This is a genomic window from Sphaerisporangium sp. NPDC049003 (genome assembly GCF_043197795.1).
Lineage (GTDB): Bacteria > Actinomycetota > Actinomycetes > Streptosporangiales > Streptosporangiaceae > Sphaerisporangium.
Genome location: NZ_JBICTU010000001.1, coordinates 335,305 through 386,373 on the forward strand (window position 1 = coordinate 335,305; position 51,069 = coordinate 386,373).

A 51,069-nucleotide genomic window follows, 5' to 3' on the forward strand; every position below is an offset into this window, starting at 1 on the left:
GGCACCGGGTCGCCGCGCTGGGCCTGGAGATCAACGTCGACTACCTGGCCGCCTGCGTCGTCGATCTCAGCCGCACGGTACGCCTGATCCGTACACAGCCTGTGGACAACCGCGCGGCCTCGCCGGAGGACGTGATCGCGCGGCTGCGGCAGCTGGCGACGGCCCTGCTCGACGACGCCGCCGCGCAGGGGCTCTCGGTCGCGGGCGCGATCGTCGCGCTGCCCGGTCCCGTCGACCGCTCCACCGGGGCCGTCCACCGCGCGCCCAACCTCGGCTGGCGTGACGTCACCGTCGCCGAGACGCTCGCGCTTCCCCTTCCTGTGCTTGTGGACAACGAGGCGAACCTCGCCGCGCTGGGCGAGCTGTGGTTCGGGTCGGGGGCGTCCTTCGGCGACTTCCTGCACGTGTCCGGGGAGATCGGCATCGGCGCGGGCCTGGTGGTCGACGGCGCCCTGTTCCGGGGAGCGCACGGGTTCGCGGGCGAGCTCGGCCACGTCGTCGTCTCCCCCGACGGCCCCGCGTGCCGGTGCGGGGGCACCGGCTGCCTGGAGCGGTACGCCGGGCAGGACGCCCTGCTGCCCCCCGGCGAGGAGATCGGCGAGCTCGTGGCCCGTCTGCGGGAGGGCGAGCCCTCGGCGGCGGCCGCCTGTGAGCGGGCCGGCGCGGCGCTCGGCGTCGCCCTCACCACGGCGGTCAACCTGCTCGACCCGGACACGATCGTGCTGGGCGGGATCTTCGCACCGCTGTTCCCGTGGGTGTCCGGCCCGGCGGAGGAGGCGATGCGGAAGCGGCTCGGGCAGATGCGCACCCGCGTCCCCGCCCTGGTCGTCTCGCAGGTCGGCGCCGACGCCGCGACGCTGGGCGCCGCGGGCCAGGTGATCCAGCGCATCATCGCCGACCCCGGGGCCTTCCTGCTCACCCCGCAAGGGTGACCCGGCCTGTGGAGCTGTGGTACTCACCGGAGTATATTGGTTGAGAGTTCAACTTACCGGAGGCGATCATGCCCGTTCACCGTCTCAACCACGCCGTCCTGTACGTGCGCGATGTCGAGCGCAGCGTCGCGTTCTACCAGGAGGCGCTCGGCTTCCACGCGGTCATGGCGTTCCCCGGCGCGGCCTTCCTCCAGGCGCCGTCGTCGAACAACGACCACGACCTGGGACTGTTCCAGATCGGAGCGGAGGCCGGCCCGTCCCAGGCGGGGCAGGCCACCGTCGGGCTCTACCACCTCGCCTGGGAGGTGGAGACGCTCGACGACCTCGGCGAGATCGCCGCGAAGCTGAACGACCTCGGCGCCCTCGTCGGCGCCTCCGACCACTCCACCACCAAGGCCCTGTACGCCAAGGACCCCGACGGCATCGAGTTCGAGGTGTCCTGGCTCGTCCCGGCCGCGCTCCTCACCGAGGAGACGCTCGCGGGTCGCAGCAAGATCCGGCCGCTGGACATCCCCCGCGAGAAGGAGCGGTACGGCGCGAGCACGCGCGGCGGGGTGGGAATCTCGATCGGCGTCTGACGAGACCGGGCACCGCGTGATGAAATCGGCGTGGGCTTACAAGATCGGCACCTGGCAGGGGGCGGTGCGTCTTTCAGGCCGTGCCGACCTCCAGCACCGCCTGCTCGACGGTGTCGAGGGTCTCGAAGTGGTTGTCCAGGCCACTGATCCGCAGCCGACGCCGCAGGTAGTCGGGTACGGCGACGAGGATGAGCCGTCCCTTGGCGGAGGTGATCTGGTTGAAGATGTACACCAGCGACCCGAGGCCGGCCGAGTCGCAGAACTTCAGGCCGGCCAGGTCGATGATGAGACGGGGGCCCTGCTCACCGCTCCACACACCGTCGATGTGGGCGTTGAAGATGGGGGTGCCGTGAAAGTCCAGGTCGCCGGCCAGATGAAGCACCGTGCATTTATCAAGGCGTTCAACACGGATGTCTAAGTTATGCCCGTGCTGCGACGCTGACATGGGTATGCACCCCTTCTAACGGTCGAACCGTTTGCTGTCTCAGTGCAGGCTATGCCCCTCCTGTCTCACCCGGCCACCCAACCTGACCGCAGGGCCCCGGCGAACGGCGCCTAACCGCCGGACGGGCTCGGCCGGTCCTCTTTGGATCCGCCGGATTCGTACCACCTGCCGCTGTAGGACTCCCAGCTCGGCGGCGTGCCCGGCAGGGCAGACCGCTGGTCGCCGGCGCGAAGGCCGTCGAGGGCGATCGCCAGCAGCCGCCGGCTGATGCCGGCCTGCTCTTCCGTGCAGCGCGGGATCCTGCTGAAGTGCTCGATCAGGTACGAGACGTCGAGCGTGGCGAGATCCGGCCGTACGGTGCCGTCGGCCTGGGCGCGTCGTACCAGCTCGTCCAGCAGCTCGCGCCCCAGCTCGCTCGCCGCCGTCATCTCGCCGGTGACGGCGATCGTGCCCGCGGCCGGCCCGAGGGCCCCGACGCGCGCGGCGACGCACCGCCTGACGAAGCCGCAGACCGCCGACCACCCGTCGCCCTCGTGCGCCAGCGCCTCCCGCGCCGAGGCGATCGACTCCTCCATCGACAGCAGGCAGAGCCGTTGCAGCAGTTCCTCCTTGCTGCCGTACCGGCGGTAGAACGTGGCGATGCCGACACCCGCGCGCTCGGCCAGTGCGGACATAGGAGCCCCGGCGCCCTGCTCGGCGAAGACCGCCCTCGCCGCCTCAAGCACGATGCGGTCGTTGCGCTCGGCCTCGGCCTGACGTCCCCACCGGCGCTCCCGCCGGGCCTCCATCGAATCCACGGCCGAAGTCTAGTTGCGATCGGAGCGAACCACTCCGATATTTTATTCGGAGCAATCTGCTCCGATAGTGGATCCAACGGAGAGGAGTGGTCGTGCGGGCGGGCCTGCGCGTCGGGACCTCCCTGAACGGCTCCGGCGGGTACGCGGAACGGGTCGCGGCGGACACCGGTGGCCTCATCGTCGTCCCGCCGGAGCTCGGCCTCCCCGAAGCGGTGGCGCTGCCGGCCGACGGCCGTACGGCCATGGGCATCATCCGTGCCGCCGCGCTCCAGCCCGGTGAGTGGGTTCTCGTGGAGTCGGCCGCCGGAGGGGTCGGGAGCCTGCTCGTCCAGCTCGCGTCCAGCGCGAGCGCCCAGGTTGTCGCGGTGGCCGGTTCCCGGCGGAAGCTCGAACTGGCCACCGAGCTGGGCGCCGAGGTGAACGCCCTGATGAACACGTAGGTACGCCGCCCACTCAGGTGATCAGCCGTTTACAAACGGGTTCCAAGCGGTCTGATCAAGGCTGCGGTCATGAGCCGCTCGCGTCGTACCAAGGCGACCCGCAGGAAGCGCCGCCCCGTCTCTCGCAGGGTTCGCCGGAGAAAAGGGTCCTTTATGGAACTCCTGGAGAAGATCATCATTGTGGGCTTGGTGCTCGTCCCGAGCCTGGGATGGACCGTGACGTCCACCGCTTGGGCGATGCCCGACGTCCGGCTGGCGATCGACGAGAGCGCCGCGCCCGGAACCATGACCGTGCTGGGGTGTGAGTACAGGAACTACACCAACAGCTCCAAGCAATGGCGGTACTGCGAGGGAACCTTCGTCTACGACGGCACCGGCGAGGCGGTCCGGGTCCGCGCCTACGACAGGGCGGATCCGGGCGACGTCTACGCCGCCCGGATCACCGCCGAACGCGACAAGACCGTGCAGCGGGACCTGAAGGGCGTGCTGGCGCCTCTCGGCGAGGCGTTTGCCAGCCTGTGCGTACTGGGAGCGCTGCTTACGGGCTTGATGTGCTTTTTACCGGTGGAAACGCTGTGGCCGTTCGTGTCCGCCGCCTGCTTGGTGCCCGCGATGGGGCTGGTGGGCTGGGTCGCCTCCCAAATCGTGTCCAACACATGACCGGTCGTCAGGAGCCGACCTGGAACGGACGCATCATCTCGTTGTCCTCGTGTTCGAGCAGGTGACAGTGCCACACGTATGTGCCCTCCAGGTCGAACATCATCTTGATCCGGGTGACCTCCTTCGGATAGGCGATCACCGTGTCCTTGAAGCCGCGCTCCCAGCGCTCGGGCGAGCGGGCGGCGGTGCCCTTGAGCGGCCTGCGGTCGACCACCTCGAAGCGGACCTCGTGCAGATGGACCGTATGGGCGTCGTCGGTGGAGTTGTGGATCTCCCACATCTCGATGGCGCCGAGCGCGGGGTTCTCGGTCACGGGGTCGGACCACATCTTGGCGGTGCCGCCTCCTGCGAGGGTGCCGAGCATCGAGGCCGTCGGCACCTCCGTGCCGCCTCTCACCTCCATGGCGTGCTCCAGGAGGGCCACCTGCCGGGTCAGCGTCGCCGGACCGCGCCGGATGAGCGCGGGCAGCGCGAGCAGCGCGGGCGGCACGCTCTCGTCCCTGCCGGAAAGCGGCCTCAGCACGAACTTCATCACCTGCCCCGTGGTGGCGGGGTTGGCGGGCGCCGCCTTCGCGTCCCCGCTGAACGGCTCGTCGGGGCCCTCGTTGATCAGATAGAACTCCGTGCCCGGCCTGACCCCGCTGAAGTCGACGATGACGTCGGCGCGCTCGGCGGGTCCCATGACCAGGCTGTGCAATCGCACCGGCTCAGGAAGGTACCCGGCCTCCGCCCCGATCTGCCAGAAGGGCACGGCGGGCGCCACCGGCCGCTTGGCGAGGGGGTCGGCCGCCATCTTGAGGATCAGGAACCGCGAGTTGCATCCGTTGAGGAAGCGGAAGCGGTAGCGGCGCGGCTCGACCGCCAGCACCGGCCACGTGCGCCCGTTCACCATCATCGCGTCGCCGAAGAACTCCGGCTGCCAGATGGGCGGCACATGGCTGCGGGGGATGTACGGGCCGCCGTACCTGTCGGAGAACTGCGCCCGGCTGCCGGGGTAGAACAGCGAGCCGTCCTTCGCGAACGACCGGTCCTGGATGATGATCGGGATCTCGTAGTAGCGCGTGCCGGGAGGGTCGCCCGCCCTGGGAGCGGGCCCGGGAAGCACTCCGGGGTCGAGGTCGGTCGCGCCGCCGCGAAGCAGGTAGAAGCCCGCCAGCCCGGCGTAGACGTTGAGCCGCGTCATGCCGAGGGTGTGGTCGTGGTACCAGAGCGTCGAGGCGGGCTGGTCGTTGTCGTACTGGAAGACCGCCGACCCCGGCTGCCACTGGACGCTCTCGCGGCTCGCGAACGTGCTCATGAAATGGCCGTACCACGAGCCCTCCGTGGCATGGCCGGAGGGGATGTTCCGCGCCGCCGGGAGGAACCACGACTCGGGATGGCCGTCGCTGTCGTCCGTGCTGCACCCGCCGTGCAGGTGCGTGGTGATCGGCACGGGCCCCCGGTACCGGCCGGGTGTGGTCGTGAACGCCGGGCGCGTGTCCCTGCCGTGCGTGCCGCCCGGGGGGTTCGCCCAGTGCAGTGTCGGGTCCACCGGCAGCAGGTGGGACAGGTAGCGCCCGTCCCCGTCGACGAGCTGGTTGGCCCACGTACACCGTACGGGGCGGCCGGACCTGGCCTCGATGGTCCACGCGGGGGAGGCGAAGCTCTCGGGGTGCTCCGGCGAGCCGTACCCCCACAGCGTGGTGGCCGGGCTGCCCGGGGGCAGCACCTGCTGCCGGAACTGCCGGACGCCGATGACGTAGTGGTCACGGTCGCCGTCCGGCGAGGCGTCGGCGGGCATGGCCGGCGGGATCACCAGCGGTGCGACGTACTTGGCCATGCCCGCCGCGTCGAGCGTGCCGGCCCAGCGCACCGTGGAGGCCGCCCGGCGGGTCGCCCCGGCGGCGGACGCCTGTGACGTCCGTCCGGTGGCCAGCAGGGCCGCTCCCCCCGCCGCCGCCTTCAGGACCTGACGTCTAGTGACCATCTCGGCTCCTTTCCCGGGGCCGGGAAGTCCGGAGTTCGGCCTGCCGGCGGCATGCCCACGTCCCGCTCTTAACACGGATATATGCCTTATAAGGCGACAATTCCCCCTTAATGACTTGTACCCACCTGGCCACACTCCGAGCGCGGGATGACAGGGCCGTGTCGGCGAACCACCGATACGGAAGGCCAGCTGACCTCCCCGTGCACAACCGTTTTATGCGTTGACAGGGGAAATACATTCCCCAATTCCACGGCAACTCGTCGTCAATCGGGGGGCAAGCTGGGCGCTTCTCAATGAACAGGAAGAAGGGAGCAAGAAATGACCACCAGTGGAATCGGCATCGTGGGTGCGGGGATCTCCGGCCTGACGCTGGCGCTGCGCCTGCGACAGCTCGGCGTGGACGTGACCCTGTACACCGAGAAGACCGCCGACCAGTTGAGGGGCGGCCGCCTGCCCAACACCGTCGCCCGGATGAAGCGCACCCGCGACCGCGAGCGGGCACTCGGCAGTGAGCACTTCGCGGAGGACGGCAGCCTCGCGAGTACCGCGAAGATCTCCATCAAGGGCGAGCCGCCGCTGGAGTTCCAGGGCACCCTCGACGAGCCCTTCCACGCCGTCGACTTCCGCCTCCTGCTTCCCGCCTTCCTCGACGACTACACCTCCCGTGGCGGCCGGCTGGTGGTGACCGAGCCCTCTCCAGGCGCGGAGGACGTCGAGCGGTGGTCGGCCGCCCACGAGCTGATCGTGGTGGCCGCCGGGAGGCGCTCGGTCTCCGAGCTGTTCCCCCGGGACGCCGCACGCTCTCCGTACGACCGCCCGCAGCGGTCGCTCCTCGCCGGCCTCTACACCGGCATCACGCCTGCCGGCTTCAGCTACAACGTGTCGCCAGGGTGTGGAGAGATCTTCCAGATGCCCATGCGCTCGCGGGAAGGCATGACCGGCGGGATGCTGGTCGAGGCGATTCCCGGCGGCCCGCTGGAGCCGATCACCCAGATGCCCTACCAGGACGACCCGCGCGCCTTCATCCGCGCGCTCCAGGACGTGCTCGCCGAGCACGCGCCCCGCATCGCCGAGCGCGTCGACCCCGGCTCGTTCGACCTGCTCGGCCCCGACGACCTGCTCCAGGGCGCGGTGACACCGGTGGTGCGCACCCCCGTCGCCAAGCTCGCCTCCGGTCGGATCGCCCTCGCCGTGGGGGACGCGTGGATCACCAACGACCCGGTCACCGGTCAGGGGGCCAACCTGGGCTCGCACTGCGCCTGGGTGGCCGCCGAGGCGATCGCGGCGGGCGGGCCGTACGACGTGGCGTTCGCCGAGTCCGTGGCGGCCGAGATGTGGAAGGTCGCGGGCCCGGTGACCCAGTGGTCCAACGCCTTCCTCCAGCCGCCGGCCGAGCACGTGCTCAAGCTGTTCATCGGCTCGGCCATGGACCCCGGACTGGCCGACCACTTCGTCAACCTGTTCAGCGACCCGGTGGCCGCCTGGTCGGTGTTCTCCGACCCGGCCGAGGTGGACGCGCTCCTGGCTTCCCGCGCGAAGGCCTGACGACCCTCACCGATCCCGCCACCCCCGGCCCCTCGGCGCCTGATCGTCAGCGCGTACGTTCCAGCGGGCTCGTCACGGTCGAGCACACCGGCTCAAGCGCGGACCGGGGGCCGGGTGATCATCCGATGTCCGGCATGGCCCGCAGAGCGCCTGGGGCTGGTACCCTATAGGCGGTTGTGGGGATCCCGCGACCATGCCGCCTTAGCTCAGTCGGCCAGAGCACTTCACTCGTAATGAAGGGGTCAAGGGTTCGATTCCCTTAGGCGGCTCCCCGTCAGAAGGCCCCCGCGGAGATCGCGGGGGCCTTCTGAGTGTCTACGTGCGGGACTACGGCTGGGAAGTGCCTCGCCAAGCCCTTTGCCAGAGAATCAACTACACGGTCACCTTCCGTCTCATAGGCGTCGCCTAATCGCCCCTGGGGGCCGCGTCAAGCCTTCCGGCCGTCTCAGCCAAGCCCTCCCGATCCAGCGCCCAGCGTTCAGTTAGACGTAGCCCTGCTCTATCTGAAGGCTCTCACCCACCGTCCGAGCGGCATGTCTGGCCGTCCTCCGTAAGGCACTCTCGCCTCTCCCGGACGGTTGGACTGGTGGATAGTGCGCTGCGTCCTCGCTGGCCTGCTGCCCGTATCGGACCTCGAACCAGACTGTTCGCCCCGCTTCGTCCTCATAAACGGCCCAGCGGTCGGAGATCAGCTCCACGATCATGAGACCCCGCCCGCCTTCTCCGAAGATATCCCCACCGACCCGTGGAACCGACGCGCCGCCCTCATCCACCACATCCACGTGGATGCGGTCGAAGCAGTCGGCCAACGCCAGGGTGATCTTTCCGCCATCTCGCGAGTTGGAATGAACGACCGCGTTCGTGACGATCTCGCTGACCAGCAACGTCACATCGTCCAAAGCTGGATGATTGTCATCGAGCTTTCGGCGCACATACTCACGCGCCTGTTGGGCCGACTCCGGAGAGCCAGGCAGATCGATAACCCCTAACAAGTTCCCTTTCACCCAGTTTTGCCGGTGAGACGGCATGGTCTTAGGGTGTGTCACAGGATCGCACCTCCACCGTGCGGTTCAGGAACCCGCACGGCGTTCACCGCGCCTGCGGGTTCCGACTTTTCCGCTGTCACCACCCATCACATCGCCTCATACACGTGCGCCAACAGTGCGACCAGGGGAGACTAGAGGAGACTGAGCGAGCCCACGTGTCTCCCCTAAGGAGCATGAGCGATGAAGGATGTCCCGATCTGGGCCGCACGACTCCGCGCCGAACGGCGTAAGAGGCTTTGGACCCAACGCGAAATGGCCAAGCGACTAGCCGACGCCGCCGACGAGCACACCCACGCGCGTCTCCCCACACGGGAATCCCTCATCCGGAATATCAAAGACTGGGAGGCGGGCAACCACCGCCCCAAAGACCCCTACCCGGTTCTGTATAGCCGAGCGTTCGCCATAGTGGAGGATCAGCTATTCGGCAACGGAGGAGCCCCCCCGCGCCGCGCCCCTGCTGACATCCTGAAAGAGCTGCTACGCGGAGAGAATCCACTCGCCCCGATAGCAAACCGAACAGGTCGCCGTGTCGGCTCCGAGACTTTGGCCGACCTCTCAGCACGAGTTCATGGTCTGCGACTCGCCGACGATTTGATCGCTGGCAAGGACTTGATCCAGCCCGCGTTTCGTGAACTCGATGCCGCCGTACGCATCTACCGGGAAGGTACTTATCACGAAAACGTAGGAAAGGGCCTACTGGTCGCAATTGGTGAATTCGCCCAGATAGCGGGATGGGTAGCCAGCGACGCCGGACAGCACGACCAAGCAGCACGAACATACCGGCTCGGCATCAGCGCCGCACACGAAGCCGGAGACGGCACGCTTGCCTCGAACCTCATCGGATCGCTGGCGTACCAGACCACCAACACCGGGGACCCGAACGAAGGCGTAGCGCTCGCGTACGCGGCCCTGGACGCAGCCGCTCCACATGACTCCCCACGAGCACGCGCACTCGCATGGGATCGCGTGGCATGGGCACATGTACGTGCCGGAGAAGCGCAAGCGGCCATGCGGGCACTCGGCGAAGCCGACACCGCGTTGACCAACCTCGGCACGGAGAACGAGCCCGCATATCTGTATTGGATAAACGCCGGCGAACTACAGATCATGGAGGCGCGTGCCTATACCGAGTTGCGGCGACCACTACGCGCCGTCCCCCTCCTTACCGATGTACTCGGCCAATACAACACCACGCACACCCGCGAACTGGCGCTATACCTGTCGTGGCTCACCGTCGCACTGACAGACGCCAACGAGCCAGAGGAAGCGGCGCAAGCGGCCGAACGAATGCTCAACCTATCCGCTGACGTTGCCAGCGACCGAACCGCCCAACGCGCAAAAATCGTCCGCACTCGGCTGGAAAGGTACCGTGACGTACCGCAGGTTCGGGATCTTCTTCACGATCATCGATGGGATCACTGAGCGCCTCATCTGAGGTTAGAGAAACGCCTCCAGCGGGGGGATCCGGCTCCGGGCAGCGGTGTGGTCGCCCGAAAGACCGAACCGGGTCTCTGTGGAAGTCCGGGCTTGCCACCGCATGACGCGCTGATGACTCACAGACGCCATGTGTCAGCCCTGCATTTGTGAAGTAGAGTCCGGAAAGACTCGCGGACGTTCTCTAACAGCGCAAGCGATCAATTTAGCAGACTCAATCGGGTTTTCATGTTCCCAGACGCGGATGACGAGCCAGCCAGCACCGGCGAGGGTCTCGTCAGTATCGCGGTCGCGCTCGCGGTTCTTGGCGATTTTCTCGCTCCAGAATTCGCGATTTTGTTGGGCAGGGCGATGATGGTCGGGGCATCCGTGCCAATAGCAGCCGTCCAAGAATACGGCGACCTTGGCTTTCGAAAAGACAAGGTCCGCGCGGCGGCGTAGGCCTTTGAGTGGAGCGACGTCGACGCGGTAGCGGAGCCCGAGTCTATGGGTGGCGGAACGTAGAGCGAGTTCGGGTTTGGTATCCCTGCCGCGATTGGCTTTCATGATGGCGCGAACTGCTGAGGAACTAGCCCAGGAGATGTCCGGGGTCTGAGAGAGGATGACGAGGCTCTGTTCAAAGGCCATGCGCCAAGCCGCCGCGAGGTTGCGTGATCGCGTAGTCTCGCAGACCTCACCCAGGTAGACCTCGGGAGACTTGCCGCCATCTGACCAGCGCAGATAGGCGCGGATACGGCGAGTGTTGGGAAAGACCTTCAATTCGACTGACGCGCGGGCGGTTCGCCCGTCGCCGAGGTCGACAAGTCGCCGGTCACGGCCGCCGGCGGCGCGGTCCTGTTCGGCGGTGCGCGCGGCTCGGTCGAGGCCGGGTTTACCCCTCCAGGCGCGGGCTGGTGGGGGGCGCTCCTTCCATCGTCCGGGTTCGGTGGGAGCTAAGTCGGTCACTTCGCTCTCTCAACGTCGTCCAAGACCGTCGCGACGGCGTCGGCGAACACTCTGCCGAGCAGGACGGGCACTGCGTTGCCGAGCTGGCGCATCTGTTCGCCGCGCGGGCCGATGAGCTTCCACTCGTCGGGGAAAGTCATGACTCGTGCTGTCTCCCGAACCGTCATGTAGCGGTGAGTGCCGTCGTCGAGGAGCATGACCGACTCGCCGCCCGGGACGCCGTGAACGCCGGCTTTGACGGTCTTAGCGGGCCGGTCGAGTTCGTTGGGGGTGTGGCCGGGGTAGATCCGGGCGTCAGGCCATCCGATGTGGTCGGTGAACCCGCCCAGGTTGTATTCCTTGCGATCGAGCTTCTCGACCGGTGGCAAGGAACGCTGGCCGTCAATGCCCTTGAGCGCGTCGCGCAGTGTGCGCCACGGAAACGGCTTGTCCTCATCCGGAAGCACGCTCAGATGCTTGGGAATCCTGGCCATCACGCGCTCTCTGACCGCCTTAGGGACCTCGGGATGCCGTTCCCAGTACGAGCCGTCGAGCATCGACTCATACAGGCTCTCCTCGGAGAATCGGGGCCTCACCAACTCTCTGAAACGCGCACGGTCGACGCCGAGGTCTCGGCGAAACGCGACGATGATCACGCGGTTCCGAATCTGGGGAACGCCGTAGTCTGCCGCGTTGACGGGAAAGTGCTCGACGTCGTATCTCTCGTGAGAGTCGACAGTCGCCGTCTCCATCAGGTGACGCAAAACCTCGTCGTGCTCCCGCCAAGACCCGCCTTCCGCGCGTTCCTCGAAGGGCAGGGACAGCTCCCGCTTGATGTAGTCGAAGTACGGCTTGAATGATGACCGCAGCAGGCCGCGGACGTTCTCACAGATCACCGCCTTGGGCTCTGCCTCCCGGATGGCCCGGAACATCTGAGGAAACCCGTTGCGGTCATCCTCGTCGCCCTTGGCGACGCCCCCCAGGCTGAACGGCTGGCACGGAGGGCCGCCCGCGAGTAGGTCGACCTTGCCCTTCAGATAATCGAAGTCCACCTTGGCGACATCGCCCACGATCAGGGGCGGTCGCTCGCCCGGCGCCGGGATCGGAGGCCGCTCGCCGTCCAACTCGAACGGGACGGCCTTGTTCGCGGCCAACGTCTCACAAGCGCGCTTCGCGAACTCGTTGAACAGCAGCGGACGGAAGCCCGCCTTCTCCACCGCCATCGCCAGGCCACCGCCACCGGCGAACAGCTCAACGCCCGTCCGATCCCCTGAGCCGCGATGCGACTGTTCAACCATGCTAAAAGCGTACCGCGGAATTGATGATCTTCGTGTCCTTACGAGTAAGGATCTTCGAACACACGATCAGCCAGCACCACCACTACCGCCCCGCTATATTGCGGTACACACACGCCGGATGACGTCCGGCAAGCACCACACGCCCCAGTGCTCTGGGATGATCAGACCGCAGTATTCGAACGGCACCCCCCAACCGCTCGACGTCGAGGAGTAGCCATGGCGCCGGACTCGGTCGCCGAGTTCAAGCTGAGCATCACCAAGGCACTCGCTGACCAGTTGGCCGAGACCCTCGATCCACTGACGCCGGCTCCCCTCAGCCTGGAGATCCTCGCCGAGGTTGAGAACCGTCCGGGTGTCTACATGCTCTTCCTTGACGGCAGGCGCGTCTACGTCGGCAAGACAGCCAAAGCCTTACCCGTACGACTCAAGCAGCACCATAGGAAGATCTCCGGACGAAGCGGTATCTCCGTGGATCACATGAGCTTTGTCTGCGTGTACGTCGACCGGGACATGGACTCCGTCGCCCCCGAGAAGATGCTGATCAGCAAATACGCCGCGAGAGGCGGCGTGCCGTGGAACAACAACGGCTTCGGGAACAAGGATCCGGGCGCAAAACGCGATCACAGTCTCGTCAAGATCAATCACTTTGACGCCGAGTACCCCATATGCCTGGACATCCACATCGAGCTACCCAGCCAGCCAGCGACGGTCTCGGCCACGTTGAAGAGCCTCAAGAGAGCCCTGCCGTTCAACCTCAGGTACGACACCAGCAACCAGGGCAAGGCCGTCATGGACGCCCACAGCGTGACTGTCCCGCCTACAGCCACAACCTTCCGGGAGATCATCGAGGTCATCCTTGAAGCGCTTCCCATCGGATGGCAGGCCACCGCTCTACCTGGCTACGTGATCCTCTATAGAAAAGAGGACGCGTATCAGAGCGCCACGGGTTGGTGGCGAAAGGCGGAAGGCAATGGAGTGACCTGGCACGCCGGGCCCTCCAAACGCGACCTCTCAGAGGAGCCGATCAAGCCCGACGACGACGCCGAAGAGGAGGGGGATGGCGAAGAACCGGACGAGGGAACTTGACACTCCCGGACCGGGAAGGTCCCTTGGTACTGCCCTCACACGATCGCCGAGCTGGTGCGGCGGCCCGTACAGCGACACCGCCTCATAGGACCCCCCTCTACCGCCCGAGCAGGACGGGGCGCCGTCGACAAGGGCTGTGGCCCTCACTCGTGAGCAAAGGGTCGGGTTCGATTCCCTTAGGCGGCTCGGGTCAAAGGCCCTCCCGGATCTCCCGGAGGGCCTTTTTTCATGGGTGTGCGGCAGGACTGGGCGGCGACAGGGCTTGTCGCGGGCGGCGGTGGACTTTGTCCGCTTGGAGTCGCCTCAGTAGGGCAGGAAGATCTGGCGCTGGGTCGCGCTGTCGTCGAAGGCTTCCAGTTGGGCCTGGCCTTCGGTGGCGAGGGAGTCCAGCATGGTGTGCAGCAGGGCGGTGCACAGGACCGTGGGCCCGGCGTGGGAGTCGAAGGCGAAGTCCGAGCTCACCGGCGCGAGCAGCACCTCGTCCGCGAGGTCGATGAGCCGGCCCACCGGTTGGTCGGTGATGAGGGCGACCTTCAGCCCGACGCGCCGCGCCCAGGTGATCCCCTCGGCGAGCTCGCGGGGGTAGCGCGGCAACCCGATGGCCAGCACCCACTCGGCTCCGGATTCGGCCGCGCGGCTCAGCCGGTCCTCCAGGGTCGAGCCCGCCACGTCCAGCACCCGTACGTCAGGGAGCACCTTCTCGGCGAGGTAGCCGAACAGGTGCGCCAGCGGTGCGGAGATCCGCAGGCCCATGACCAGCAGCGGACGCGACCTGGCCAGCCGGCCCGCCACTTCGCGAAGCTGGCTTGGATCCCGTAAGCCGTCGCGCAGCCGCTCCAGGTCGCGGATCTCGGAGTTGACGAGGGCTTGGATCTCGTTGAGGTCCTCGGGGGGCAACGGTCGCCGCGCGCCGCCGAACACGGACGAGCGGAGCGTGTCGCGGAACTCCGGGAACCCCTTGAACCCGAGCGCGGCGGCGAATCGGGTGACCGATGGCTGGCTGACGCCGACGCGCTCGGCGATGTCGGCGCTGGTGAAGAAGGCGGCCTCCTGCGCGTGGTCGAGCAGGTAGCGCGCGATGCGGCGCTGCGAGGGGGAAAGCCGGTGGCCGTCGAAGAGCTCGCGCAGGTTCGCGGCGACCCGTGACGCGTCCGGCACGGCGAGCGACTGGCCGGTCTCCCTGGCACGCCCCATCCTTGGGCACCTTCCCCTTCTCCATGGAGTTGGAGTGACGGACCTGGCGATGGCTCTCACCGCCCGGCGGGGCAGGTCCATCGGTGGCCGCGTCACCTCATGAGTCGCGATGTTCCTGTGGGCACAAAGCGAGCGCCGGACGGCCCTGGTGGGGGCCGCCCGGCTCGTTCAATGCGCGACGACGACCGTCAGTTCTTCGGGCCGTTGCCGTTGAAGCGGGTCTTGCAATCTTGCAGCCTCACGTCGACCTGCTCGCCCCTGTCGACGGTGACGTGCACCGTCTCCAGGACCTCGCCGCTCGGGCGGGCACAGGTGAGCGTCCAGCTCTCCTTGAGGAACTTGCCTGGGCCGGTGGCCACGACGCCGTTCTCAGTGTAGGCGGGGGTGGGCCGCACCGAGGGGTTAACGTGCCAGGCGAACTTGCCGTTGGTCGGGGCGATCAGGGTGGACTCCAGGTGGGTGGGCACCGCCCTGGGGGGATCCAGGACACCGCCCGTCTGCACGATCGGCGCGGTCCACAGGTTGAAGTCCTTCGTGATCGTCAGGACCGCGCCCTTAGGCGCCTTGCCCGTGATCACGGAGTGCCCCGCGGGGTCCGCCGCGTACTCCAGAGCCACCATGAACGCCTCGCGGTTCGACTTGCCCGCGTAGCGGCCGGTGCCGAGGTAGTCCTCGATCACCTCGGGGTAGGTGTTGTTGGTCGACTGGGTCTTCATGATCTCGAACGTGAACCCGAGACCACGGGTGGCGTAGTACGACCAGTCAGGGGTCTCGCCGGTCGTCTCGTAGTCGAAGCCCGACTTCATGCCGGTGTAGCCGTTCTTGGCCGCCATCGCGTCGGTCAGGGCGGCGTAGACCGCCTCGTCCGGAGCGTCGCCCGCGCGCTTCTCCAACGGCGGACGGAGGAGGGTGTGACCGGAGGTGTGGTTGGTGATCAGGACGGTGACCTGGTTGGACGAGGTCAGGTCCATGACATTCTTGATCTCGGGCTCGGTGCCGGGCCCGGGACCTCGGTTGGTCGCGTTGGAACCCGCGTTGCTACCCCAGCCGAAGGGGTAGTTGCGGTTGATGTCGACGCCGGCGTTGCTGGCGCACGTCGGTGAGACGCCGCAGCTCGTACGCCGGTTGAGGATGAAGCCGTCCACGTTGACGACCGGGACGAAGATGACCCGTGCCTGGTCGAGCAGGCGGGTGATCTGCGGATCCTTGCCGTCGTTCTTGATCAGGTCGTAGGCGAATTCCATCGTGTGCTCGCCGGAGGGCCACTCGTTGCCGTGGTGGACCCCCATCATGAACAGGACCGGCTTGCCGTCGGCGGTGTCGACGTGACGGGTCACCTCGATGCCGTACACCTCACGGCCCTGACGGGTCTTGTGCGGCAGCGTGACGTGCTTGACGAGATCGGGGTAGCGCTTGCTCAGCGCGAGCATCTCGTCGTTGTAGTCGGTGATGGTCCGGTAGGTTGTCCGGCCGCTGGGCAGAGCCGTCGGCTGCACCGCCGCCACCTGGACGGCCGCCTTGGCGCCGGCCGATTCGGCGAAGCTGGTCGCGGCCGCCGGAATGCTGAGTGTTCCCAGCAGTCCGACGCTCAGCGCGAGCGTCAGAACCCGTTTCTTGTTACTCCAGGCCGCGGGGGGCTGCGAGCCTCTTGAAGACATGCTGGACCCTTTCTAGCTGCGGACGAATTGGAACCAGAAAGGCGCCCTTTTCTCCGAGCTATCTTGCGAAAATCCTTTCCAAGCTCACCGAGGGGCTATTGATTGGAAAGTTGTAGGTAGTCTTGGGGATGAAAGTTTGCATGTCAACCCTTTTCGGCCATGCTCTTTCCGCACATCTGCGGGATGCCTGAGGTGGTGTTTCGCACACGGGGTGGGCAGGGGAGGTGAGGGGCGCCCCGGCCCGGGGTCCACCGGATGGAGCGGGCGGCGACCGGTACGCCGTCGGGTCCGGCAGCGGGCGGCACCCGTCTCACTTATTGAGATCGACGGGAGGAAAGGCAAGGTGCCACGATCCCCAGATGGATCACCTCCGCCCGTCGGCCGCGAACCAGCGCGGGTGGGTCGGCGATCTTCCCTCGCCGGTCGGGCTCCGATCGACGAGTGGCCCGTCCGGCGCGCGGAGGGGGTTCAGGCATTTCCGTTCGATCGTTTTCCGGCCGTCCGGATAGCGCTTTCACGATGCGCACCCGTCAACCGGCATCGATTTCGGGTAGTGCCGAAAATCGGCTCATTCGTACACCGGCGACGTGCGTGTCGGGTCCGGCACCGATAGGTCGATTTCCCCGAGTGGCCGGAAGGCCCTCCCGGACAGATCCGGGAGGGCCCTTTCATGGGTGTTCGGCTAGCGGGTCACCAGCCGACGGCGACCAGCAGCCACTGGGGGTTTCCGTGAGAGATGAAGGACGACTGTCCGGCGTAGTCGTCGTAGGGGAAGCCGTAGGACAGCTTGTTGATCGCGTGGTCGTGCCAGAACTTGGCGTAGTAGTTCGCCGGAGCGGCCAGGTAGTAGTTGGCCGGGTTCGACCACTGCGACTGGGGCAACTGCGCGACGTGGCGGTTGAGCGCGGCGCAGTTCCCCGGGTCGTTGGCCAGCGAACCGGCGCAGCCGAAGATGTCCGAGGTGGCGGCCGAGATGCCGACCGACGCCGCGTAGCTGGTGAAGTAGTTCGCGTTCGCTCCGCCCGCCCGGAAGCCGCTGTAGCTGCCCGGCGCCGGGATCCGGTACGGGGCCTGGACCTGCGCCAGGGGCTTGAACTCGGCCGGAACCTCGTTGATGAACCGCTGGAACGTCGCCGCGCGGTCCTCCTGGAAGGTGCTGTAGTCCTCGCCCACGGACACGTCGTAGCCGTCATGGGCGTGCAGTCGCATCGCCAGCTTGAGCCCGAACGCGTCGACGCGCGTGGTGTTGCCGTTGAACACCGAGGCCCCGACGGTGAACTCGATGAAGTCGTAGTACTGGCTGTTCGGCGAGCCCAGGTAGAAGTACATCCGGCCGGCGGAGTTCACCGGCATGTCGAAGTACGGCTGCTCCGCGATCGAATGGACCTGCCCGTTGTAGCTCCAGTAGACCTGGCTGTCGGGGTACTTGCCGTTCGTCCGGTTGAGGATCTTGACCATGATGACGTTCTGGGCGGCGGGGATGCCGCTGGTGTCGCCCCAGAAGGACCCTGGGTCGGTCGGAGTCGGGGTCGGCGTGGTCGTCGAGCCCGTGGTGCGGACGGCGAACTCCCAGAGCGAGTAGCCGTAGGGCGTGCCGCGGACGGTGCCGTACATGCGCACGTACCGGCCCGTGCCCGTCACGTCGAGCGTCTGTGTGCCGCCGGTGCCGGTGGTCGTGGCGTAGACGTTGGTCCAGGTAGACGCGTTGCTGGAGACCTGGATCTGGAACGACTTGCCATAGGCCGCCTCCCAGGTGAGCACCACCTGGCAGATGGTGGCCGAGGCGCCCAGGTCGACCTGCACCCACTGCGGGTCGCTCGCCGCGCTCGACCAGCGGGTGCCGGCGTTGCCGTCGAAGGCCGCCGAGGCGGGGGTGCCGGCGGATTCGACGGAGGAGGCGGTCGCCGGCCTGCCCTGAGCCGCGTTCGCGGTGCCGCAGCCGCTGCCGCCGCCGATGGTGCCGTAGACCTGGAACTCCCACAGGGAGTAGCCGTAGGCCGTGCCCCGCGCGGTGCCGTACACCCGGACGTACCTGCCGGTTCCGGTCACGTTGAGGGTCTGTGTGCCGCCGGTGCCGGTGGTCGTGGCGTAGACGTTGGTCCAGGTGGACGCGTCGTTGGACACCTGGATCTGGAACGACTTGGCGTAGGCGGCCTCCCAGTTCAGCACCACCTGGGTGATGGCGGCGGCGGCGCCGAGGTCGACCTGCAGCCACTGCGGGTCGCTGAACTGGCTGGCCCAGCGGGTGCCGGTATTGCCGTCGAAGGCCGCCGAGGCGGGGGTGCCGGCGTTCTCGACGGAGGAGGCGGTGGCCGGCCTGCCCTGGGACAGCAGGGTGCTGGCCGCGTTGGCCGGCACCGTGATGGTGATGTAGGCGGCCAGCACCGCGACCACGACGGCGGCCAGCGCGGCCATCAGGGAAGCGGGCCTCCCTCGTTGGATCACGGAACGGGATGGGGGGGACATCAGTGGCATAGCAGCTCCTGACGTGGACGGGGATCAGCGCACGACGCCAGACGCGCCGGCCCAGGGACGCAGGGCCGAGCAGGCGCGCGACGGATCGGCAACACGCAAGAGAGCGCTCTCTCGAATAGCAGCTTCATCGACGTTTGTGGAATCGTCAAGATGAACTGTCTGAAACATTCCGATCACGGCAAGTGTTTCGCCCCAAGGTGTTCCGCCGCCCCATCCCGACGACCTTCGCCGCCGTTCCCGTCAATGGCTCACGAAAAGGACGCCGAGCCCGGCTCCCCCTAGAGGGAGCCGGGCTCGCCCTACGGCCGGGAAGGTCAGTATTGGCGGTGCTCGTCGGTCAGCCCGTTGCGCGGGTTGTAAGTGCAGTAGAAAATGCCGCCGAACGTCTTCTGATCGTAGGCCGCCATCTTCTTGCAGTCGTTGCAGTCGGGGAACGACTCAATGAAGCTGCTGTTCGGGCGGGCAGAGGTCGGCAGGCCACACGTGTTGGCCGTGACCTGGGCCGACACCTTCATACTCGATCCGGCGGTCACCGACGCCGACACGGGCGCGGCGAAGAGGGCCGACGCCACAAGGGCCGTGGCCGCGACGGCCGCCCCCGCGAGCCGTCGGTGAATGACAGTGCGCATGGCATTCCTCCAATAGTCCTGAAGTGCACGCATGAGGTTCTTCAACGCATCTCCGATGCCTGGAGAAGTACTCCTCCGGACAGAGCCTTTCGCGGCCAGAACGGAACCACAACATGTTTCGGTCCTGACCGAAAGGCCTTCCCAGTAAGGAAATATGGAGAAGAATCAGTCGACATGATGCGCCTGCACTTCACCGCCGCCGATCTGTGCCGGATCACCTTCGCTCCAGCCCCGAACGCGTTGCAGGAAGCGGCCCTGAGCGTACGCGGGCCGTCCAGCATGGGCTGGTCACGACCGGAGGTCCGGGAATGGCGCCGGTTGGTGAACGGCAGCCTGACGGGGCGCGCTGGAGCACTGATGGACGTGGTCCCCCCGCATGGATTCATGCCGGACTTCCTTCTCCAGCCGGACGCGGCCGACCTGTCCACAGGTCTGGAACTGGCCAGGCAGACCCCCGCCGAGCAGCTCGCAGCCGATCTGACCCGGCTTTCCCTGTGCGTGGGCGGATCGTGGAGACGCGAATTGGCCTCCGGCGAAGCCGGCGCGTGGCAGACTTTCGCCGGCGACCTGCACGGCTACTTCTCCTCATCGCTGGCGCCATGGTGGCCGCTGATCCGCGACACGGCCGCCGCCGACCGGGCCCTGCGCGCCGAGACGCTGCTGCGCGGCGGAAACGACGCTCTGCTCGCGACCCTGAGCGCTTACTGCCGCTGGGAACTACCGGTCCTGCATGTCCAGATGCAGGGCGAACACGATGTCCAGCTGTGCGGGTACGGCCTGCTGCTGGTCCCGTCGTACTTCGCCCCCGGCCCCCTCTTCATGTACCGGCCCGGCCGCTCCGCCGTACTGGTGTACCCGATGTATGCCGGAGATCGGCCGGCCACCGCGAGGGACGCGCTCGGCCCCCTGCTCGGGCGCACCCGGGCGGCCGTCCTGGCCACATTGCGGCACCCGGCCACGACCAGCGCCTTGGCCGAACGGCTCGCCATCTCCCGCGCGTCCGCCAGTGAGCACACGACCGTGCTGCGCAACGCCGGACTGATCGCGACCACCCGGATGGGCAGCGCGGTCCTCCACGCGTTGACCCCTCTAGGCTCGACCCTGCTGGACGGCGACTCCGCCGCCGGCTGAACGTTCAGCCGCGTCGGGCGAGACGCTGTTGGAGCCAGGTGAGAGTGGCCAGGCCGATCGTGCGTTTGGTCTGGACGATCGGTTCCAGTCCCGGCGGTGCCGGGCGGAGGGCGCTGCCGAGGAACGCGCCGGCATGGGCGGCGATGACACCGTCGACGGCGCGTGGGGGGAGTCCCGCGGCAATCGGGTGCTCCTGGAGGAAAGGGTCGGGATCGATGCGGTCGGCCGCGACGCTGGACAGCAGGATGACAAGGTCGATGATCGGCGAGCCGAGCCTGGCGTGGGGCCAGTCGACGAACCAGACGTGGTCGTCGGTAAGCAGGATGTTGTGCGGGAACAGGTCGAAGTGAACAAGGGATTCGCCGTATGCGAACCGATGCCCTTCCTGTTCGGCGCTGACGAGTAGCGCCAGGTTGTCCGCCGCCCACCGGGACCGCTCCGGCAGTAGTCCCAGTAGTTCACGATCCGCGGCGACGTCGGCCCATCCGCCCAGCCGGGGATGCTCGTGCGACAGTGGCACAGGCGTGGGGGTCGGCCTCTGCGCGAGGCCCGTAAGCCGCGCGAGCACTCGCCTCAGCTCGGAAGTGGTCCAGGGGTTGCGCGGGTTCGATGCCGTCGATGTGCTCGAAGGCCAGTGCCACCCAGTCCCCGTCGTCGATGGCCCCGATCATCCGGGGCGCTGGAATGTCCGCAGGTCGCGCCCTCCTGAACTACGTCACCTTGGGGCAGAGGGTGCCGTTGCTCGGGGGTGACAAGGAGACCAGGTAGCGGTCTACGGCGTCGTCGATGCAGGTGGAGCCGGTGCGGTAGGCGGTGTGGCCGTCGCCGTCGTAGCTGAGCAGGACGCCGGAGCTCAGCTCCGAGGCCAGGGACTTCGCCCATTCGTACGGCGTGGCCGGGTCGCGTTGGGTGCCGACGACCATGATAGGGGGCGAACCGGCGGCCTTGAGGGGCTTGTTGGTGCCCGTCGGCTTGACCGGCCAGTATTCGCACGGCAGCGAGCCCCACATGACGTACGCCCCGAAGTGCGGCGACTCCTTCTGCGCCGCCCGCGCGGCGTCCTCGTACGCGGAGATCTTGTGCGGGTACGGATGGTCGAGGCAGTTGACGGCCATGTTGGCCTCGGTCTGGTTGGAGTACGTCCCGTCCTGGTGCCGGTCGACCAGGATGTCGGCCAGCTTCAGCAACGTCGTGCCGTCGCCGCGGAACGCCTGGCCGAGGGCGGCCCGCAGGACCGGCCACGAGCGCTTGTCGTAGAGCGCGGTGACGATGCCGAGCGTCGTCCAGGACTCGTCGATCTTGCGGCTGTCGCCGGTGTTGTTACGCAGCGGCTGCTGGTCGGTGGCCTGCAACAGGTTCGTGAGCTGCGTCAGCGCCATGTCGGTGTTCCTGGAGGAGAACGGGCACGAGGACTCCTTGAAGCAGTCGTCCAAGAACGAGCGGAAGGCCACCTCGAAACCGCGCGCCTGGGCGGCGTTGACATCCGGCACCGGCGCGAGAGCGGGGTCGATGGCCCCGTCGAGCACCAAGGCGCGGACCTTCTTCGGGAACAGGTCCGCGTAGACCGCGCCCAGGTACGTGCCGTACGACTTGCCCAGGTAGGTCAGGCCCTGGTCGCCGAGGGCGGCCCGCAGGACGTCCATGTCGCGAGCGGCGTCGGCTGTGCCGACGTGCGGCAGGAGCTTGGCCGACTTGGCCTCGCACCCCTCCGCGAACTCCTTGGCCCCCCTCGCCAGCGCGGCGACCTCGGCGGGGTTGTCGGGCGTGCCGTCGAGCCCGATGAACTTGTCCAGTTGCGCACCGGTGAGGCAGCGGACGGGCGAGGACTCGCCGACGCCTCGCGGGTCGAAGCCCACGGTGTCGAACCGGGACAGGACGGCCGGGCTCAGCACGGTCTTGGCGGCGCGGGCGTACTCGATGCCGGACCCCCCGGGCCCTCCCGGGTTGAGCAGGATCGAGCCGACGCGCTCGCCGCCCGTGGCCGGGAGCCGCACCACGCTGATCTTGATCTGCTCGCCCCCGGGGTTGGCGTAGTCGAGCGGGACGTTCAGGTGACCGCACTGGAAGTTGTCCTTGCAGGGCGTCCAGGCGATCTTCTGGGTGTAGAAGGGCGCGAGCGCCTCCGAGGGCGCCTGGGTGGCGGCGGCGCCGGCCGGGGGATCGACCGGTGACGATCCGTCCCTCGGATGGTCCGCGTTTCCCTTGGCGGAGCACCCCGAGGCGATCAGCATCGCCGCGACAAGAGCGGTAGCCGTACGGCTAGCGCCTGAAAAGCGCATCATGCGCCGACCACCTATCCCCCGTTGTGGAACGCCGGCCGGTTGATCACCCACGCGGCGCTTAGTTACTACCCCGCCCACCTGGGATTTCACTCCTCAGTGGATTCCTGCCCACCGTACTTCGCATCGTGCTGCAGGCGGGGTGCGCACACGCTCGCTCGCGAGCAGGCGCACCGGCGACCCCCGTCGTTCAACCGCACCACGACCGAGTCGGAAGGCACATTGTGCCCGACGACGGTTCCCGGGCCTTCGGGTGTGTCCACCGCGACCCCCACGCGCGGCGCCGATGCGCGGAACTCCTGGTACAAGGGGTGTTCGTACTTCAGGCAGCACATCAGACGCCCGCAGGCTCCGGCGATGCGCAGCGGATTGACCGGGAGATCCTGGTCCTTGGCCATGCGGACCGACACGGGCTCGAAGTCCTTGAGGAAGGTCGCGCAGCACAGGTCACGGCCGCAGGGGCCGATGCCGCCCTGCAACCGCGCCTCGTCACGCGGCCCGATCTGCCGTAACTCGACCCTGGCCCTCAGGTTGCGGGCCAGGTCCCGGACGAGCGCGCGGAAGTCGACCCGGTGCGGAGCGGAGAAGTACACCGTGTAGACGTTGTCGGCGTCGAGGTAGTCGACGCCGACGATCTTCATGGGCAGCTCGTGCCGCTTGATCAGGCGCTTGGACACGCTGCGGGCCTCGGCGCGCCGGCGACGGTTCCCCTCGTCACGGCCGAGGTGCTCCTCGTCGGCGATGCCCTCGCAGACCGGCAGGCCGTCGATGTCCTCGCTGACCCACTGCGGCGCCCACACGCACTCGGCCACCTCGGGCCCGGCGTCGGTCGGGACCAGCACCTTGTCGCCGACCTTGGGACTGTGGCCGCCCGGATCGAGGTAGTAGAGCCTCCCGTAGCGAGCGAAGCTCACGGCCATGATCATGCCCACGGAACGCCTCAGCCTCCTCGCCGGTACGGCTCACGCTCGCGCACAACCGCACTCGCGAACCGATGCGCGCTTGGGCCCCACATTACGCGTACATCGCTTCCGAAAGGCAATACCCGCCCCGGCGCCACACCGGCCACCAGCGTGCCGCCCGAGGAGCGGAGCCGCCAGGGGATGGGCGTCAGATCATCGAACCTGGCCGCCAGAGGGAGACGGTCATCGCCTCGACGGCGATCTGGGGGTTCACGTTGGCGGCCAGACGCTCGCGGCAGAGCATGATCGCGTCGATCCGCCGCAGGGTGTCCTCCGGCGAGCTCGATCGCGCCAGCGCGGCGAGGTCCGGGCCGCGATCTTCGGTGGACAGCTCGACCTGGGCCCCGAACTGCACGGCGAGCACGTCACGGTAGAACGCGACCAGGTCGAGCAGCGCCACGTCGAGCGAGTCGCGCTTGATGCGGGTGGCCCGTGACTTCTGCTTGTCCTCCAGGTCCTTCATCGCGCCCGCTCCGCCGCGGACGAGCCCCCTGTTGAGCCCCTTGCCCGTGGACCCCTCGCCGTAGATCTTGCGCAGCTCGGTCGTCTCGGACTCGTTGAGGTGGGTGGTCGCCTCCTCCGCGTCCTCCGACGAGGTCTTGACCAGGCGCTCGGCGGCGTCGACGCACTCGCCGACGCCGGTCAGCGAGCGCGGCAGCGACAGCACCGCCTCGCGGCGGCGGCGTACCTCCTCGTCCAGGGCGAGCCGTCGCGCCCGGCCGACGTGCCCCTGCGTGGCCCGAGCGGCGAACAGCGCCATCTCCGGCGGCACGTTGTCGCGCGTGGCCAGCACGTGGGCGATCGCCGCCGTGGCCGGGGTGCGCAGGGTGACGACCCGGCACCGCGACCGGATGGTGATCACCATGTCGTCGGGAGAGGGCGAGCACAGCAGCCACACCGTGCGCGGCGGAGGCTCCTCGATGGCCTTGAGCAGGGCGTTCGCGGCGGCCTCCGTGGCCCGGTCGGCGTCCTCGAACAGCATGACCCGCCACCGCCCGAGCGTCGGAGCGCCCGAGGCCCGCAGCACCAGCTCGCGTGTCTGCTTGACGCTGTACGACAACCCCTGCGGACGTACCACCTCGACGTCGGGATGGGAGCCTACGCTCACCTGGTGGCACAGGTCGCAGTGGCCGCAGCCTCCGTCGGGGCAGAGCAGGGCCGCGGCGAAGGCCTGAGCGGCCTCGGAGCGCCCCGATCCGGGCGGGCCCGTGAACAGCCAGGCGTGGGTCATGCCCGCGCCGCGCCCTCCCGCGAGTGCCTCGGCACCGGCCTCCGCGGCACGCTGGAGCACGGCCGCCGCCTGCTCCTGGCCCACCAGGTCGTCGAAGACTGTCACGCAGGCCAGGTTAGTCGCGGATGGCGGGCATCGTGCCGGTGATGGCCTCGGTCTCCTGCGGGACGGGATCGGGAAGGATCTCCCGGACGCGGTCCTGGATCAGCCGGGAGATCTCCTCCTGGGTCTGGAGGCCGTCGACGACCAGGTAGCGGTCGGGGTCGGCGGCGGCCAGCGCCCGGAACTCACGGCGGACCCGCTCGTGGAACTCCAGGGGCTCGGACTCGATGCGGTCGGCGGGCGAGCCCAGCCTGGCGAGCCCGACCGACGGCGGCACGTCGATCAGCACGGTGAGATCGGGCACCAGCGCGCCCGTGGCCCAGGAGTTCACCTTGGCGACGTCCTGCGCCTCCAGTTCCCGTCCGGCACCCTGGTAGGCCAGCGAGGAGTCGACGTACCGGTCACAGGTGACCATCGCCCCCCGGTAGAGCGCGGGCCTGATGACCTTCTCGACGTGCTCGGCGCGGTCGGCCGCGTACAGCAACGTCTCGGCGCGGGCGGAAAGCCCCTGGTGGGCGGCGTCCAGCAGGATGGCCCGGAGCCGCATGCCGATCTTGGTCGAGCCGGGCTCGCGGGTCTGGACGACGTCGAAGCCCTGGTCGCGCAGCCAGATGGCGGCCAGCCGCGACTGGGTCGTCTTGCCCGACCCCTCGCCGCCCTCGAAGGCGATGAACAGGCCGCGCGACTGCTCGGCGGTCTCGGGCACGAACCGCTCGCCGCGCAGGGCGGCCATCAGGTCGGACCCGATGGGCACGTGGCGCCGGTCGTCCATGTGCCGCAGGGCGAGCACGCCGACGGCGACCGCCACGATGGCGCCGATCAGCATGACGAGGTTGGGGCCGTCGAAGTTGTAGGCCACCCCGGCGCCGATCGTGAACCGGTGCTTGCCGAACAGGCCGGCGAGGGCGGGGGCGACGGCGACCACGAGGAGGAGGGTGACCCGGGCGAGCGACTGCAGGAAGGAGAACGTGCGGCCGCGCATGCCGTCTTCGACTTCCAGGCCGATCAGCGTGTACCCGATGATCCACGCGATGCCCGCGCACGCGCCGAGCACGACGACCAGCATGACCACGATCACCAGGTTGTGGATGAGCGCGGTGGCGGCGAGCACGATGCCGGCCGTGATGATCGCGAGCCCGAACAGGCGCCGCCGCGACAGCTCGCTCAGCAGGCGGGGGCCGAAGAAGATGCCGAGGGCCATGCCGACGAACACCGCGGCGAAGACCATGCCGTACGCGGCGTCCCCGCCGCCGAGCGTGACCACGTACACCTTGGCGATGCCGATGACCGCGCCGCCCGCCGCGAACGCCCCCAGCATGCCGATGACCAGGCCGCGGACCATGCGGTTGGCGCCGACGTACCGCCAGCCCTCGACGATCTGCCTGAGCATCGACGGCGTGGAGACCCGGGTGGTGTGCCCCTTGGGGATGCTCTTGAGCGTGAAGATCAGGAACGCGGAGATCAGATAGGCCAGGGCGTTGATGACCAGCGCCGGATGCGCGGGCTCCCAGGCCATGCTCGGGACGGCCTTGCCCAGCACCTCGACGACCACCGAGATCACCGCGAACAGCGCCGCGGCGACCGGCGCCGTGCCGTACGTCACCAGCAGGTTGAGCTGGTTGGCCTCCTCCAGCCGCTCTTTGGGCACCAGGTTGGGCACGGTCGCGTCCTTGGCGGGCACCCAGAAGAGGTTCACGCACTCGACGAGGAACGTGGCGACGATGATCCACTGGTAGCTGTTGACCAGCGGGATCGACAGCACTAGGGCGAACCGCAGCAGGTCGCTGAAGAACATCGTGAGCCGCCGGTCGAACCGGTCGGCGAACGCGCCGGCGAGCGGCCCGAGCACGACGGCGGGCAGCATCTTGACGACGAAGACGCCGCCGATGGCGAGGCTCTGCGCCTGGTAGCCGGAGTTCCTGGTGAGGTACGCGGCGAAGGCCGTGATCGCGATGATGTTCAGCCAGTCGCCCAGGCTGCAGACCGCCATGGCCGTCCAGAGCCGACGAAATGGTGCGTTCGCCAGCACGTGCGGGGATTTACGACGCGTAGCGGACCGGCCGGAGGTGGTCATGATGTCAGCGTATCCAGGTGCTCGCTGGGCTGGGGCGGATCGAAGGCAGGACCGAATCGCCTGCCCGCTCCTCTCCCGAGCGTATTACCTACCCGGCGCCTCTCGCAGGCGACATGCAGGGAAAGGTCAGATTGATCCCGCATTGGCGGGACGCCCGAAGCGGACAACCTTGCCGGCGAAGACCACCCAGCGGTCACCAGAGGGGCGACGGCCCTGTGCCTGGCGACACCCCGAAAGTAACCCGGACGCGAGGAATCGCGACAAAGACGGTGCCCACTACAGGCCACCCTCTTGCCAACGATAAGGTAACCCTGTCCTAATTTAGGCAAGGCTAAGGCAAGCATCAGGGAGACCACAGTGTTCGCGAGTTACCTCATCGGTCTGAGAGAGGGCCTCGAAGCGACCCTTGTCGTCTCCATCCTTGTCGCCTTCCTGGTGAAGAGCGACCGCCGCGACAGGCTGCCGCTCGTGTGGATCGGGGTCGCCGCGGCCGTGGCCCTGTCGGTCTCGTTCGGCGCGCTGCTCACCTTCACCGCCGCACAGCTCGACTCGCGCCAGCACGAGCTGTTCGACGCGATCGCGTCGCTCGCCGCAACGGTGTTCGTCACCTTCATGATCTTCTGGATGCGTACGGCCGCCCGGCGCCTGTCCGGCGACCTGCGCGCGAAGCTCAGCGACGCGCTGAACCTCGGCGCCGGGGCCGTCGTCGTCATGGCCTTCCTCGCGGTGGCGCGCGAGGGGCTGGAGACCGCGCTGCTGTTCTTCGCCGCCGCCCAGGGCGCGACCACCAGCTCCACCCCGCTCATCGGCATCTCCCTCGGCCTCGCCACCTCGATCGCGCTCGGCTGGGCGCTGTACGCGAGCGCGCTGCGCATCAACCTCGGCAAGTTCTTCACCTGGACCGGCCTGCTGCTGATCGTGGTGGCCGCGGGCATCTTCAAGTACGGCGTGCACGACCTCATCGAGGCCGGCGTGGTCCGTGTGCTGGACACTCCGGCCTTCGACCTGACGAGCGCCCTGCCGCCCGACGCCTGGTACACGACCCTGCTCAGCGGCATCTTCAACTTCACCCCGCAGCCCAGCATCCTGGAGACCATCGCCTGGGTGGCCTACCTCGTGCCGGTGCTGTTGCTGTTCATCGTGCCTTCCCGCAAGGGACCCGGCGCCTCACGCGCGCCGTCCGCGGCCGCCGCGTCCACCTCCTCCTGACCCCTTTCCTCCCTCATGACCTCGATAGATGCGACCCCGGTCGACCCGAACTGGAGAACCATGCGTACCCCCCTTGCCCTCACCGCAGGCGCGCTGGCCCTGGCGGGGCTCACCGCCTGCTCGTCGACGAGCGGCGGGGATGACACGGCCGCCCAGTCCTCCGGCAAGCCCGGCAAGATCACAGTCGCCGCCTCCGACACCGACTGCAAGGTCTCCACGGCCGCCCTGCCCGCCGGCACCTCGACGTTCTCCGTCACCAACGGGGGCAGCAAGGTCACCGAGTTCTACGTGTACGCCGCCGGTGACCGCGTCATGGGCGAGGTGGAGAACATCGTCCCCGGGCTCACCCGCGAGGTCCTCATCGAGCTGCCCGCGGGCGCGTACGAGGCGGCCTGCAAGCCCGGCATGATCGGCAAGGGCATCCGCAACCCGCTGAAGGTCACCGGCGCGGCCGTACCGCTCACCGACGACGCCAAGCTCGCCAAGGCGACCACCGACTACCAGCGGTACGTGAAGAGCCAGAGCGAAACCCTGCTGGTCAAGACCCAGGAGTTCGTGGACGCCGTCAAGGCGGGCGACATCGACAAGGCCAAGGCGCTGTTCCCGATCGCCCGCACGTACTGGGAGCGCATCGAGCCCGTCGCCGAGAGCTTCGGCGACCTCGACCCCGCCATCGACGCCCGCGAGGGCGATCTGGCCAAGGGCGAGGAGTGGACCGGATTCCACAAGATCGAAAAGGACCTGTGGGTCACGAAGGACATCAGCAAGGACGGTCCGATCGCGGACAAGCTGATGGCCGACGTGAAGGAGATCGTCGCGAGGTCGATCACGGAGAAGGTCGCCCCCCTCAAGCTGGCGAGCGGCGCCAAGGAGCTCCTCGACGAGGTCGCCACCGGCAAGATCACCGGCGAGGAGGACCGCTACTCGCACACCGACCTGTGGGACTTCGCCGCCAACCTCGAAGGGTCGCAGGCGGCGGTCTCCGCCCTCCGCCCGGTCCTGGACGAGCGCGCCCCCGACCTCGCCAAGACGCTGGACGAGAAGTTCGCGGCGGCCGAGGACACCCTGGTCAAGCACAGGTCGGGCGACGGCTGGAAGCTCCACACCGAGCTGTCCAAGGCCGACCTCAAGGAACTGTCCGATGCCATCAACGCCCTCGCGGAGCCGATCAGCAAGGTGGCCGCAGTGGTGGCCCAGTGAGCCGGCCCCGTCCCACCGCGGGACCGCGTACGGGCAGGGCCGCAGGTTCGAGACCGCAAACGGGCGAGGAGGCGAAGTGACGCAGATCAACCGCCGCAGGCTGTTCGGGATGGGGGCGGCCGGCGTGGCCGCCGTCGGTGTGGGGGCATTCGCCACCCACTCCGTGCTGGAGGGCGCGGCGCCCGCCGCCGCGGCCTCCGCCTCCGATCCCGTGCCGTTCTACGGCGAGCACCAGGCCGGCATCGTCACCCCCGCCCAGGACCGCCTGCACTTCGTCAGCTTCGACGTCATCACCAAGAAGCGCGCCGAGCTGGTCGACCTGCTCCAGGAGTGGACCGCGGCGGCGGCTCGGATGACCCAGGGCAAGGACGCGGGGACGTTCGGCGCCGTCGGCGGCGCGATCGAGGCCCCGCCGGACGACACCGGCGAGGCGCTCGGCCTGCCCGCCTCCGGGCTCACCATCACCATCGGCTTCGGGCCGTCGCTGTTCGACGCCCGCTTCGGGCTCGCGAGCAAGAGACCCGCCGCCCTGGCCGACCTGCCGAAGTTCCCCGGCGAGGACCTCCTCGCCGAGATCTCCGGCGGCGACATCTGCGTCCAGGCCTGCGCCCACGACCCGCAGGTCGCGGTGCACGCGGTACGCAACCTGGCGAGGATCGGCTTCGGCAAGGTGTCGATCCGCTGGTCGCAGCTCGGCTTCGGCCGTACGTCCTCGACCTCGCGCGCGCAGGCCACCCCGCGCAACCTGATGGGCTTCAAGGACGGCACCAACAACCTCAAGCTCGAAGACGCCGCCCTGCTCAGGCAGCAGCTGTGGGCCGCACCCGGGGACGGGCCCGCGTGGATGGACGGCGGCAGCTACATGGTCACGCGCAAGATCCGCATGAACATCGAGACCTGGGACAGGACCTCCCTGTCCGAGCAGCAGCAGATCTTCGGCCGCGACAAGGGCGAGGGCGCGCCGCTCGGCAAGAAGCACGAGTTCGACCAGCTCGACTTCGCCGCCAAGGACCCCGAAGGCGCCCCGGTCATCGCGATGGACTCCCACGTACGGCTCGCGCACCCCTCGACGCACGGGAACGCCCACCTGCTCCGGCGGGGCTACAACTACGTGGACGGCTCCGACGGGCTCGGACGGCTCGACGCCGGGCTGTTCTTCATCGCCTACCAGCGGGACCCGCACAAGCAGTTCGTCCCCATCCAGATGGAGCTGGCCCGCAAGGACTCCCTGAACGAGTACATCAAGCACGTCTCCAGCGGCCTGTTCGCCTGCCCGCCGGGACTCCGCGACGCCGGCGACTACTGGGGCCGGACCCTGTTCGCCTGAGCGCTCGACGACGCCCCTGAGGACGTACATCTCTACGTGCCTGCCGACGACGCCGGGCTGGGAGGCTCTCAACGCGTCTGAGGACGCCTCACATCGAGCGTGAGGCGTCCTCAGACGGGCGTCAGGACTTCGCGCCGGCCTTCGCGCGCGGGCGCTTCGGCGCCGGGCCGCGGGCGCGGCGCTCCGCGAGGAGCTCGGCGGCGCGCTCGATCGTGATCTCCTCCACGGAGTCTTCCTTGCGCAGCGACGCGTTGGTCTCGCCGTCGGTCGCGTATGGCCCGAAACGGCCCTCCTTGACCACGACCGGCTTCTTGGAGACCGGGTCCACGCCGAGCTCCCGCAGCGGCGGGGCGGCGGCCGCACGGCCCCGTCCCCGCTGCTTGGGCTGGGCGAACAGCTCCTTGGCCTGCTCGATCGTGACCGTGAAGAGCTCCTCTTCCGAGGCCAGCGAGCGTGAGTCGGTGCCCTTCTTGATGTACGGCCCGAACCTGCCGTTCTGCGCGGTGACCTCCTCGCCGTCGACCTCCCCCAGCACTCGGGGCAAGGACAGCAGCTTGAGCGCGTCGTCCAGCGACACGGTGTCCAGCGACATCGACTTGAGCAGGGAGCTCGTACGCGGCTTGGCCGCGACCTTCTTGGTCTTCTTCTTGCCGTCGGCGGGAGGCTCCTCCTCGGGCAGCAACTCGGTCACGTACGGCCCGAAACGCCCGGTCTTGGCCACGATCATGTGCCCGGTGGCCGGGTCGGCCCCCAGCTCACGCTCGCCGCTCGGCTGGCTGAACAGCTCCTCGGCCTTCTCGGCCGTGAGCTCGTCGGGCGCGAGGTCCTCGGGGACGTTGACGCGTGCCCCGTCGCGGTCGAGGTAGGGGCCGTACCGCCCGACGCGGATCACGATGTCGGTGCCCTTGATCGGGAACGAGCTGATCTCGCGGGCGTCGATGTCCCCGAGGTCGCTCACCAGCTCCTTGAGGCCGTCGTCGCCCTGCTCGCCGTAGTAGAACCGGCGCAGCTCGGGCACCCGCTCGGCCCTGGCGTTGGCGATGTCGTCGAGTACCTTCTCCATCTCGGCGGTGAAGTCGTAGTCGACGAGGTTGCCGAAGTGCCGTTCGAGCAGGTTGACCACGGCGAACGCCAGGAAGGACGGCACCAGCGCCGTGCCCTTCTTGAAGACGTATCCCCGGTCGAGGATCGTGCCGATGATCGACGCGTACGTCGACGGGCGGCCGATCTCGCGATCCTCCAGCTCCTTGACCAGCGACGCCTCGGTGAAGCGGGACGGCGGGCGGGTCGAGTGGCCCTCGGCCGCCAGCTCCAGGGCCGCCAGCGGGTCGCCCTGGCCGAGGTTGGGGAGCCGGCTCACCGAGTCGTCACGGGCGGTCGAGGGGTCGTCCGCCCCCTCCACGTACGCCTTCAGGAAGCCGTAGAACGTGATCGTGCGGCCGGAGGCGCTGAACTCGACGCTCTCGCCGGTGCTGGAGGTGCCGCCGATGCGCACGCTGACCGACTCGCCGACGGCGTCCTTCATCTGGGAGGCCACCGTGCGCTGCCAGATCAGCTCGTACAGCCGGAACATGTCCTGGGTGAGGCCGGTCTCGCCGGGCGTGCGGAACTCGTCCCCAGAGGGCCTGATGGCCTCGTGAGCCTCCTGGGCGTTCTTGACCTTGCTCGCGTACACCCTGGGCTTGTCCGGGACGTACTCCGAGCCGTACAGCCGCACGGCCTGGTTCCTGGCAGCGGTCAGCGCCGTCTCGGACAGCGTCGTGCTGTCGGTACGCATGTAGGTGATGAAGCCGTTCTCGTACAGCTTCTGGGCGACCTGCATCGTGTACTTGGCGGAGAAGCCGAGCTTCCGGCTGGCCTCCTGCTGCAGGGTCGTCGTCCGAAAGGGAGCGTACGGCTTGCGTGTGTACGGCTTGCTCTCGACCGACGTGACCGAATAGGCGGAGCCCTCCAGGCGCTGCGCCAGGGCGCGTGCGGCCTGCTCGTCGAGGTGGAGGGTCTCGGGGCTCTTGATCGTGCCGGTGCTGGCGAAGTCGCGGCCCTGCGCGACCCTGCGGCCGTCCACGCCGGTCAGGGTCGCGTTGAAGGACCTCGGGTCCTCGTCGCGGCCGGTGTCGAAGAGCGCCTGAAGGTCCCAGTAATCGGCCGAGGTGAACGCGATGCGCTCGCGCTCGCGCTCGACGACCAGCCTCGTGGCCACCGACTGGACGCGGCCGGCCGACAGGCGGGGCTTGACCTTCTTCCACAGGACCGGGCTGACCTCGTAGCCGTAGAGCCTGTCGAGGATGCGGCGGGTCTCCTGCGCGTCGACCAGGCGGAGGTTCAGGGCACGCGGGTTAGAGACCGCCTCGCGGATGGCCTGGGGCGTGATCTCGTGGAACACCATGCGGTGCACGGGGACCTTGGGCTTCAGCACCTCCTGCAGGTGCCAGGCGATCGCCTCGCCCTCGCGGTCCTCGTCAGTGGCGAGATAGAGCTCGTCGGCGTCCTTGAGAAGCTGCTTGAGCTTGGACACCTGCGATTTCTTGTCCGGGTTGACAACGTAGAGAGGCTCGAACTCGTGGTCCACGTTGACCCCGAGGCGGGCCCATGCCTCGCCCTTGTACCTCTCGGGGATGTCGTCGGCCTTTTCGGGCAAATCCCGAATATGGCCGATGCTGGACTCCACGATATAGCCGCGCCCGAGGTACCCGGCGATCGTCTTCGCCTTCGCGGGCGACTCGACGATCACCAGGCGGGTTCCGCCGGCGTTGCCGTTGTTGGCTGGCACGCTGCTTCCTACCTCGCTGTTCGCTGTCGTTCTCCTGCCGATCACGCACGAAGCGCCTAGGCGGCGCCCCGGTTGATCCGTCACAGGCATGAAGGTAACCCGTCGGACTACCCGGTCACTTACCGGTGTTCACCTACCTGGACCCGATACCCACGAGGACGCAGAATAGAGCCCAGAGAGTGCCAGCGTCCCCTTGCACACCCTTCGGAGACTAACCGCTGTGCTCGAGTACTCCTATTTGGACCTGTACCTCCCGCGCGGGACCACGCGGGAAACCGCCCGCAGGGTTCTTACTGAGCATGCCGAATACGGACATTGGGAGCTGGACCTCCTGCGGCTGTATCCCGATGGCCGTCGGTACGTACGGCTGCGCCGCAAGATCCTACGAGTGGCCAGCACACTGTAATCTCCGTCGGCCCCACTGTAACCCCCCCGGACATGGCTTTGCCCGCTCCGGGCCGCGCCCCCGGAACGGGCAAAGCATCTGTGCTTCGCCGCGCGAGTCCAGCTCAGCGGCCCAGGACCGCGGCCGTTCTCGCGGCGGCGAAGCGTCTATGGCTCCGCCGTGATATCACGGCGGAGGGTCTGCGATCGGCCGTTGGGTCACGGCGAACGATCTGGAGCCACAGCTAGTCGGCTCACTTCCGGCGCAGGCGGAGACGACGAGTGCCGGCGAACAGGGTGGCCGAGACGGCGAACAGGGCGCCCACGAGAAGGGCCGCCAGCGAGCCGGCGTTCATGCCCGTGACACCCAGCGGCTGCTCGGCGCTCATCAGGCCCGTGTTGACCGGCAGGTCGCGGGTCATCGAGCCGTTGACGACGCCGGAGGCCGGGGTACCGGAAAGAACCTTGCCCACGGGCCCGAGCGGGCTGTCGGCCGCGGGCGCCTGCGGCTTCTGGACCCCATCGGCGCGGCCCGGCGTCGCCGGGAGCTCGGGCAGGCCGAGCGCCTTCCCCAGCCCGCCGACCGGAAGCGCCTCACCGGACCCGCGCGTCAGCTCACTCGCCTCACCGGACCGTCGGTTCAGGTCGCCCGTGCCGCCGGACTGACGGGTCAGGTCGCCCGCCGCGCGCTCTCCCTGGAGGGCCGAAAGGAGGGGCGTCTCGGAGAGCAGACCGTAACCGGCTGGCCTGGCGCCGGAAACCTGGCCCGAGCTGCGCGCCCAGTGACCGTACCCTCCCTGACCGCCGTTGCCGCCGTTGCCGCCGCCCGCGTGAGCGCCGCCCAGGCAACCCGCCGCGGCGTCGCCGAGGACGGCCACCGCGTTGCCGCAGACGTTGATCGGCGCCGTGATCGGGGCGACGATCTGGTTGCCGCCGAGGATGCTGTGGCGCCCGTCGGTGAGGTTGCCGCCCGCGCCGCGACCCCCGCCGCCCTTCACCGAAGCGCCGCCACGGCACCCGGAGAACGCCTCACCGAACACGGCGACGGAGTTGCCGCACACGTTGATCGGCGCCGTGATCGGAGCGACGATCTGGTTGCCCCCGAGCACCGAGGAGTGCCCGGACGTGCGGTTGCCACCCGCGCCGCCCCCACGACCGGCGGGCGGGACGCTGATGCCGCCCTCGCAGCCCGCGCTGCCGTTGCCGACGGCGTTGCCGCAGACGTTGATCGGCGCCGTGATCGGGGCGATGATCTGGTTGCCGCCGAGGATGCTGTGGCGCCCGTCGGTGAGGTTGCCGCCTGCCCCAGGGCCGCGTCGCGGGCCGTTCCCGTTGTAGCCGTTGCCGCCACCGCCACCCTTGACGTGCGCGCCGCCACGGCACCCGGAGAACGCCTCACCGAGCACGGCGACGGAGTTGCCGCAGATGTTGATCGGAGCGGTGATCGGAGCGACGATCTGGTTGCCGCCGAGGACGGAGGAGTGACCGGACGTACGGTTGCCACCCGCGCCCCGCCCGCCGCCGCCGTTCTGGACCGACGCACCACCCCGGCAGCCCGCGGTGGCCTCGCCGATGACCGCGACCGCGTTGCCGCAGGCGTTGATCGGAGCGTTGATCGGAGCGACGATCTGGTTGCCGCCGAGGACGCTGTGGCGCCCGTCGGTGAGGTTGCCGCCAGCGCCACCACCTCCGCCGCCGTTTCTCACGGTCGCGCCGCCCTGGCAACCGGCGTCGGACCGCCCGACCAGGGAGACGGCGTTGCCACAGGCGTTGACGGGGGCGCTGATCGGCGCGTTCACCTGGTTGCCGCCCAGCACGCTGCCGTGCCCGGAGGTGCTGCCCTGGATGCCGCCCGCGCCGGAGCCGCCCTGGACGGACGAGCCGCCACGGGACGAGGCCGACGACTCGCCCGCCACGGCGACGGCGTTGCCGCTGATGTCGATGGGGATGTTGATCGGCAGGTTGATCTGGTTGCCGCCGCCCACCGAACCGCTGCCGGAGGTGTCGGCCAGAGCCGTACCACTGCTGAGAGCCATGACGCCTACCGCAAGAAGAGCTGCGGGAGCGGAGCCCTTCGCCCACGTTCGCATAACAGATCGCTCCTTGGTGATTTCTTGGGGGGAGTTCCTGACAGACCGCGAAGAGCACAAGGGGAAGCCACATGAGAGGCCGCACAGCCGCACGGTGGAGCCCGAGGTCGTCGCGAGACTGGAAATGACGTGTCACCCGCGCGGAGACGGCACAGGTCACTCCCGGGGGGAAGAGATCGGCAGCGCGCTCCGCTACCGGCCGGACAGCTCAGGTCGGGGCCGGTACAGAGGCGGGATCAGTCGGGAGAGAAAGAAGGGTCATCCGCTGCGGTGCGGACGACAGGGGCGGGCGCACTCGCCGTGAGGACGGGCGCGACCATGAGCCGCGGGTCGAAAACAGACCTCGCGACATCCCCGAGACCCGGCCCGTACGGACCGGAGCCACCACCCCGGGGAACGAAGCCATTGTCCCCGGCTGAGTGGTCGGCGGTGGATGGTGCGGGAAGAGCGGGCTTCGACTGGCTGGTGAGCCCGTCGACGGTCCGCCCGGCCATCGCCCCGGCGTCTGCCAGGGCGCTGTCGCTGACCGTGGGGAAACCGCCGGCCAAGGCCGACCCGGCAGCGACATGAGGGGGTGTGGAGACGGAATGATCCGCCGCTCCGGCCTTGGCGGCCTTCGCGGCGTCGGACTGGCCGACCCTGATCGTTTTAGAGGCTTCGACAGCCGGCGCGCGACCCGCGGGGATGTGGGCATCCGCGACCGCGGGAGAGGCGCCTAGACAGGCGAAGAGAACGCTCAGGAGCCAGCCGGCGGCGATCAGGCCGCCGATGGCCAGCAGACGACCGAACCGGGAGCCGGCCACGAACCGTGCCATCCGGTTTTCCCGCGTCACGATCGCCTGGGCCTGACCGCCTGAAGCGGTCACGGGCACGCATGGAGTGACGGCGGGCGACTCAGCCCTCCGCCGCCCTTTCGGCATGCGTGCCACGTGACCTCCCCGAACTCCTCGATCAACCCATTCGCAGGGCAGATCATCGGACCAACCCCTCAACGGAAAGTTACCGTAGCAGCACCAGGAGTGATGGCAACGGTTTTTTGAGGAACACGTCAGGAGCCGTCGATGAAACGGTCAAGAACCCGGACCCCGAACTTGAGCGAATCCACCGGAACCCGCTCATCGATGCCGTGGAACATCCCGGAGAAGTCCAGGTCGGCGGGCAGCTTCAGCGGCGCGAATCCGAACCCCCGGATGCCCAGGCGGCTGAAGGCCTTGAGGTCCGTGCCCCCCGACAGCGTGTACGGCACCGCCCGCGCGTCCGGGTCCTCCGCGTGCAGCGCGTCGGCCATCGCACGCACGAGAGGCCCTTCGAAGGCCGTCTCCACCGCGACGTCGTGGTAGACGAACTCCCTGGTCACGTTGGGCCCCAGCAGGTCGTCCAGGGTCGTGAAGAACTCCTCCTCGTACCCCGGCAGGAAACGGCCGTCCACGTGCGCGGTGGCGGTCTGCGGGATCACGTTCGCCTTGTACCCGGCGGCGAGCATAGTCGGGTTCGCCGTGTTCCGAAGCGTCGCGCCGATCATGCGGGCGAGCGGGCCCAGCTTCGCGACCGTGGCTTCGGCGTCGCCGGCCTCCAGCTCGATGTCGAAGGCCTCGTGGAAGAAGGCCCGCACCGTCGGCGTAAGCCGTACCGGCCACTCATAGCGCCCGATGCGTGCGACGGCCTCCGCCAGCTCCGTTACGGCGTTCTCGCTGTTCAGCATCGAGCCGTGCCCCGCGCGCCCGGCGGCGGTGAGCCTCATCCAGGCGATGCCCTTCTCGGCGGCCTCGATCAGGTAGAGCCGCCTGGCCTCGTCGACGGAGACGCTGAACCCGCCGACTTCGCCGATCGCCTCGGTGCATCCCTCGAACAGGTCCTTGTGCTCGGTGGACAGCCACTGCGCGCCGTAGTGGCCGCCGGCCTCCTCGTCCGCCGTGAACGCGAGCACGATGTCGCGCGGCGGCCTGCGCCCCTCGCTCAGACGCTGCCGGACGACCGCGAGGATCATGGCGTCCATGTCCTTCATGTCCACCGCGCCGCGCCCCCAGACGCAGCCGTCGGCGATCTCCCCGCTCAGCGGGTGATGGGTCCAGTCGCCGGCGTTGAAAGGGACGACGTCAAGGTGCCCATGGAGCAGCAACGCCTCACGGCCGGGGTCGGCCCCCTGGATGCGGGCGATCACGTTGGCCCGTTTGCTGTCGCTCTCCAGGATCCGCGGCTCCAGCCCGACCTCGGCCAGCTTGCCCGCGACGTACTCGGCGGCGATCCGTTCCCCCGGCCCCGCGTTGTCCCCTGCGTTCGTCGTATCTATGCGGATCAGGTCGCGGCACAGCTCGACGACCTCGTCCTCGGCATTGAACGCGGTCATACGTGCTCCTTCGGCTCGGTACGCGCTAACGCCCACCATCCTGCCGCCCAAGCACGCCCACAAGCATCCCGGCCTGCCGCGAAGCACCACCCACACCACCCCAGGCCCCCCACCCAAGCCACCCCAGGCCTGCCGCCCAAGCACCGCTCCAGCCACCCCGGCCCGCCCGCCCGAGGAGCCCACCGCGCGTCCCGGCCCGCCGCCCGGGAAGACCTCCGGGCACCCCGGCTTCCGCCCAAGGAGACCCTCGGCACAGGCCCACCGCACCCGCGTCCGAATCCCGGTATGACGCAGTGCCCGTTGTTTGCTAACCTGGTGCAGCCGACGCGGGGAGACGTTCTCACGTGCAGGCACCACTGTCCGGGTGGCGGAATAGGCAGACGCGCTAGCTTGAGGTGCTAGTGCCCTTTACGGGGCATGGGGGTTCAAGTCCCCCCTCGGACACGTACCTTTCGCACATGTGGGGGTCCGGTTGCAACTGGGCCTCCACTAGCTGTCTCTCGGGGTAGTACGTCAGCCGCAGCCCGATCTCCGCGTAGACCTGAGCCTTGTCGTTCGGATCGGCCTCCGCCAGAACCTGCATGTGGTCCTCGATCGCGGTCACCATGGCATCGATCTCCTCTCGTGTCATACGACGCCCGCCGCTCGCCTGCCGAAGCTGTGCCTGAGCGGCCACCTGCTGTGCTTGTGTCTCGGCCATCCACTGAGCGATCAGAGCCGGATCCGCTCCGGCCTCCAGAGCCGCCCGGTACTTGCCGAGCTTGTGATCGCATTCGGCGATCCGCCGCCGCGCCGACTCTGCGGCTGGGTCGACCTCTGGCCGGCCGTACTCGGTGAGTAGGCGCACGGTCTCGGAGCGCCGGGATCCGGTGAACTCTCTGGCCAGCCACCGGTCCAGGTCGGGGAGGATCTCCGCCTCTCGCAGGTAGACGGTCTTGGGGTGGTCGACCTTGTTGGCCAAGGCGTACTCGGCCGGGTACCGGCAGCGGTAGTAGGCCTGGTCGTTGTTCCAGTTGCCCTGCATGCGGCGATGGCAGTATCCGCAGAACAGCACTCCACGAAAGGCGTAGGGCCTGCGCGTGGGATGGGGCCTATGGACGGCCGGGCCTCGCCCACGGCCGGCGAGGATGTCCTGAGCCCGCTGGAAGTCCTCTGTGGAGACCAGGGGCTCATGGGTGACCTGGTCGGACCACACCCACGCGTCGGCAGTGTTCCAGCGCTGCTTGGTCATGTGGCCCAGAGCCACGTCCTGCACGTCGATGAGGACATCGTCCTTGCGCTGCTTGTTCCACACTTGGTGGCCGGTGTACCGGGGATTGGTGACGATGACCTTGACCGCGCTCTTGGACCAGGCCAGGCCCTCACGGTGACGGTTCCTGGCACGGTCGTACGCCGAAGGCGAGGGAATGCCGTCCCGGGTCAGGCCCTCGGCGATGGCGTACAGGCCCCTGCCGGAGATGAACTCCCGGAACATCCTGCGGACCACCTCGCCCGTCGCGGGATCAGGCGCCAAGCCATGGAGTCGTTTTCCGTCAGCGGCCTTGGCCGGGTTGGGATGCGGGCCAAGGTCCACCAGCAGGTAGCCATAGGGCGGACGACCTCCCAGATACCGCCCCTCCACTTGCGCCAACGCCGCCATGGCCGATCTCACCCGGATCTTGATCCGGTTGCGCTCGCCCTTACTGATCCCGCCGAACATCGACATGATCAGCTCGTGCGCCTCGTTAGCCGGATCGATCGGGCCGCCGACTTCGGGCACCCACAGCGGGACGCCATAGTGCTCGAACAGAGGAAAGGTGAGCCCGAACTGATTGCCATAGAACGCCCGCTGGGGCTCCCCTACAACTACGGCCGTGAACCCGCGGCCAGGGTCACCGAGCCGTTCCAGAAGCAGCGCAGCCTGTGGGCGCCGCAACGGCGGTATGGATCTCGACTTGTCCACGTCGAAGAACTCGGCCACGATCCTGCCACCCTGAGGCTCCACGAGCGCTTTGGCGCGGCTGAGCTGCCAGGCTCGTGACGCCTCCGGATCCTGGCGATCCTCGGTCGAACACCGGCCCCAGAACGCCACGTCCAACGTTTCAGCTCCTCTCTGCTTCTCCCTCTGTCAACTGCTCGTAAGCCCTGCTCAGAATGCGAAGCAGCGCCGCGGCGGCCCGGGGAGTCAGACGGGGCGAGTCCTCGGGCAACACCACCCGGATGCCCACTGAACTCGCTTCTCCAGGCCCGCCAGCGTATGGCGCGAAATCCAGTTCGGGAGGCCCCGAGCAGGCCCTTTGTGGCTCTTCAGTCACTGCCGCCTCCGCTGGCTGAGTCGGCCGGGAAGGCGTCCTTGATCCGCGTGATGGCGAGGTCGCAGAACTCGGGGTTGAGTTCGATGCCGAGGAATTGCCGTCCCGATTGCCGGGCGGCAAGCGCGGTGGTTGCCGCTCCGGCAAAGGGATCCAGGACGGTGCCGCCGGGGCGGCAGCCAGCGGCGATCGCCCGGAGGGGGAGGTCGATCGGGAAGGCGGCGAAGTGCGCGGCGCGCAGCGGGCGGGTGGGGATCGACCAGACGTCGCCCGGGTTGCGGCCGTGCTTGTGCCCGGCGGTGTGCCGGCGTCCGGTGGGCAGCATCGCCGACCCATGCCGCCTGCCGCCCAGCGCCTCGGAACTGCCGTCGTACTTGCCGCTGGGCGGCCACGAGGTCTTGATCGTGTGGGGCTTGTTGCCGCCGTTGTGGGCGCGCCTGTTCAGCGTGCGATCGCCGGTGTAGGGCTCGCGGATCGGGTCGAGGTCGAACCAGTAGTGCCGCTGTTTCACCAGCAGGAAGATCATTTCGTGTCGGGTGGACAGGCGGTCGGTGACCGACTGCGGCATCGCGTTGGGCTTGTGCCACACGATGGCATTCCGCAGAATCCACCCGTCGCGCTGGAGGGCGAATGCGACGCGCCACGGCATGCCGAGGAGGTTCTTGGGCGGGACGACGAGGCGGGCGTGCGGGCGGACCTGTGGTTGCCGCGGGTTGTAGCTCTTGCCGCGGGCCCATCCATCGGAGTTGGCCGCGTAGCAGTCGCCGAGGTTGAGCCAGAAGGTGCCGTCGTCCGCGAGTACGCGGCGGGCTTCCTCGAACGTCGCTCGCAGGTGCTCGACGTAGTCATCCGGTGTGGCCTCTTGGCCGTACTGGCCGGCCACGCCGTAGTCGCGTAGCCCGTAGTAGGGCGGGCTGGTGATGAGGCAGTCGACCGACCGGTCCGGCATCTCGGAGAGGACCTCATGGGCGTCCCCGAGATAAAGCTTCACTTGGTTGGTGCTCCAATACGGGGCTCTCATCGGGCACGCCCCGCTGCGGGCGCCGCACCGGGACCGACTCGACGTCTGTCACGACGAGCATCGTCAGGCGGACTTGAGCCTGGCTCAGCGGCACAGGTGTAGGTGATGAGCCGGTGGTAGCCCGTCACCTGGGCGATCTGCCAGCCGGCACAGATCAGCGCCGGGCATGCGCCCGGTGTGCCGTCGGCGGCCAGCCAGATCTCTATGGTGTGGCCGTCGTCGAGTGCGTCGATGGCGGGGTGTCCCGCGAGGGCTACGCCGACCAGCACACCCTCAGCCGTGCTGACCCCGAGCGCGAGCGTCGCACCACCATGCTGCGGTAGCGCGTCCTGACTCGTCCAGGCGATGAACGCGCGGGCGGTGTGCAGCTTGATCGGAATGATGACGAGAGGAGTCTGCGCACTTTCCACAGCCCCTCGAATGGTCGTTTTCAGGGCGTCGCCACTCTTGCCAGAGACGTCGTTCGGCGGGCTCTTCAGTCCGTATTGAAGCGTCGAGTCATTCGCTTTCCTCATTTTCGTTTCGGGCATTTCCTCGGATGCGTTGCCGAGTCCACCACAGGGCTCTGGCCGACCTCACGCACGGTCAAGCTGGGCTCTGGCATACAGGTTGAGCAGTAAAAACAGCTTCCAGGGGCGCCCAGCCAGACCGATCTCACTCAGGCTGATCTCCAGCTGAATCCACGTCGACTCTGGCAGGAAACACAAAGCCGGAAAGTTCAGGAAGCAACGTCGAACGGTGCCGGAGATTTGCCATAACCGGCTCGTATACCGGAGCGGAGAAGGAAATCCTCTGGCTCTGGAGTAACCCGATGAGTACCTACGTTCGGCGCATCACCAGCGCGGACCGCTCACCGCTCGACATCGCCGAGCAGGCGTTCCAGTTCCTCAGCTGTGACCCCGCTGGCCTGGCCATCGATGCCACCGGCCTGACCACTGAGCTCCCGCAACGCCCGATCCGCCTCACCGAGCTACGCAACCTGCTCATGGACCGCAGGCTCGGCAACCACGTCCGGGACATCGTCTGGCGCGTGGTGGTCACCCGTGCCCGCGAGGAAGGCGCCGCCTGGCTGGTGGGCGCCGTGGGCATGGCCATCCCCTCCCTGCGACGCGTGGCCGGGCGCATTACGAGTGGCTATGCCGCAGGCGATCCCGCCGACATCGACAGCGAGGTCCTCGCCGTCTTCGTCGAGGCCGTCCGCACCGTGGACCTCAAGGCCGGGAACATCCGGCCACGTCTGTGCGACGCCGCCCGCCGCGGAGGCCGACGCGCGCGGAAGATGGCCGAGGCCGAGAGTTGCCGCCGCCTGCCCTACCACTTCTCCGCCCCACCACACGCCCCGTGGAACCACCCCGACTTGGTCCTGTTCGACGCGGTCGTCAAGGGTGTGGTCAGCGACCTGGACGCCGAGCTCATAGGCCGCACCCGCCTGGAGGACATGCCGATCCGCCAGGCCGCCGGGGAACTCGGGCTGAGCACCGAGGCTGCCAAGAAGCGGCGCCAGCGCAGCGAACCGGCGCTCGTCCGGGCGGTCCTCTCCGGAGACGTCCACGCCCCCATGTCCCCGACGATCATTCCTTCCGCCCCTAGAAGGGGGGAAGTGAAGACTTCCGCGCAGAGCCGGAGCTCCTCAGATGCGCATGACGACCACTGCGATCCGAAGGGAGGTCCGGGCACCGCCTCCGGCTCTGCGCGGTCGATCGCTTCCGCGGTACCTCTGCCGCAGGACGGCCAGGCAGAGGCACCGACCCCGGCCGCCATCGTCAAGGCGGCTAGCAGGCCACCGGGCGCGGCAGGCGTTCCGCCGACCCGATGCCCCTTCTGCAACCCTCAATGGCCTGTGAGAAGGGCGCGCCTGCCGGTGTGGCAACGGCGGGTGGTACGGGTGCTGGTCGCGGTAGGCATTGCCGTTCTCGTCGTTGCCACTGCGGCAACCGCTGCCCTGGCCGAGACGGGCGGGCTCGCGGCGCCACCGTCGAGTCCGGACCAGCTCGGCAAGGTCTTCGACAACCTCCGGCACTGGCTGATCGGCCTGCTCGTGGCCCTGGCAACGCTGATGTTCACCATCGGCGGCCTGCGTTACCTGGTCGCGGGCGGAGACCCGGGCGAGATCCAGAAAGCCAAGGCCGCCTTCAAGGCCGCCGCCCTCGGCTACAGCCTCGCATTACTCGCTCCGCTGTTCGTCAACGTCCTCAAGCGGATCGTGGGTGGGTGAACGGCCATGATGTTCACACTTGTCCACAGCCTGTGGATGAAGCCGACTCCCAGCCCCACCCCGGCACCAGTAATGCCGCCCCTGCCGCTGAACCCCGGCAACACGGGCATCGGGCTCGGCCTCGGCGGGTGGATCGGCAACCAGATCAACTCCTGGTTCGCCGACCTCGTCGCCCTCGCGATCAAACCACTCCTCGACGTGCTTGCCGTCACCCTCCTCGCCACCCCCAGCATCGCCGGGCCCGGCAGGGTCCAGGACCTGTGGCAGGCGACGGTCATCATGGCGAACAGCGGCTTCGTGCTCTTCGTCGTCGCCGGCGGCATCCTGGTCATGGGGCATGAAAGCGTCCAGACCCGCTACGCCTTCAAGGAGATCCTCCCTCGGCTCCTCCTGGCGTTCCTGGCGGCCAACTTCAGCTTCCTGCTGGCGAGCAAAGCGATCGAGATCGCCAACGCCATCACGCACGCCGTGCTCGGGCAAGGGTTCGACGCTCGACGCGCCTCCCACGCCATCCGCTTCCTGATCTTCCCGCCCGGCAACTCGCAGATCTTCTACATCCTGCTGGCGCTCATAGCCGTGGGACTGCTGGTCGCCCTGCTGGTCACCTTCGTAGTCCGGGTAGCACTCACCACACTGCTGATAGTGGCCGCGCCCCTCGCGCTGGCCTGCCACGCCCTCCCCCAGACCGACGGCCTCGCCCGGCTCTGGTGGCGGGTCTTCACCGGACTGCTGCTGATCCAGATCTGCCAGTCGCTCACGCTGGTCCTGGCGGTCCGGGTCTTCTTCAACCAGGACGGCCGCGAGAGCGTCGGTCTGGTCGGCAGTGGCCAGCTCTACAACCTGCTGCTCGCACTCACCCTGCTGGTCATCCTCGTTCGCATCCCAGGCTGGGTGTCCCGGGCGATGTTCCTGCCTGGTGGGCGCGGGCTCGGCGTGCTCCGGATCGTCAAGTACGCCGTGGCCTACAAGCTGACCAACCCGCTACTGAACGCTCTACACCTGGGGAGAGGCTCTGGTCGCGGGTCCGGTGGCGCCAGACGTGCCGTGGCGATGATGGCGGTGGGGAAGGCGCTGCCCGCCCTCGCCGGGGGTCCTGCCGGTACGGTTGCCACCGGCATTGCCAGGGCGGCAAGCGCCGCTTCCGCGGCTCGTGGAGGTGCCGGGCCGGCCAAGCACGCACCGGTCGCCGCCCGCCGCCCCATCCGCGCGGACGACTGGGAGCCCGCGCCCGTCAAGCATGCCCCGAGTGCACCGCCGGTCCAGGGCAAGTACCGCAGGCCTCCGCAGCCGAAGAAGCCCATCCCGCCGTCCACTCCGGTGTACGGGTATCCGCGCGAAAGCTTCTACTCCGCGGGACCGGCCGGGCTGAACCAGATGCACCTGCTACGCGGCCAGGGAACCACATCACCGTCCGCGCCGCGTCGCGCGATCGAACCGCCGCCGATCCCCAACCGCGCGGCCCGTCCCATCGTCCCGCCCAACGCCCCCATCCCCGGCTCGGTGGAGTGGCCCGAGAATCCCTCCCGTCGCCGTACACCTCCGCCTCCGCCACCGCGTGGTTCCACTCCCAGGCGCACCCGTAAGAGCAGAGGAGGCGACGGACGATGAGCTGGACCGAAGTGGTCAGGATCCCTGCCGACGTCGAGCAACCCGACAAGATCGTCTGGGGTTTCACCGCACGCCAGGTCGTCATCCTGACGGTGACGGGAGGTGTGCTCTACCTCGGATATGCCACTTTCGGCGAGCGTATATCCCTGGCTACGTATGGGGCTATCTCCCTGCCGGTGGCGGTGCTGGGGCTCCTGCTGGCTATCGGCACGCATGACGGGACCAGCTTGGACCGGTTCGTACTCGCCGCGATCAGATACCAGCACTCCCCCAAGCACCTGGTCACGACCACCGAGGACATCCCCGCCCCTCCTCCATGGGTCGCTGCCCGATCCTGCCGGTTGCCGTCACCCCTCAAGCTTCCGGCGCGGAGCTTTGCCGAGGACGGCCTGCTCGACCTCGGCCCGGACGGTGTCGCCGCGATCGCCCAGGTCTCCACCGTCAGCTTCGCCCTGCGCACTCCCGAGGAGCAGGACGGGCTCGTCGCGGTCTTCGCCCGCTGGCTGAACTCGCTGTCCGGCCCGGTACAGATCCTGGTCCGGGCCGAACGCGTCGACCTCAGCGAAACCATCACCGCACTACACGACAGCGCGCAGCGGCTGCCACACCCGGCACTGGCCTACGCCGCCCGCGAGCACGCCGCCTTTCTCAGCGACCTGGCATCCCGCCACGAGCTCCTGCGCCGCCAGGTCTTGCTGGTCATCCGCGAACCCGCCCTCGGCGCCAATGGCAGAGCCACGGCCGCCGCCCGCGCCTACCGGCGGCTGGACGAAGCAGCCCGCCTGCTCGGCGCATGTGGAATCACGGTCCGGCTGCTGGACGCCGCCGCCGTCACCGCACTGCTCGCCTCCTGCTTCGACCCGACGGCCCCACCGCTGCCCGCCGACGATCTCGCCGGTACCGACGAGGTCATCAGCGCGGGAGGCCGCCGATGAGGCTCCGATTGCGTCGGACGCGTTCCGCCTCATCGGCGATCGGCCCGGACGCGGTGCAGGTCCTGCCTCGCCGTCTACGCGTGGGAGGTGGAGTCTGCGCCACGCTCGCCGTCACCGGCTTCCCGCGCGAGGTCGCCCCCGGATGGCTGGAACCGCTCCTCGCCTACCCCGGCCGGCTCGATGTGTCGGTACACATCGAACCCGTCCCCTCGCTCGTCGCCTCCGACCGCCTCCGCAAGCAGCTGGCCCGCCTGGAGTCCGGGCTGCGGTCAGATCACCAGCATGGCCGGTTGCTCGACCCGAGCGCTGAAGCCGCCGCCGAGGACGCCCAAGAGCTGGCGTCCCGGATCGCACGAGGCCAGGCCAAGCTCTTCCGCGCCGCCATCTACTTCACCGTCCACGCCACCTCTGAGGAGGAACTCGACGACGCCTGCGCCCAGATACGCGCTCTGGCCGCCTCTCTGCTGCTGGACGCCCGCCAGATCACCTTCCGGCAGTTACAGGGCTGGATCAGTGGACTGCCGTTCGCCTATGACAACCTGGCGTTGCGGCGCACCTTCGACACCCCGGCACTGGCTGCGGCCTTCCCGTTCACCAGCCCGGACCTGACCGCCGAACTCGGCCCGACCGCGGTTCTGTACGGAGCCAACACCGCCAGCGCCTCCCTCGTGGCCTGGGACCGGTTCGCGCAGGACAACCACAACTCGGTGATCCTCGCCCGATCCGGAGCCGGCAAGTCCTACCTCGCCAAGCTGGAAGCCCTGCGCTCGCTCTACACCGGCGTCGAGGTCGCGGTCATCGACCCCGAGGACGAGTACGCACGGCTGTGTTCCGCCGTGGGCGGCGCGTACATCCACCTCGGCGCGCCCAAGGTCCGGCTCAATCCCTTCGATCTTCCGCCACGGAGCCAGAAGGACAGCGACCCGCTCACCCGCCGTGCGCTGTTCCTGCACACGCTGACCGCGGTCATGCTCGGCGAACCACTCGACAAGGCGAGTAAGGCCGCCCTCGACCGGGGGATCATCACCGCCTACCAAAGGGCGGGAATCACCTTCGAGCAGCGCACCTGGAACCGCCGCCCGCCCCTCATGCAAGATCTGGTGGCCGCACTCACCAACGATGTCGATCCCAAGGCGAAGGAGCTAGCCGCCGGGCTCGCGCCCTACGTCACCGGCAGCCACCGCCAGCTGTTCGACGGCCCCACCACCACGCAGCCCGACTCCCACCTCATCGTTTTCTCCCTGCGCGACCTGCCGGAGGAACTCAAAGCGGTAGGCACGCTCCTGACGCTGGACGCGGTCTGGCGACGGGTCTCCGATCCGAACGACAGACGTCCTCGCCTAGTCGTGGTGGACGAGGCGTGGCTGCTCATGCGAGATCCCGAGGGCGCCAAGTTCCTGCTGCGCATGGCCAAGGCCGCGCGCAAGCACTGGGCCGGCCTGTCAGTGGTCACCCAGGACTCCGCCGACCTGCTCGGCTCCGAGATGGGCCAGGCGGTGATCGCCAATTCCACCACCCAGATCCTGCTCAAGCAGGCGCCCCAGACGATCGACAGGGTTGCCGACGCCTTCCAGCTCTCCGACGGCGAACGGCAACTCCTGCTCTCCGCCGAGCGCGGAACCGGCCTGCTCACGGGCGGAGCCGGCGCCCAGCGGGTTCCGCTACAGGTGATCGCCAGTCGGCGCGAGCACGACCTCGTCACCAGCGACCCGCAAGAACTTGCCGACCTCGACTACGAGGAGGCCGAGCCGTGAGCCCCGTCTCTGGTGGTGATCAGCGTTGATTGACGACCTGATTACCGATCCTGATGCCGTCCTCGACGAACTGATCAGCTGGCTCACCGCTCACGCCACGCAGGTGATCGGATGGCTTGCCGCCGTCGAGATCGTCACGACCCTCGTGCGGTTGGTGGTCGTGCGGCTACGCCATCGGCGGTTCACCAGGGGTGCCCGCTGCGTGGAGATCTTCGCTCCACCCGTGGCGGACATGCCTGGTGCCGAGGCGCTGTGGGGAAATCTCGTCGGCCTGCTACGACCGGCCTGGAAACGAGTCCTGTTCGGGCAACCCCACCTGTCCTTCGAGTACGTCTTCAGCGCCGCCGGGGTGCGCATCCGGCTCTGGGTGCCGGGGGTGATCCCTCAACATCTGGTGGAACACGCGGTGGAGGCCGCCTGGCCCTCGGCGCGTACCTCTTTACAGATTGCGGACTCTCCCGTGCCCCTGACCGGCCAGTCCCTCGGCGGACAGTTCAAGGTGGCTCGCAGCGAGCGACTGCCGATCCGGCATGGTCACACCATCGATCCTGTACGCGCGCTGGTGGGCGCGGTCGTGGGGATGCCGACCTGGCAGCACGCCGCCGTACAGATCCTCGCCCGGCCCGCGACCGGACGCCGTCTCGCCGCGGCGCTCAACGGCGGCCCGGCGTGGCTGGTACGCGCCATGCTCGACCTCCTGACTCCCGGGCCGACGTACTCGCGCCTCCATCCCCAGCACCTGCGCCAGCACGCAGGGGACCGGGCGACCTGGCTGGAGGAAGCCGCCGAGGCACGCGCCATCCGGGACAAGGCGTTGCAGCCGCGCTACGTCGTGGGGATCCGCTACGCCGTACAGGCCGACCAGCCGACAACCGGCGACACGAAGACCGCACGTGCCGCCCGCCGCAACGCCGTCAAAGGACGCGCCCACGCCATCGCCTCGGCGTTCGCGCTCTACTCCGGCCACAACCGGCTCGAACGGCACCGGCTGTTCCTGCCCGCCGCCCAGCTCGCCGGCCGCCGTCTCGGACGTGGGTTCCTGCTCTCGCTATCGGAGCTCGCGGCCCTGGCGCACCTGCCGCTGGACGTCGCGGTCCCGGGACTCGAACGGGCGGGCGCCAACACCGTCCCTCCCTCACCCGCCATCGCCTACGGCGGAACGCACGCCAAGGTCCTCGGCTTCTCCGACTCCGGCCAGGAGCGCCCCGTCGCTCTGCGCGTCGCCGACTCCTGCCATCACATGCACATCCTCGGCCCGAACGGCACCGGCAAGTCCACGCTGCTGGCCCAGATGATCCTCTCCGACATCCAGGCCGGACGCGGCACGGTCGTCATCGAGGCCAAGGGCGACCTGGTCAGCGACCTGCTGGGCCTGATACCTGGAACCGTCGAGGACAAGGTCGTGCTGATCGATCCCGACGACCGCCACGCACGCCCGTCCCTCAACGTGCTCGGCGGCGCCGAACTCGACATGGGCGTGGACAACCTGGTCGGCATCTTCCACAAGATCTACGCCGATTACTGGGGCCCGCGCACCGACGACATCCTGCGCGGCTGCGCCCTCACCCTTGCCCGCCACTCCGGGACACTCGCCGACGTCCCCACCTTGCTCATCGACGCCGAGTACCGGCGCCGGCTCGTGGCGGGGCTCCGCGATCCGCTACTGCTCGGATTCTGGCAGTGGTACGAGGGCCTTTCGGATTCGGCCAAAGCCCACGTCACCGGCCCCATCATGAACAAGCTGCGGGCGTTCCTGCTGCGTCCGTTCGTCCGCGACGTGCTCGGTTCCGCCCGGTCCACCTTCGACGTGGGCAAGGTGCTCGACGGAGGGGTCCTGCTCGTCCGCCTGCCCAAGGGCGTGCTCGGCGACGACAGTGCCCGTCTGCTCGGGTCCATGGTTCTGGCGCAGATCTGGCAGGCCGCCTCCCACCGCGCCAAGCTCGGCCGCTCCAGGTCGCACGCCGCGCTGTACGTCGACGAGGCGCACAACTTCCTGACCCTCCCGCACGCCTTGAGCGACATGCTCGCGGAAGCACGCGCCTACCGGCTGTCCCTGGTACTCGCCCACCAGCACCTCGCGCAGCTACCTCGCGACCTCCGGCAGGCCGTCTCGTCCGACGCACGCAACAAGGTCTACTTCTCGCTCTCGCCCGAGGACGCGCGTGAGGTCGAACACCACTTCGCGCCCTACCTACGTGCGCACGACCTGGCCAACCTCGGAGCCTTCCAGGCCGCCGCCCGCCTCATGTCGCGCTCGGCGGAGGCGCCGCCCTTCACCCTGCGCACCCGTCCCCTGCCCGAGCCCTCACGAGAGGTCGCCGACCGGATCAGAGCCGCGGCGGCCAAGGCGCACGGCCGTACCGCCGCCGTGCCCGCATCCCGGCCGGACGACCCCCGGCTCCATCACTGAAGGAGGAACTCCATGTCCACGCCCCGTTTCACCCCCGCCGTCTTGGCCCAGCTCGCCGCCCGACTGACGGCGCGTGATCGGCAGTTGCTCCGGATAGTCAAGGAGCAGCGCGTCCTGACCGCGCCGCAGATCGCCCAGATCGCGTTCGACACCGACGACGCCGCACGTAAGCGCCTGCTCTCTCTGCACCACATGGGCGTATTCGACCGCTTCCGACCGAACCTTCCTCCCGGCATGGGCACCGCGCCCTACCACTACGTGATCGGCCCGACCGGCGCCGCCGTCCTGGCCTCCGAGGACGGCGTGGACATCAACGCCTACGGCTACCGGCGCGAGCGAGTTCTCGCCATCGCCTACAGCCAGCGCCTGTCCCACACCGTCGGCACCAACGGCTTCAGCGCCGACCTTCGGGGCTTCGCCCGACGGCACGGCGCTGCCGAGCTGGTGACCTGGTGGGCTGAGGACCGATGCGCGTCCCTGTGGGGCGACACCGTCCGCCCTGACGCCTACGGCCGGTGGCACGAGGACCCTCTCTGTCAGACTCTTGTGAGACATAGGACGAATGAGTCCTCATGATGTGAAACAGAGCTAGACAGGACGATCGAGACAGTGACGATGACCC

Annotated in this window: 39 protein-coding genes, 2 tRNA genes and 1 pseudogene (1 of these 42 only partly in view); 20 read left to right on the top strand and 22 right to left on the bottom strand. The window is 68.5% G+C overall.

Annotated elements, in window-relative coordinates:
- Positions 1 to 932, top strand: partial view of an ROK family transcriptional regulator gene (locus tag ACGFIV_RS01720; protein WP_358557538.1) — the 3' portion only. The gene continues 235 nt to the left of window position 1, outside the view; only the last 932 of its 1,167 coding nucleotides appear in the window; its start codon lies beyond the left edge, outside the window; its stop codon occupies positions 930 to 932.
- 68 nt (positions 933 to 1,000) lie between these two features.
- Positions 1,001 to 1,510 carry a VOC family protein gene (locus tag ACGFIV_RS01725; protein WP_358557541.1) on the top strand — a complete coding sequence of 170 codons (510 nt, stop codon included), beginning with the start codon at positions 1,001 to 1,003 and terminating at the stop codon, positions 1,508 to 1,510.
- Between the two features lie 73 nt (positions 1,511 to 1,583).
- Here ACGFIV_RS01725 and ACGFIV_RS01730 read toward each other — a convergent pair whose 3' ends face one another.
- Together ACGFIV_RS01730 and ACGFIV_RS01735 are read right to left on the bottom strand one after the other, a co-directional pair.
- On the bottom strand, positions 1,584 to 1,955 hold the full coding sequence (locus tag ACGFIV_RS01730; protein WP_358557544.1) for an STAS domain-containing protein: 372 nt from the start codon (positions 1,953 to 1,955) through the stop codon (positions 1,584 to 1,586).
- 110 nt (positions 1,956 to 2,065) lie between these two features.
- A complete protein-coding gene (locus ACGFIV_RS01735; RefSeq protein ID WP_358557582.1) occupies positions 2,066 to 2,743 on the bottom strand; it encodes a helix-turn-helix domain-containing protein in 678 nt (225 codons plus the stop codon).
- Positions 2,744 to 2,844: 101 nt separating this feature from the next.
- Between ACGFIV_RS01735 and ACGFIV_RS01740 the strand changes: the two genes are divergently transcribed.
- Together ACGFIV_RS01740 and ACGFIV_RS01745 are read left to right on the top strand one after the other, a co-directional pair.
- Positions 2,845 to 3,192, top strand: a complete 348-nt coding sequence (locus tag ACGFIV_RS01740; RefSeq protein WP_358557547.1) for a hypothetical protein — start codon at positions 2,845 to 2,847, stop codon at positions 3,190 to 3,192.
- Between the two features lie 153 nt (positions 3,193 to 3,345).
- The gene (locus ACGFIV_RS01745; RefSeq protein WP_358557549.1) at positions 3,346 to 3,852 is read left to right on the top strand and encodes a hypothetical protein; all 507 of its coding nucleotides are present in this window, start codon (positions 3,346 to 3,348) and stop codon (positions 3,850 to 3,852) included.
- 7 nt (positions 3,853 to 3,859) lie between these two features.
- Here the strand turns inward: ACGFIV_RS01745 and ACGFIV_RS01750 are convergent, their stop codons facing one another.
- On the bottom strand, positions 3,860 to 5,818 hold the full coding sequence (locus ACGFIV_RS01750) for a multicopper oxidase (protein ID WP_358557552.1): 1,959 nt from the start codon (positions 5,816 to 5,818) through the stop codon (positions 3,860 to 3,862).
- Positions 5,819 to 6,136: 318 nt separating this feature from the next.
- On the opposite strand from ACGFIV_RS01750, the gene ACGFIV_RS01755 reads away from it, so the two are divergent.
- Positions 6,137 to 7,363 (top strand): styrene monooxygenase/indole monooxygenase family protein, encoded by a 1,227-nt coding sequence (locus ACGFIV_RS01755; protein ID WP_392831048.1) that lies wholly within the window; start codon positions 6,137 to 6,139, stop codon positions 7,361 to 7,363.
- Positions 7,364 to 7,558: 195 nt separating this feature from the next.
- A tRNA-Thr gene (locus tag ACGFIV_RS01760) sits at positions 7,559 to 7,632 on the top strand.
- Between the two features lie 213 nt (positions 7,633 to 7,845).
- Here the strand turns inward: ACGFIV_RS01760 and ACGFIV_RS01765 are convergent.
- Entirely contained in the window at positions 7,846 to 8,391 is a 546-nt protein-coding gene (locus tag ACGFIV_RS01765; protein ID WP_358557558.1) for an ATP-binding protein, read from the bottom strand.
- Between the two features lie 198 nt (positions 8,392 to 8,589).
- On the opposite strand from ACGFIV_RS01765, the gene ACGFIV_RS01770 reads away from it, so the two are divergent.
- Entirely contained in the window at positions 8,590 to 9,831 is a 1,242-nt protein-coding gene (locus ACGFIV_RS01770; RefSeq protein WP_358557561.1) for a transcriptional regulator, read from the top strand.
- 147 nt (positions 9,832 to 9,978) lie between these two features.
- Here ACGFIV_RS01770 and ACGFIV_RS01775 read toward each other — a convergent pair whose 3' ends face one another.
- On the bottom strand, positions 9,979 to 10,788 hold the full coding sequence (locus ACGFIV_RS01775) for a very short patch repair endonuclease (protein ID WP_358557564.1): 810 nt from the start codon (positions 10,786 to 10,788) through the stop codon (positions 9,979 to 9,981).
- Entirely contained in the window at positions 10,785 to 12,065 is a 1,281-nt protein-coding gene (locus tag ACGFIV_RS01780) for a DNA cytosine methyltransferase (protein WP_358557567.1), read from the bottom strand. The genes ACGFIV_RS01775 and ACGFIV_RS01780 overlap by 4 nt, the downstream gene beginning before the upstream one ends.
- Before the next feature lie 216 nt (positions 12,066 to 12,281).
- On the opposite strand from ACGFIV_RS01780, the gene ACGFIV_RS01785 reads away from it, so the two are divergent.
- Positions 12,282 to 13,151 carry a GIY-YIG nuclease family protein gene (locus ACGFIV_RS01785; RefSeq protein ID WP_358557570.1) on the top strand — a complete coding sequence of 290 codons (870 nt, stop codon included), beginning with the start codon at positions 12,282 to 12,284 and terminating at the stop codon, positions 13,149 to 13,151.
- A gap of 303 nt (positions 13,152 to 13,454) precedes the next feature.
- On the opposite strand, the gene ACGFIV_RS01790 is transcribed toward ACGFIV_RS01785, so the two are convergent.
- From ACGFIV_RS01790 to ACGFIV_RS01805, 4 genes are all read right to left on the bottom strand, one after another.
- Complete coding sequence (locus ACGFIV_RS01790; protein WP_358557573.1) at positions 13,455 to 14,345, bottom strand: MurR/RpiR family transcriptional regulator; 891 nt, start codon at positions 14,343 to 14,345, stop codon at positions 13,455 to 13,457.
- 188 nt (positions 14,346 to 14,533) lie between these two features.
- Positions 14,534 to 16,003, bottom strand: a complete 1,470-nt coding sequence (locus ACGFIV_RS01795) for a M14 family zinc carboxypeptidase (RefSeq protein ID WP_358557576.1) — start codon at positions 16,001 to 16,003, stop codon at positions 14,534 to 14,536.
- 690 nt (positions 16,004 to 16,693) lie between these two features.
- Positions 16,694 to 18,418 (bottom strand): discoidin domain-containing protein, encoded by a 1,725-nt coding sequence (locus ACGFIV_RS01800; protein ID WP_392831056.1) that lies wholly within the window; start codon positions 18,416 to 18,418, stop codon positions 16,694 to 16,696.
- A 374-nt stretch (positions 18,419 to 18,792) separates the two neighbouring features.
- Complete coding sequence (locus ACGFIV_RS01805) at positions 18,793 to 19,107, bottom strand: hypothetical protein (RefSeq protein WP_358557958.1); 315 nt, start codon at positions 19,105 to 19,107, stop codon at positions 18,793 to 18,795.
- A 174-nt stretch (positions 19,108 to 19,281) separates the two neighbouring features.
- Between ACGFIV_RS01805 and ACGFIV_RS01810 the strand changes: the two genes are divergently transcribed.
- The gene (locus ACGFIV_RS01810) at positions 19,282 to 20,238 is read left to right on the top strand and encodes a winged helix-turn-helix domain-containing protein (protein WP_358557955.1); all 957 of its coding nucleotides are present in this window, start codon (positions 19,282 to 19,284) and stop codon (positions 20,236 to 20,238) included.
- A gap of 4 nt (positions 20,239 to 20,242) precedes the next feature.
- On the opposite strand, the gene ACGFIV_RS01815 is transcribed toward ACGFIV_RS01810, so the two are convergent.
- From ACGFIV_RS01815 to tmk, 5 genes are all read right to left on the bottom strand, one after another.
- A complete protein-coding gene (locus ACGFIV_RS01815; protein WP_358557952.1) occupies positions 20,243 to 20,806 on the bottom strand; it encodes a phosphotransferase in 564 nt (187 codons plus the stop codon).
- A 142-nt stretch (positions 20,807 to 20,948) separates the two neighbouring features.
- The gene (locus ACGFIV_RS01820; protein ID WP_358557949.1) at positions 20,949 to 22,469 is read right to left on the bottom strand and encodes an alpha/beta hydrolase; all 1,521 of its coding nucleotides are present in this window, start codon (positions 22,467 to 22,469) and stop codon (positions 20,949 to 20,951) included.
- 137 nt (positions 22,470 to 22,606) lie between these two features.
- Positions 22,607 to 23,443 (bottom strand): regulatory iron-sulfur-containing complex subunit RicT, encoded by an 837-nt coding sequence (locus ACGFIV_RS01825; RefSeq protein ID WP_358557961.1) that lies wholly within the window; start codon positions 23,441 to 23,443, stop codon positions 22,607 to 22,609.
- A 184-nt stretch (positions 23,444 to 23,627) separates the two neighbouring features.
- A complete protein-coding gene (locus ACGFIV_RS01830; protein WP_392831061.1) occupies positions 23,628 to 24,815 on the bottom strand; it encodes a DNA polymerase III subunit delta' in 1,188 nt (395 codons plus the stop codon).
- A 10-nt stretch (positions 24,816 to 24,825) separates the two neighbouring features.
- Entirely contained in the window at positions 24,826 to 26,886 is a 2,061-nt protein-coding gene (gene tmk / locus ACGFIV_RS01835) for a dTMP kinase (RefSeq protein WP_358557943.1), read from the bottom strand.
- A gap of 357 nt (positions 26,887 to 27,243) precedes the next feature.
- Between tmk and efeU the strand changes: the two genes are divergently transcribed.
- From efeU to efeB, 3 genes are all read left to right on the top strand, one after another.
- On the top strand, positions 27,244 to 28,095 hold the full coding sequence (gene efeU / locus ACGFIV_RS01840; RefSeq protein WP_358557940.1) for an iron uptake transporter permease EfeU: 852 nt from the start codon (positions 27,244 to 27,246) through the stop codon (positions 28,093 to 28,095).
- Between the two features lie 60 nt (positions 28,096 to 28,155).
- Positions 28,156 to 29,295: an iron uptake system protein EfeO gene (efeO, locus tag ACGFIV_RS01845; RefSeq protein WP_392831066.1), complete on the top strand. Its 1,140-nt coding sequence runs from the start codon at positions 28,156 to 28,158 to the stop codon at positions 29,293 to 29,295.
- Positions 29,296 to 29,371: 76 nt separating this feature from the next.
- Positions 29,372 to 30,622 (top strand): iron uptake transporter deferrochelatase/peroxidase subunit, encoded by a 1,251-nt coding sequence (efeB, locus tag ACGFIV_RS01850; protein WP_358557934.1) that lies wholly within the window; start codon positions 29,372 to 29,374, stop codon positions 30,620 to 30,622.
- A 121-nt stretch (positions 30,623 to 30,743) separates the two neighbouring features.
- Here the strand turns inward: efeB and topA are convergent, their stop codons facing one another.
- A complete protein-coding gene (gene topA / locus ACGFIV_RS01855) occupies positions 30,744 to 33,392 on the bottom strand; it encodes a type I DNA topoisomerase (protein ID WP_392831070.1) in 2,649 nt (882 codons plus the stop codon).
- Between the two features lie 220 nt (positions 33,393 to 33,612).
- Here topA and ACGFIV_RS01860 point away from each other — a divergent pair, with 220 nt between their 5' ends.
- Positions 33,613 to 33,798, top strand: coding sequence for a DUF5703 family protein (locus ACGFIV_RS01860; protein ID WP_358557927.1), 186 nt, complete (start codon positions 33,613 to 33,615; stop codon positions 33,796 to 33,798).
- Between the two features lie 232 nt (positions 33,799 to 34,030).
- Here the strand turns inward: ACGFIV_RS01860 and ACGFIV_RS01865 are convergent, their stop codons facing one another.
- The 3 genes from ACGFIV_RS01865 to ACGFIV_RS01875 form a co-directional block, all read right to left on the bottom strand.
- Positions 34,031 to 35,812, bottom strand: coding sequence for a chaplin family protein (locus tag ACGFIV_RS01865; RefSeq protein ID WP_392831074.1), 1,782 nt, complete (start codon positions 35,810 to 35,812; stop codon positions 34,031 to 34,033).
- A gap of 290 nt (positions 35,813 to 36,102) precedes the next feature.
- Positions 36,103 to 36,681 carry a hypothetical protein gene (locus tag ACGFIV_RS01870; protein ID WP_392831076.1) on the bottom strand — a complete coding sequence of 193 codons (579 nt, stop codon included), beginning with the start codon at positions 36,679 to 36,681 and terminating at the stop codon, positions 36,103 to 36,105.
- Between the two features lie 233 nt (positions 36,682 to 36,914).
- The gene (locus ACGFIV_RS01875) at positions 36,915 to 38,213 is read right to left on the bottom strand and encodes a M20/M25/M40 family metallo-hydrolase (RefSeq protein ID WP_392831079.1); all 1,299 of its coding nucleotides are present in this window, start codon (positions 38,211 to 38,213) and stop codon (positions 36,915 to 36,917) included.
- Positions 38,214 to 38,571: 358 nt separating this feature from the next.
- Here ACGFIV_RS01875 and ACGFIV_RS01880 point away from each other — a divergent pair.
- Positions 38,572 to 38,657: transfer RNA gene (locus tag ACGFIV_RS01880), tRNA-Leu, on the top strand.
- 517 nt (positions 38,658 to 39,174) lie between these two features.
- Here the strand turns inward: ACGFIV_RS01880 and ACGFIV_RS01885 are convergent.
- From ACGFIV_RS01885 to ACGFIV_RS01895, 3 genes and pseudogenes are all read right to left on the bottom strand, one after another.
- Positions 39,175 to 40,284, bottom strand: a pseudogene (locus tag ACGFIV_RS01885) (recombinase family protein); the annotation flags it as partial.
- 215 nt (positions 40,285 to 40,499) lie between these two features.
- Entirely contained in the window at positions 40,500 to 41,495 is a 996-nt protein-coding gene (locus ACGFIV_RS01890) for a DNA-methyltransferase (RefSeq protein ID WP_392831082.1), read from the bottom strand.
- Between the two features lie 26 nt (positions 41,496 to 41,521).
- Positions 41,522 to 42,055 carry an XF1762 family protein gene (locus ACGFIV_RS01895; RefSeq protein ID WP_392831085.1) on the bottom strand — a complete coding sequence of 178 codons (534 nt, stop codon included), beginning with the start codon at positions 42,053 to 42,055 and terminating at the stop codon, positions 41,522 to 41,524.
- A 281-nt stretch (positions 42,056 to 42,336) separates the two neighbouring features.
- On the opposite strand from ACGFIV_RS01895, the gene ACGFIV_RS01900 reads away from it, so the two are divergent.
- From ACGFIV_RS01900 to ACGFIV_RS01925, 6 genes are read left to right on the top strand one after another with little or no spacing between them, the layout of a single operon-like run.
- A complete protein-coding gene (locus ACGFIV_RS01900; protein ID WP_392831088.1) occupies positions 42,337 to 43,740 on the top strand; it encodes a pilin in 1,404 nt (467 codons plus the stop codon).
- A gap of 6 nt (positions 43,741 to 43,746) precedes the next feature.
- The gene (locus ACGFIV_RS01905; protein ID WP_392831091.1) at positions 43,747 to 45,348 is read left to right on the top strand and encodes a hypothetical protein; all 1,602 of its coding nucleotides are present in this window, start codon (positions 43,747 to 43,749) and stop codon (positions 45,346 to 45,348) included.
- A complete protein-coding gene (locus ACGFIV_RS01910; protein WP_392831093.1) occupies positions 45,345 to 46,283 on the top strand; it encodes a PrgI family protein in 939 nt (312 codons plus the stop codon). Before ACGFIV_RS01905 ends, ACGFIV_RS01910 begins: the two co-directional genes overlap by 4 nt.
- A gap of 8 nt (positions 46,284 to 46,291) precedes the next feature.
- Positions 46,292 to 48,037: a VirB4 family type IV secretion system protein gene (locus ACGFIV_RS01915; protein ID WP_392831096.1), complete on the top strand. Its 1,746-nt coding sequence runs from the start codon at positions 46,292 to 46,294 to the stop codon at positions 48,035 to 48,037.
- A 25-nt stretch (positions 48,038 to 48,062) separates the two neighbouring features.
- Complete coding sequence (locus tag ACGFIV_RS01920) at positions 48,063 to 50,447, top strand: type IV secretory system conjugative DNA transfer family protein (protein ID WP_392831098.1); 2,385 nt, start codon at positions 48,063 to 48,065, stop codon at positions 50,445 to 50,447.
- Between the two features lie 12 nt (positions 50,448 to 50,459).
- The gene (locus tag ACGFIV_RS01925) at positions 50,460 to 51,023 is read left to right on the top strand and encodes a replication-relaxation family protein (protein ID WP_392831101.1); all 564 of its coding nucleotides are present in this window, start codon (positions 50,460 to 50,462) and stop codon (positions 51,021 to 51,023) included.
- The last annotated feature ends 46 nt before the right edge of the window (positions 51,024 to 51,069 follow it).

What these genes read in the sequence shown, in the direction of transcription:
- ACGFIV_RS01725 (WP_358557541.1), top strand. Translation starts at nt 1,001, where the DNA reads ATGCCCGTTCACCGTCTCAACCACGCCGTCCTGTACGTGCGCGATGTC.
- ACGFIV_RS01730 (WP_358557544.1), bottom strand. Translation starts at nt 1,955, where the DNA reads ATGTCAGCGTCGCAGCACGGGCATAACTTAGACATCCGTGTTGAACGC.
- ACGFIV_RS01735 (WP_358557582.1), bottom strand. Translation starts at nt 2,743, where the DNA reads ATGGAGGCCCGGCGGGAGCGCCGGTGGGGACGTCAGGCCGAGGCCGAG.
- ACGFIV_RS01745 (WP_358557549.1), top strand. Translation starts at nt 3,346, where the DNA reads ATGGAACTCCTGGAGAAGATCATCATTGTGGGCTTGGTGCTCGTCCCG.
- ACGFIV_RS01750 (WP_358557552.1), bottom strand. Translation starts at nt 5,818, where the DNA reads ATGGTCACTAGACGTCAGGTCCTGAAGGCGGCGGCGGGGGGAGCGGCC.
- ACGFIV_RS01755 (WP_392831048.1), top strand. Translation starts at nt 6,137, where the DNA reads ATGACCACCAGTGGAATCGGCATCGTGGGTGCGGGGATCTCCGGCCTG.
- ACGFIV_RS01765 (WP_358557558.1), bottom strand. Translation starts at nt 8,391, where the DNA reads ATGCCGTCTCACCGGCAAAACTGGGTGAAAGGGAACTTGTTAGGGGTT.
- ACGFIV_RS01770 (WP_358557561.1), top strand. Translation starts at nt 8,590, where the DNA reads ATGAAGGATGTCCCGATCTGGGCCGCACGACTCCGCGCCGAACGGCGT.
- ACGFIV_RS01780 (WP_358557567.1), bottom strand. Translation starts at nt 12,065, where the DNA reads ATGGTTGAACAGTCGCATCGCGGCTCAGGGGATCGGACGGGCGTTGAG.
- ACGFIV_RS01785 (WP_358557570.1), top strand. Translation starts at nt 12,282, where the DNA reads ATGGCGCCGGACTCGGTCGCCGAGTTCAAGCTGAGCATCACCAAGGCA.
- ACGFIV_RS01790 (WP_358557573.1), bottom strand. Translation starts at nt 14,345, where the DNA reads ATGGGGCGTGCCAGGGAGACCGGCCAGTCGCTCGCCGTGCCGGACGCG.
- ACGFIV_RS01795 (WP_358557576.1), bottom strand. Translation starts at nt 16,003, where the DNA reads ATGTCTTCAAGAGGCTCGCAGCCCCCCGCGGCCTGGAGTAACAAGAAA.
- ACGFIV_RS01800 (WP_392831056.1), bottom strand. Translation starts at nt 18,418, where the DNA reads ATGGCCGCGCTGGCCGCCGTCGTGGTCGCGGTGCTGGCCGCCTACATC.
- ACGFIV_RS01805 (WP_358557958.1), bottom strand. Translation starts at nt 19,107, where the DNA reads ATGCGCACTGTCATTCACCGACGGCTCGCGGGGGCGGCCGTCGCGGCC.
- ACGFIV_RS01810 (WP_358557955.1), top strand. Translation starts at nt 19,282, where the DNA reads ATGATGCGCCTGCACTTCACCGCCGCCGATCTGTGCCGGATCACCTTC.
- ACGFIV_RS01820 (WP_358557949.1), bottom strand. Translation starts at nt 22,469, where the DNA reads ATGCTGATCGCCTCGGGGTGCTCCGCCAAGGGAAACGCGGACCATCCG.
- ACGFIV_RS01825 (WP_358557961.1), bottom strand. Translation starts at nt 23,443, where the DNA reads ATGATCATGGCCGTGAGCTTCGCTCGCTACGGGAGGCTCTACTACCTC.
- tmk (WP_358557943.1), bottom strand. Translation starts at nt 26,886, where the DNA reads ATGACCACCTCCGGCCGGTCCGCTACGCGTCGTAAATCCCCGCACGTG.
- efeO (WP_392831066.1), top strand. Translation starts at nt 28,156, where the DNA reads ATGCGTACCCCCCTTGCCCTCACCGCAGGCGCGCTGGCCCTGGCGGGG.
- ACGFIV_RS01865 (WP_392831074.1), bottom strand. Translation starts at nt 35,812, where the DNA reads ATGGCTCTCAGCAGTGGTACGGCTCTGGCCGACACCTCCGGCAGCGGT.
- ACGFIV_RS01870 (WP_392831076.1), bottom strand. Translation starts at nt 36,681, where the DNA reads ATGGCACGGTTCGTGGCCGGCTCCCGGTTCGGTCGTCTGCTGGCCATC.
- ACGFIV_RS01875 (WP_392831079.1), bottom strand. Translation starts at nt 38,213, where the DNA reads ATGACCGCGTTCAATGCCGAGGACGAGGTCGTCGAGCTGTGCCGCGAC.
- ACGFIV_RS01895 (WP_392831085.1), bottom strand. Translation starts at nt 42,055, where the DNA reads ATGCCCGAAACGAAAATGAGGAAAGCGAATGACTCGACGCTTCAATAC.
- ACGFIV_RS01900 (WP_392831088.1), top strand. Translation starts at nt 42,337, where the DNA reads ATGAGTACCTACGTTCGGCGCATCACCAGCGCGGACCGCTCACCGCTC.
- ACGFIV_RS01905 (WP_392831091.1), top strand. Translation starts at nt 43,747, where the DNA reads ATGATGTTCACACTTGTCCACAGCCTGTGGATGAAGCCGACTCCCAGC.
- ACGFIV_RS01910 (WP_392831093.1), top strand. Translation starts at nt 45,345, where the DNA reads ATGAGCTGGACCGAAGTGGTCAGGATCCCTGCCGACGTCGAGCAACCC.
- ACGFIV_RS01925 (WP_392831101.1), top strand. Translation starts at nt 50,460, where the DNA reads ATGTCCACGCCCCGTTTCACCCCCGCCGTCTTGGCCCAGCTCGCCGCC.